At 45.4% G+C, this 57,671-nt stretch carries 44 protein-coding genes (2 of these 44 cut by a window edge); 31 read left to right on the top strand and 13 right to left on the bottom strand.

From position 1 onward, the window contains the following. On the bottom strand, positions 1–608 hold the 5' portion of the coding sequence (gene ychF, locus NCI00_RS10025) for a redox-regulated ATPase YchF (RefSeq protein ID WP_166559265.1). 490 nt of this gene lie to the left of the window's left edge; 608 of the gene's 1,098 nt are visible here — the first part of the coding sequence; it begins with the start codon at positions 606–608; the stop codon falls past the left edge of the window. Between the two features lie 238 nt (positions 609–846). Further along, positions 847–1,167: a DUF3276 family protein gene (locus NCI00_RS10020; protein WP_013925848.1), complete on the bottom strand. Its 321-nt coding sequence runs from the start codon at positions 1,165–1,167 to the stop codon at positions 847–849. A 226-nt stretch (positions 1,168–1,393) separates the two neighbouring features. On the opposite strand from NCI00_RS10020, the gene NCI00_RS10015 reads away from it, so the two are divergent. The 3 genes from NCI00_RS10015 to NCI00_RS10005 are packed head-to-tail and all read left to right on the top strand — an operon-like array spanning position 1,394 to position 4,022. After that, a complete protein-coding gene (locus NCI00_RS10015; protein WP_253527038.1) occupies positions 1,394–1,882 on the top strand; it encodes a septal ring lytic transglycosylase RlpA family protein in 489 nt (162 codons plus the stop codon). A gap of 18 nt (positions 1,883–1,900) precedes the next feature. Next, positions 1,901–2,815 (top strand): DUF58 domain-containing protein, encoded by a 915-nt coding sequence (locus NCI00_RS10010; protein ID WP_114462109.1) that lies wholly within the window; start codon positions 1,901–1,903, stop codon positions 2,813–2,815. 52 nt (positions 2,816–2,867) lie between these two features. Beyond that, positions 2,868–4,022 (top strand): hypothetical protein, encoded by a 1,155-nt coding sequence (locus NCI00_RS10005; protein ID WP_253527036.1) that lies wholly within the window; start codon positions 2,868–2,870, stop codon positions 4,020–4,022. 147 nt (positions 4,023–4,169) lie between these two features. Here the strand turns inward: NCI00_RS10005 and NCI00_RS10000 are convergent, their stop codons facing one another. The 3 genes from NCI00_RS10000 to NCI00_RS09990 form a co-directional block, all read right to left on the bottom strand. Then, complete coding sequence (locus NCI00_RS10000) at positions 4,170–5,366, bottom strand: DUF5009 domain-containing protein (RefSeq protein ID WP_253527034.1); 1,197 nt, start codon at positions 5,364–5,366, stop codon at positions 4,170–4,172. 18 nt (positions 5,367–5,384) lie between these two features. Beyond that, a complete protein-coding gene (locus NCI00_RS09995; protein WP_253527031.1) occupies positions 5,385–6,494 on the bottom strand; it encodes a family 20 glycosylhydrolase in 1,110 nt (369 codons plus the stop codon). Between the two features lie 167 nt (positions 6,495–6,661). Beyond that, the gene (locus NCI00_RS09990; protein WP_253527027.1) at positions 6,662–8,482 is read right to left on the bottom strand and encodes an alpha-amylase family protein; all 1,821 of its coding nucleotides are present in this window, start codon (positions 8,480–8,482) and stop codon (positions 6,662–6,664) included. 240 nt (positions 8,483–8,722) lie between these two features. Here NCI00_RS09990 and NCI00_RS09985 point away from each other — a divergent pair, with 240 nt between their 5' ends. Then, positions 8,723–9,847: a glycosyltransferase gene (locus NCI00_RS09985; RefSeq protein ID WP_253527024.1), complete on the top strand. Its 1,125-nt coding sequence runs from the start codon at positions 8,723–8,725 to the stop codon at positions 9,845–9,847. 28 nt (positions 9,848–9,875) lie between these two features. Here the strand turns inward: NCI00_RS09985 and NCI00_RS09980 are convergent, their stop codons facing one another. The 5 genes from NCI00_RS09980 to NCI00_RS09960 are packed head-to-tail and all read right to left on the bottom strand — an operon-like array spanning position 9,876 to position 13,923. Next, positions 9,876–10,490: a cytochrome c oxidase subunit 3 gene (locus NCI00_RS09980; RefSeq protein ID WP_253527021.1), complete on the bottom strand. Its 615-nt coding sequence runs from the start codon at positions 10,488–10,490 to the stop codon at positions 9,876–9,878. Positions 10,491–10,517: 27 nt separating this feature from the next. Then, on the bottom strand, positions 10,518–11,330 hold the full coding sequence (ispE, locus tag NCI00_RS09975; protein ID WP_253527018.1) for a 4-(cytidine 5'-diphospho)-2-C-methyl-D-erythritol kinase: 813 nt from the start codon (positions 11,328–11,330) through the stop codon (positions 10,518–10,520). A 59-nt stretch (positions 11,331–11,389) separates the two neighbouring features. Next, positions 11,390–13,297: a phosphoglycerate dehydrogenase gene (gene serA, locus NCI00_RS09970; protein ID WP_253527015.1), complete on the bottom strand. Its 1,908-nt coding sequence runs from the start codon at positions 13,295–13,297 to the stop codon at positions 11,390–11,392. A 12-nt stretch (positions 13,298–13,309) separates the two neighbouring features. Beyond that, positions 13,310–13,645: a HepT-like ribonuclease domain-containing protein gene (locus tag NCI00_RS09965; protein WP_253527012.1), complete on the bottom strand. Its 336-nt coding sequence runs from the start codon at positions 13,643–13,645 to the stop codon at positions 13,310–13,312. Then, positions 13,642–13,923 carry a nucleotidyltransferase family protein gene (locus NCI00_RS09960; RefSeq protein ID WP_166559275.1) on the bottom strand — a complete coding sequence of 94 codons (282 nt, stop codon included), beginning with the start codon at positions 13,921–13,923 and terminating at the stop codon, positions 13,642–13,644. Before NCI00_RS09960 ends, NCI00_RS09965 begins: the two co-directional genes overlap by 4 nt. A gap of 221 nt (positions 13,924–14,144) precedes the next feature. On the opposite strand from NCI00_RS09960, the gene NCI00_RS09955 reads away from it, so the two are divergent. The 3 genes from NCI00_RS09955 to NCI00_RS09945 are packed head-to-tail and all read left to right on the top strand — an operon-like array spanning position 14,145 to position 20,018. After that, a complete protein-coding gene (locus NCI00_RS09955) occupies positions 14,145–15,356 on the top strand; it encodes an exonuclease SbcCD subunit D C-terminal domain-containing protein (RefSeq protein ID WP_253527010.1) in 1,212 nt (403 codons plus the stop codon). A gap of 36 nt (positions 15,357–15,392) precedes the next feature. After that, entirely contained in the window at positions 15,393–16,949 is a 1,557-nt protein-coding gene (locus tag NCI00_RS09950) for a hypothetical protein (protein WP_253527008.1), read from the top strand. A gap of 27 nt (positions 16,950–16,976) precedes the next feature. Beyond that, positions 16,977–20,018 carry an SbcC/MukB-like Walker B domain-containing protein gene (locus tag NCI00_RS09945; protein ID WP_253527006.1) on the top strand — a complete coding sequence of 1,014 codons (3,042 nt, stop codon included), beginning with the start codon at positions 16,977–16,979 and terminating at the stop codon, positions 20,016–20,018. Between the two features lie 7 nt (positions 20,019–20,025). Here NCI00_RS09945 and NCI00_RS09940 read toward each other — a convergent pair whose 3' ends face one another. Then, a complete protein-coding gene (locus NCI00_RS09940; protein ID WP_253527005.1) occupies positions 20,026–20,793 on the bottom strand; it encodes a YdcF family protein in 768 nt (255 codons plus the stop codon). A 100-nt stretch (positions 20,794–20,893) separates the two neighbouring features. On the opposite strand from NCI00_RS09940, the gene NCI00_RS09935 reads away from it, so the two are divergent. Both NCI00_RS09935 and NCI00_RS09930 read left to right on the top strand, forming a co-directional pair. Next, entirely contained in the window at positions 20,894–22,324 is a 1,431-nt protein-coding gene (locus NCI00_RS09935; RefSeq protein ID WP_253527004.1) for a TlpA family protein disulfide reductase, read from the top strand. 19 nt (positions 22,325–22,343) lie between these two features. Then, complete coding sequence (locus NCI00_RS09930) at positions 22,344–23,774, top strand: thioredoxin-like domain-containing protein (RefSeq protein ID WP_253527003.1); 1,431 nt, start codon at positions 22,344–22,346, stop codon at positions 23,772–23,774. 111 nt (positions 23,775–23,885) lie between these two features. On the opposite strand, the gene NCI00_RS09925 is transcribed toward NCI00_RS09930, so the two are convergent. Then, positions 23,886–24,173 (bottom strand): ATP-dependent Clp protease adaptor ClpS, encoded by a 288-nt coding sequence (locus tag NCI00_RS09925; RefSeq protein ID WP_253527002.1) that lies wholly within the window; start codon positions 24,171–24,173, stop codon positions 23,886–23,888. 98 nt (positions 24,174–24,271) lie between these two features. On the opposite strand from NCI00_RS09925, the gene NCI00_RS09920 reads away from it, so the two are divergent. The 12 genes from NCI00_RS09920 to NCI00_RS09865 all read left to right on the top strand — a co-directional run bounded on the left by NCI00_RS09920 (position 24,272) and on the right by NCI00_RS09865 (position 42,266). Beyond that, positions 24,272–25,753 carry a sodium:solute symporter gene (locus tag NCI00_RS09920; RefSeq protein ID WP_253527001.1) on the top strand — a complete coding sequence of 494 codons (1,482 nt, stop codon included), beginning with the start codon at positions 24,272–24,274 and terminating at the stop codon, positions 25,751–25,753. Positions 25,754–25,954: 201 nt separating this feature from the next. Next, positions 25,955–27,076 (top strand): DUF4249 domain-containing protein, encoded by a 1,122-nt coding sequence (locus NCI00_RS09915; protein WP_253527000.1) that lies wholly within the window; start codon positions 25,955–25,957, stop codon positions 27,074–27,076. Between the two features lie 36 nt (positions 27,077–27,112). Continuing rightward, positions 27,113–29,533, top strand: a complete 2,421-nt coding sequence (locus tag NCI00_RS09910) for a TonB-dependent receptor (RefSeq protein WP_253526999.1) — start codon at positions 27,113–27,115, stop codon at positions 29,531–29,533. An 8-nt stretch (positions 29,534–29,541) separates the two neighbouring features. After that, positions 29,542–30,186: a YdcF family protein gene (locus tag NCI00_RS09905; protein ID WP_253526998.1), complete on the top strand. Its 645-nt coding sequence runs from the start codon at positions 29,542–29,544 to the stop codon at positions 30,184–30,186. Between the two features lie 108 nt (positions 30,187–30,294). Next, positions 30,295–31,203 carry an NAD(P)/FAD-dependent oxidoreductase gene (locus NCI00_RS09900; protein ID WP_253526996.1) on the top strand — a complete coding sequence of 303 codons (909 nt, stop codon included), beginning with the start codon at positions 30,295–30,297 and terminating at the stop codon, positions 31,201–31,203. Positions 31,204–31,327: 124 nt separating this feature from the next. Further along, complete coding sequence (locus NCI00_RS09895; protein WP_253526994.1) at positions 31,328–31,612, top strand: GNAT family N-acetyltransferase; 285 nt, start codon at positions 31,328–31,330, stop codon at positions 31,610–31,612. A 15-nt stretch (positions 31,613–31,627) separates the two neighbouring features. Next, complete coding sequence (locus NCI00_RS09890) at positions 31,628–32,524, top strand: pirin family protein (protein ID WP_253526993.1); 897 nt, start codon at positions 31,628–31,630, stop codon at positions 32,522–32,524. 164 nt (positions 32,525–32,688) lie between these two features. Beyond that, positions 32,689–34,164: a capsule assembly Wzi family protein gene (locus tag NCI00_RS09885; protein WP_253526992.1), complete on the top strand. Its 1,476-nt coding sequence runs from the start codon at positions 32,689–32,691 to the stop codon at positions 34,162–34,164. Positions 34,165–34,360: 196 nt separating this feature from the next. Next, positions 34,361–36,781, top strand: coding sequence for an exo-alpha-sialidase (locus NCI00_RS09880; RefSeq protein ID WP_253526991.1), 2,421 nt, complete (start codon positions 34,361–34,363; stop codon positions 36,779–36,781). 273 nt (positions 36,782–37,054) lie between these two features. Further along, the gene (locus NCI00_RS09875) at positions 37,055–38,608 is read left to right on the top strand and encodes a DUF4394 domain-containing protein (RefSeq protein WP_253526990.1); all 1,554 of its coding nucleotides are present in this window, start codon (positions 37,055–37,057) and stop codon (positions 38,606–38,608) included. 229 nt (positions 38,609–38,837) lie between these two features. Beyond that, the gene (locus NCI00_RS09870) at positions 38,838–40,499 is read left to right on the top strand and encodes a hypothetical protein (protein WP_253526989.1); all 1,662 of its coding nucleotides are present in this window, start codon (positions 38,838–38,840) and stop codon (positions 40,497–40,499) included. A 99-nt stretch (positions 40,500–40,598) separates the two neighbouring features. Further along, positions 40,599–42,266 carry a hypothetical protein gene (locus NCI00_RS09865; protein WP_253526988.1) on the top strand — a complete coding sequence of 556 codons (1,668 nt, stop codon included), beginning with the start codon at positions 40,599–40,601 and terminating at the stop codon, positions 42,264–42,266. Between the two features lie 34 nt (positions 42,267–42,300). Here the strand turns inward: NCI00_RS09865 and NCI00_RS09860 are convergent, their stop codons facing one another. Continuing rightward, positions 42,301–44,778, bottom strand: coding sequence for a YfhO family protein (locus NCI00_RS09860; RefSeq protein WP_253526987.1), 2,478 nt, complete (start codon positions 44,776–44,778; stop codon positions 42,301–42,303). Positions 44,779–45,391: 613 nt separating this feature from the next. On the opposite strand from NCI00_RS09860, the gene pfkA reads away from it, so the two are divergent. The 10 genes from pfkA to NCI00_RS09810 form a co-directional block, all read left to right on the top strand. Beyond that, positions 45,392–46,366, top strand: a complete 975-nt coding sequence (gene pfkA, locus NCI00_RS09855; protein WP_114070472.1) for a 6-phosphofructokinase — start codon at positions 45,392–45,394, stop codon at positions 46,364–46,366. A 465-nt stretch (positions 46,367–46,831) separates the two neighbouring features. Then, positions 46,832–47,230 (top strand): hypothetical protein, encoded by a 399-nt coding sequence (locus NCI00_RS09850; protein ID WP_253526986.1) that lies wholly within the window; start codon positions 46,832–46,834, stop codon positions 47,228–47,230. Positions 47,231–47,653: 423 nt separating this feature from the next. After that, positions 47,654–50,083, top strand: coding sequence for a TonB-dependent receptor (locus NCI00_RS09845; RefSeq protein ID WP_253526985.1), 2,430 nt, complete (start codon positions 47,654–47,656; stop codon positions 50,081–50,083). A 271-nt stretch (positions 50,084–50,354) separates the two neighbouring features. Then, positions 50,355–50,951, top strand: a complete 597-nt coding sequence (locus NCI00_RS09840) for a Crp/Fnr family transcriptional regulator (RefSeq protein WP_253526984.1) — start codon at positions 50,355–50,357, stop codon at positions 50,949–50,951. Between the two features lie 213 nt (positions 50,952–51,164). Further along, positions 51,165–51,632 carry a c-type cytochrome gene (locus tag NCI00_RS09835; protein ID WP_253526983.1) on the top strand — a complete coding sequence of 156 codons (468 nt, stop codon included), beginning with the start codon at positions 51,165–51,167 and terminating at the stop codon, positions 51,630–51,632. 150 nt (positions 51,633–51,782) lie between these two features. Continuing rightward, positions 51,783–53,786 carry a Sec-dependent nitrous-oxide reductase gene (gene nosZ / locus NCI00_RS09830; RefSeq protein ID WP_253526982.1) on the top strand — a complete coding sequence of 668 codons (2,004 nt, stop codon included), beginning with the start codon at positions 51,783–51,785 and terminating at the stop codon, positions 53,784–53,786. Positions 53,787–53,842: 56 nt separating this feature from the next. After that, a complete protein-coding gene (locus NCI00_RS09825) occupies positions 53,843–54,877 on the top strand; it encodes a nitrous oxide reductase accessory protein NosL (protein ID WP_253526981.1) in 1,035 nt (344 codons plus the stop codon). 9 nt (positions 54,878–54,886) lie between these two features. Beyond that, positions 54,887–56,164 (top strand): nitrous oxide reductase family maturation protein NosD, encoded by a 1,278-nt coding sequence (locus NCI00_RS09820; protein ID WP_253526980.1) that lies wholly within the window; start codon positions 54,887–54,889, stop codon positions 56,162–56,164. Between the two features lie 81 nt (positions 56,165–56,245). Beyond that, positions 56,246–56,992 (top strand): ABC transporter ATP-binding protein, encoded by a 747-nt coding sequence (locus NCI00_RS09815; RefSeq protein WP_253526979.1) that lies wholly within the window; start codon positions 56,246–56,248, stop codon positions 56,990–56,992. 24 nt (positions 56,993–57,016) lie between these two features. Further along, positions 57,017–57,671, top strand: the 5' portion of a protein-coding gene (locus NCI00_RS09810; RefSeq protein WP_253526977.1) for an ABC transporter permease subunit. It continues 113 nt past the right edge of the window; the window shows 655 of its 768 coding nt (coding positions 1–655); its start codon is at positions 57,017–57,019; its stop codon lies off the right edge, out of view.

The raw sequence follows: 57,671 nt of genomic DNA, 5'->3' as shown, positions 1-57,671 counted from the left end.
ATAACCGGCTTGATGGTCAACAATTGCAAGTCAGCAATCGCCGCTTTTTCGTCTTCCGTCAGTCCTACTGCCCTTACGCTTTTACCGTGTAGCAAGGCATTTTTCACGCGCGTTATGATTTCAAGCTCGACCTTGGCTTTGGCATCTCCAACGCGGGCCGCTTTCTCAACCCGTGCAAATTTTTTCTCGATGGAATCCAAATCTTTCAATTGAAGCTCTAAATCAATGATTTCTTTATCACTGACGGGATTGACGCGCCCTTCTACGTGTACGATGTTATCATCGGCAAAGCAACGAACCACGTGGATAATGGCATCCACTTCCCGGATATTGGCCAAAAACTGATTCCCTAAACCTTGACCTTTGCTCGCCCCCCTTACGAGGCCAGCAATGTCAACGATTTCAACGATGGTTGGCACCATACGCTGTGGATTCACCAGGCCTTCCAAGACTTTCATTCGCTCGTCGGGCACTTCTACCACGCCTACGTTGGGTTCAATGGTACAGAAGGGATAATTGGCTGCTTCAGCCTTTGCACTTGACAATGCACTAAAAAGGGTGGATTTGCCCACATTTGGCAATCCGACAATACCACATTGGAGAGACATTCCGGGAGTTTTGAGTTTTGAGTTTTGAGTTGCGGGTTAGACAGAGAGCTCATCAATAGGCAAATGCCTTATCTTTTACTTCATTTCCAACGACCTCTCCTCCCTCATTATGAACAAATAATAATATAACTCACTTGAGTGAGGCTGCAAAATTAGTATATTTAGACGTACCTACAAAACCAAAAGGCCTCCGGTAGGTACCGGAGGCAAGTTATTGGATACTTTTAGAAAACAGGTATTACTCCCACTTCAAATCGCTACCGCTATAATCTTCTTCCTCACGTACGGCGTACTGCGAGAAATCAATATTTGGCATTAATTCTGTTTTGATGTGATTTACGGTGTCCTGAAGTGCGTCAACAAATTTGTCGAAATCTTCTTTGTAGAGAAACATCTTGTGTTTTTCATACGCAAATCCGTCTCCCTGTGGAAAACGGCGACTCTCGGTGATTGTAAGATAATAATCATTGGAACGAGTCGAACGCACATCAAAAAAGTAGGTTCTTTTGCCGGCTTTTACGCGCTTAGAGTAGATTTTTTCTCGGTCTTTATCTTCCACTATACTTAGTAGGTTTAGAGTTTAAGCAAACGCTAAAGTACATGTTTTGTTGTTGCCTTTCAAAATTTTTGTAAAATAAAGTTACCGACTTTTACGTTGTTAAGAACATGCCTTTTAAAATTGGTTTTGTAAAAAACATAGATTATATTAAATTTGTGCCTTATTATCAACCTATAAACCTTTTTTAGGTTGCATTTTTTTGAGTAGGCTTCGAGGTGAAAGCTCTGTGGAAATCATTCTTTTAGTGGAATTAAACCCGAAAAAACCTATGTATTATACCCCATTTTATTTAATTTTACTGTTGTCGTTTTTCACATTAAATTCTGCTTCAGCACAATTGTTAGGTAAAGAAGAACAGGGAAAAGCGTCTTTTTACAACAAAATGTTTGACGGTCGGCAGACCTCTTCTGGCGAAAAATTTAACCAGAAAGAATTAACCGCCGCACATCGTTCACTCCCAATCAACACCATGATTGAAGTAACGAATCTATCAAACAATAAATCGGTGATTGTAAGAGTTAATGACCGAGGCCCTTTTCATCATAAACGTCTGATTGACCTGACTCGCGCCGCTGCCGAACACCTAGGTTTTATTAAATCTGGTATCGCTTCGGTCAAGCTTCGAGTGGTTGGTATGGAAGGAATGATTTTGCTCGGACAAAATGAAATCATCACCGATACGGGAGATATCATCGAAAAGGCCAATAAACTTTAACCTTTCCCAAAACTGCCAATGAGCACACGTACGCTGGATGTTGCAAGAGTAAGACAATACGGTAATTTAGAGTTTCTGGCTCGGCAGTTGGTTGAAGGTTTTATCACGGGTCTTCATAAGTCTCCCTTCCACGGTTTTTCGGTCGAGTTTGCCGAACACCGTCTCTATAACACGGGCGAGAGTACACGGCATATCGATTGGAAAGTGTACGGCAAAACCGACCGATTGTTTGTAAAACGCTACGAAGAAGAGACCAATCTACGTTGTCACTTGCTGATTGATACGTCGTCGTCGATGTATTATCCTGAGCCTAATCACGATAAGATTACGTTCAGTGCAATGGCGGCGGCGAGCATTGCCAATCTTCTCCAACGCCAGAAAGACGCCGTCAGTCTGTGTACTTTTTCGGATACAATTGAAATACAGACGCCGATTAAATCAACTCCTTCCCACGTCCATAAGATTTTTTTGGACTTAGAAGGGATTCTTCAAAAACCCAAAGAGCAGCGCAAAACGGCCGTGGCCGATGTGCTCCACTTGATTGCCGAAAAAATTCACAAACGGTCGCTGGTTGTCATTTTCAGCGATATGTTTGAAGATATTAATCAAACAGAGCGCATTTTTTCGGCTATGCAGCACCTGCGTCACAACCTGCACGAAGTACTGTTGTTTCACGTTACCGACCGCCGCACCGAAGAAGAATTTGCGTTTGATGACCGTCCGTACGAGTTCATCGATTTGGAATCGGGAGAAAAAGTAAAAGTTCAGCCCGGACAAGTCAAAAAGCAGTACCAAGAAGCGGTCAAAAAATATTATCAGGAATTGAAATTAAAATGCGGTCAGTATAAAATTGACTTTATAGAAGCCGACGTAGCCAAAGGCTACGACCAAATCCTGTCTGCTTATTTGGTAAAGAGAAATAAGATGCGTTGAGAAGGGAAATTACCAAAAACCTGTTTATTTTGCCCCTTTACATCCAACGAATATGAAGCAATCTTTTACCGCCATTTTTGTCTACCTTCTTTTATTTACATTTTGTTTTATCGGTTGTAAATCCGCCAAAAAAGCTTTCAAACGCGGTGATTATGATGAGTCCGTGCTAAGAGCCGCCGAGAAACTTCGTGACAGTCCCACCAATTCCTCCGCTGGAGAGATTCTCAAGCAGGCCTATCCATTGGCCCTTCAACAAAACTTGGACGACGTAGCCCGCTACCAAAACGCCCCTGAAGCCTTTCATTTTGAGCCAGTGGTTGACGCCTACGTACGTCTCAATCGGCTGTATGATGCCTTGCGCAAATGCCCTGCCTGTGAGCGTTTGGTTACCGTTCGGAGTTTCATTGCAGAAGAACGAGATGCCCGCGAAAAAGCGGCTTCCGAGCGTTATGAGGCAGGGATGCTCTCGATGCAAAACAAAGAAAATCGGCAGATGGCGCGTCAGGCGTATGAACATTTTGAATCTGCCAACGCCCTGCTCGGCGGCTTTAAAAACGTTCAATCCATGCTGGATGAATCGTACGAATACGCTTCTTTTAAAGTGGTTGTAGAGCAGGTATTGGTTACCTCGCGGGCGTATCAATTGAGCAACGAATACTTTCAGAATAAGGTCAACGAGTTTTTACAAACCAATAAGCGTCTCAATAAATTTGTACGGTTTTATTCTCCGCAAGAGGCTTCAAGTACGCGCCTAAAACCCGACCACGTCATTAAGTTAGAATTTGATGATTTTGTAGTGGGTCAGACCCTCATTCAATCCAATACCGACGTAGTGACTAGCAAAGACTCCGTAAAAGTGGGCGAAACTACCGTAAATGGCAAGAAAATACCAGTCTATAACAAAGTGACGGCCAAACTAACCCGCACCCGTAAATCGGTGCTGTCGTCAGGGTTGTTGGACATGCAAGTGATGGATTTCCGCAACAAGTCAGTGGTAACGCAGGAGAAATTCAGAGGAGATTTTACGTGGGTATGCGAATGGGCCAATTTTAACGGCGATGAGCGCGCTTTGACCGCTGAACAAAAACGTCTATGCAGTGTTCGAGAAATCAACCCTCCGCCCCCGCAACAGCTTTTTATTGAGTTCAGTAAGCCTATTTACGACCGCCTTACGAGCAAAATTCGGGATTATTATAAGAATTATTGAGGGGGTATAGCAAAAGTTTTGATTGCGTTGGGTTGAGAGCAACCAAGCACACCAAAACTGTAAGCAACCGAGGAGACCAGCATTTTCATCAAAAAGCCCCCTCTGCAAATGATTCCAGAGGGGGCTTTTTGATAAGAACCAACCGTTTTATAGCTTCAATTTGATTCTCATTCTTCCCAAAACTGCCGCAATACCAATCACAATAAAGGCATAAATCAAGGACTTAAAAAGCCCCACTACCCCATAACTGAGCGCTTCGGGCAGGCGGAACGGCAGTAAATTGGCGACGCTGTAATAAACGTAAGGAATCAAATAACACGTCAACGTGGCAGTTCCCGCGACCTTAATGGGAGCAAAACACTTGGCTTTTCCCCGCAAATCAACCCAAAAATAAATCCCAGCAAACAACATAAAGGCAATGCCACTGCACAAGAACACCCACGTAGGTGTAGCCTGAATTTTAGAAATGATAAAGAAATTTCTCAACAAAAGCCCTATCAACACCATAGCCACGCCAATCGTCGTAAAAATGGAAGGAACCTGTATTTTTCTATTTTTTTTGTACAACCATTCCATCAATAGCGTAGCCAACAAACCGGTCATGGCGAAGGCATGAAAGGCTCCGTTGCCCAATATCCAGTCTTGTGGTCCTGAAGGCCAAAGAGCTTTCAACCACCCCGCATGGCCCGCAATCGTAAAAAAAGTAAAAATACCCCAAGCAATAAGTAATCCAAGGCTGCTTTTGTAGGCAAATAGATAGAGAATGGCACAGGTCAGGTAGGTCCAACCGATAAGGCCCAAAATCCCCCACCATTGCGGCCTCATGCCCACGAGTGCGTCGGCCTCACCGCTTTTGAAAATGTAGGCCAGATAACACAGCAGCGCGATTCCTAAGATTTGTAGTCCTGAAAAAAGATACTTTTGCGCACCTTCACTTTTTGGATACACATTCCAAATCAGAAAAAAGCCCGCAACCATCAAAATCTGAAACCATTCGCTCTGCATACCAGTCGCGGCTGAATTAATTTCGGGGACATTGACCGTAAAAACCCCCATGATAATCAGGGCAATGGAGCGCAAGATGATATGTTTGAGTATCAGCCCTTGGCTGTCTCCCTTTGCGATGCGGTTTTGAATGGCAAAAGGAATCGCCATTCCCAAAATAAACAGAAAACACGGAAAAATCACATCTGAAAACCCCAGCAAATCCTCATCAGCTTTGGCGTGTTGGAGCCAGTACGGGATTCCTGATAATGACCAAAAATCGTTGACAAAAATCATGAGAAGCATGGTCAAGGCACGAAATGCGTCGATTGACGGTACTCGCTTTAGGGCAACTTGCACGGGAGATATGGGTTTTGTTTACTGGCTTACTTTCTTGATTTCTTCATACATGGTTTTGAAGCAATTGGAAGGCGTGTTTTCACCCGCCTTTTCGTTGACTTTTATCCCGTAAAATTCATCCAAAAACGACCCCGCAGGCGACCATACGGTTTGCATCATCCCAAAAAAGCGCGGTTTCATTTCTTTGGTGGCCGTTGTTCTGAATTTTAGCATGTCATGGGTCTGGGCCACGGCAATTTTTGGTTTTCTCCAAGGGCAAGTGATGACGTTGAAACCTTTCATGGCAAAATACACCGCAGTTTGGTCGGGGCGTTCGTAATGCCAATCGCAAATGACCACGTCTTTGGCAATCAAATCAACCGCCTGATGCGTATTGTTCATGCTTGCCTCCCATTCTCCAAGCCCCGTGGTTTTGCCGTCGATGAGGCGGTCGCCCCAAATCCAAAGTTTTCGGTCTTTCAAAGCTAAATGATTCCGAATGGCGTTGACTTCTCCCGCAAACAACTCTGCCTTATTGCGGCCGCTGCAACGCGGACATTTATCATCGCCGATGTAAAAAACTTCGTCCATTCCCGCGTGAAAAGCATTGCTTTCAAAAACATCGCAGATTTCATCGACCAAATCAAAAACTACTTTATGCACACCCGGATGCAGGGGGCAGTAGCTTTTGCAGTACAAACCGTCGGCGTTGGGCCACACGTACTTTTCGGGCATTTTTACGTGGGGAGTTTCGTCAAATTCGGGATAAACCCTCAGCAGGTTATAAGTCGTTGTAGCCCATGATTGGTGGCCTAGCAAGTTGATTTGTGGAATAATCTGGATGTTGTTTTTCCGACAAGCCACCACCAACTTTTTTACCTCTCGGCGCGACAAAGCAATGCTGTCCCGCAACTCGGGGTGGCTGTCAAATTGATAATTAAAATCCACGCGGAGAATAAGCGTATTGACTTGACGGGGAGCCAATTCTTCGTTGATAAATTTAACGAAAGCATCCACTTGCTTCGACTGCGGAGCCCCAATGCAAAAACCCCGAATGGGCAATAAACTATCCAATTTTGTGGACTGCGCCCTCAGAATCGGGCTAAAAAAGGAAAGAAAAAAGAAGAAAGATAAAAGGCGTTTTTTCATTGATGAGAAGGGTTTGGCAAGCAAAGAATCTTGAAAATAAAAGTGAATATAGCCCGCAAGCTACTGCTAACACTTTTCAGAACAAATTGGCTTTTTATAAACACATCAGGCTTTTCTCCAACCAAAAATATCTCGGAGAAAAGCCTGAAAAATACGCTCTTTAAGTACTATTTCGATGATTTTATCTCAAAAATCCGAACGCTATTTTCACTCATGCTGACTGGTACACCCTGCGCGGCTTCGACGGTGAGCGTTTGGGGATGATTAAAAATTTCTGTCAGCGTGTATTTCCCCGTTGCCGAAAGACCCATCGTTTCCCACGCATGGGCGGGGATTTTGACGGTGGTTTGTGCACCGTTATGCAAATCAAAATTACAAACAATCAACAATTTTTGTTTGTCAGAATGACGCAGGTAAACATAGTGTTTGGCATCGTTGTAACCCGCACTTTGGCCGTTGTTGTTGGCATACTGCAAGTCGTAAAACGCTCCATTTTGGATGGCATCACTTTTGTTAATCAATTTTAATAAATCAGCGTAAAATTTACGCAGCTTTTGTTGGTCTTCGTTGAGTTTGCCGCCGTCAAATTTTCCACCGTTGACCCACGCTTGGTATTCGGGCACGCCCCAATAATCAAACATCGTTGTGCGGCCATCTTCTCCCGAAAAACCTTCAGCAACGGTGGGTGTCACGCCCACTTCCTGCCCAAAATACAACATCAAAGGCCCCGTATGCAGCGTGGCCGAAACCACCATGGCGGGAATGGCATAAAACGGATTTTTAGCAAAATACTGGGAGGCAATGCGCTGCTCGTCGTGGTTTTCCAGAAAACGCAGCATTCGATTGGCAAAATCGCCCGATTCTTGTTGCCATACCCGCGTAATATCGGCGGTATGCCCGTGCCCTTCCATCAAGCGGCGCAGCGAATCGTAGAGCCCCACTTTGTCGTAGAGGTAATCAAATTTGCCGTTAAAAAGATAATTGCGGTACTCGGCAGGATTGTAGATTTCGGCAATAAAAATCACCGCAGGGTTTGCCTTTTTAACTTCAGGAATCACCCACCCCCAAAACTCAAAAGGTACCATTTCGGCCATGTCGCAACGGAAGCCATCGACACCCTTGGCCGCCCAATAGAGCAAAATATCCCGCATTTTGAGCCAAGTATTCGGAATCGGGTCAAAATGACGGCTGCGATTGTTAAGGTAATCGACGCCGTAATTGAGTTTAACGGTTTCAAACCAGTCATTGATGCTGGGCTTGGCCGAAAACACGTCGTTTCCCGTAGCTTTGGCGGGAAATTCTTCGTATGGAAAAGTTGAAATCCCCGGCGGCACAGGCACGTTGTCGGGAACGAGGAATTTTCGATTGGGCAGGTAGTAAAAATTATTTTGCGGATTAAACGCCTCTTCTACCTTATCGCCTTCACCAAAGTCTTTTACGCCTTCGGGTTTCATGTCTGACTTATACTGCCGTGCCACGTGATTGGGTACAAAATCAATGATAACTTTCAGATTGGCTTTATGAGAGCGGGCCACCAGCGCCTCAAACTCCGCCATTCTATTGCGTACATCTACCGCCAAATCAGGATTGACATCGTAATAATCTTTGATGGCATACGGCGAACCCGCGATTCCCTTCACTACATACGGGTTATCTTTGGGAATTCCGTAGGCCGAATAATCGGTCATGGTAGCATGTTCAATCACCCCCGTGTACCAAACGTGTGAAATACCGAATTTTTTCAGTTCTTTCAGGGCTTTGTCGGTAATGTCATTGAATTTTCCCGTGCCGTTTTCATCACGCGTGCCGTAAAACTTATTGGTTGAATTCAGGTTGCCAAACAGGCGAGTGTAGATTTGATAAAGTACAATTTTGTCAGTCTGAGGTGGGTTCATGCGAGGTTGAGATTTAGGTGACGGCTGAGCTACTACACTTGTAACAAGCACATTAGCAGCAAGCCACAAAGCGGCTTTTATGGTAGTTTTCATTTATCATAGGTTAAAAAAATATGGAACTATTAACTATTTGTCGCAGACCAATAGCACACGGATAAAACGGACGGTTGGCCGCTGCCATGTTCCAACACGGATAAAATCCGTAAAAACCCGTGTTTCCAAAGGAATCAGTGTCATCCGTGTGCTATTATTCAGAACTTGCGACAAATTTTTTATAAGTCCGAAAAATAGGTACTTTTTTCAAAAATACGGGGATTCACCCATATTTGCAACATGCACAAACCAACCCCGCGTCCGCGAATTTTATTACTCAGTACGGTTCATACGGCCACAGATCCGCGCATTTCGGGGAAAATTGCTCCAAGCTTATCCACTCATTTTGACCTTTTTGTTGCCTTAGCTGTTGACCAAAACGACCAACGAAAATCTCCGACCAACCAACGTTTTATTGGTCTGCCCTACTTCCGTCAGCTCCTTTGGCGTGTGTTTTTTGTTCACCCCATCGTTCTGTGGAAGTTCCTATTTATCAGGCCGCAAATTGTGCACCTTTTCGTGGCTGAATTGTTGCCGTTGGCTTTTTTGTTTCGGTGGTTGGGGGCTGAAGTGGTGTATGAAGTTCAGGAGAATTTGTACAAAAAATTCCCTTTCAAATCGTACAATCGAGGCTGGTTTTTCGAGCGTCTTTTTCGGTATTTCGACCACCAAGCGCGGCACGTATTCAAGTTTGTTTTTACCGAAGATGCCTATTTGAATGAGTACCAAAATCTTGGGAAGCCCCACGCCATTGTTCACAATTTTGCGTCTTCCGACTGGCTTTCGTGGCCTTTTCCCGCGCCAGATGTCCAACAACCCACCTTTTTTTACGCGGGAGTCATCAGTTTTGAGCGGGCGTTTGATACTCTGTTGCGTGCCTTAGTCATTGTGAAAAGGAAACATCCGAGCGTACGGTTGCACCTTTTTGGCCACCTGCGCATTGCACAAAAATCCTTGGAGGAACGAAGCGACTACCGAGCGGTAAAGGAGCAGTTGATTTTTCACGGATACGCCCCGCAGGAAGAAGCGTTTTTGTACGCCCAAAAAGCCCTTGCGGGCATTGCCTTGCTCAAACCCGTCGGCGATTATGCCGATTCTTATCCCACCAAAATGTTTGATTACATGGCCTTGGGCTTGCCCGTTATCACATCCGACTTGCCTTTATTAAAGGCGGTTATTGAGCCAAATCAATGCGGTTTTTGCGTTTCTCCCTACGACGCAGAAGCATTGGCCGCCGTAATGCTATCGTGCATTGAAAACCCTAAAACGCTACAAGCAATGGGAATAAATGGTCGTAAAGCCGTTAAAACAACGTACAACTGGGAAAATGAAGCAAAAAAGTTACTGGAATTATACAGGCAATAAATGCAAGTCAAACTGTCGCCATCGTTCATTACAGCCCGTGATGATACAGCAAAAAGCCGAACAAATATAGCCAAAGCACATCTACAAAATGCCAATAAATGGTAATGAGCTTGATTTTGAGTTGATTGGGAGGGTTAACACTAAAAACAAAAGCGTCGACATAGTTGCTATTTTTGAGCGACTGATATACGGCCCAACTCAGTACACCAATGCCAATCAAGATATGAAAAATGTGCAATCCAGAAAACAAATAAATGAACCCCGCCGAGGGGTTATTGAGGGTAGAAATACCCGCCTTGATGAGTTGATACCATCCCAAAAACTGAAGAATCACAAACAAAATTCCTAAAAAAAGCGTGGCAGCAATGTATCTTCTAAACTCAGGATAACGATCGGTGCGCAGGCTGTGATTGGCCAAATGCAGCGTGAGGCTACTAATCAAAATGGCAACCGTACTGACCCAAAAAAGGCCTGGGAGCGGCACATCTGTCCAGTATACACCCGCCGATTTGCGCATGATGTAGACCGCTAACAGAATCGTAAAAATCAGAACACTCCCTCCAATGCCCAACCAAAGCATAAAGTTGAACGGCTCGCGCCGCTTAGTAAAGCGATTTTCCTTAACGATTGAAGCCTTCCCCATGATGATGCCTGCGTCCAAACGGCTGATTTACGATGTTAACTCTCCTTGCCAAACGGTGTAGTGTGGCAAAATGTTCTGAAAATTGACCTCTTTCTCGAAAATTCCGTAAATTGTTGAACCTGACCCCGTCATAGAGGCGTATTCCGCGCCCTGCTCGTACATAAAATTCTTCAATTCAGGCAAAATCGGATATTTTAGAAATAGACCTCTTTCAAAATCATTCTGTACACAATGACGCCATTCCGACAGCGGGCGTTGCAAAGCTTCCAGCAAATTTACCGAAGGGGCCTGAGGTCTGACCCCCGCATAGGCTTCGGCCGTTGAAATATGAAGATTTGGATAGACCAAAACAATGTATTTCCCCTTGAGAGATAGAGAAATATCGGCAAATTGGTCGCCTTTTTCGTAGCAATAAACGGGTTTATTTTGAATAAAAAAGGCGCAATCGCTGCCCAATTTACGCGCGTAGTTTTCCAATGTCTCCGTTGGGAGTTGGAGGTTATAGACTTGATTTAACAACGTAAGTGTAAACGCGGCATCGGCAGAACCGCCGCCCATCCCCGCCCCAATCGGAACAATTTTGAGAAGATGCATGGCCAAAGGCGGCAGTGCAAAATCATTTTTGAGCAATTCGTATGCCTTCACGCACAGGTTCTTGGCAGGGTCGCCAGGAATATCAATCCCCGACGATGAAAAGTTGAATTCATGGGCGGGAATTACCTCCAGCACATCGCTCCAACCCACGGGATAAAAACAAGATTCGAGATTATGAAAACCGTCGGGGCGTTTTTCGGTGATGTGCAGGCCAATGTTGATTTTGGCGTTTGGAAAGACAATCATACAATTGAAAGAAAAACTTCCCAAAAGTTTGAACTTTCGGGAAGTTAGAATATGTCTATTTAGTACAACATCCGAAACTTAATGGTTTCTTCCATGTCCTTGATTTCTTGCACAAAACCGTCAACGTAGCTGCGCTCCACATCCATGATAACGTAGCCAATTTGGTCGTTTGTTTTGAGGTATTGTCCCGTGATGTTGACATTGTAGCGGGCAAAAATATTGTTTAGTTTAGCCAATATCCCTGGCACATTGCGGTGTACGTGCAGCAGGCGATGAGAGCCTTTCAGCAACGGCAATTGCACTTCAGGAACGTTGACGCTCCCCGTGGTGCTGCCATTGTTTACGTACTCCAACAACCGCTCTGGCACGTAATGACCGATGCCCTCCTGTGCCTCTTCGGTGCTGCCGCCGATGTGCGGCGTTAGAATGACGTTGGGCAAGCCACGCAACTCGCTTTCAAAGGCTTCATTGTTGGTTTTAGGCTCATACGGAAACACGTCTAAACCCGCTCCGCTTACTTTCCCGCTTTTGAGGGCTTCTACCAAGGCTTCCACATCCACTACGTGACCGCGTGCTAAATTCAGAAACACTACGCCATCTTTCATGAGTCCGAATTCACGTTTGCCAATCACATTTTTATTGTCTTTCCGACCGTCGATGTGCAGACTCAGCACGTCGGCTACTTGCAACAGTTCATCCAATGACTTGAGTTTCTTGGCGTTGCCGATGGGCATTTTATCCACTACGTCGTAGAAATACACTTCCATCCCCAAGGCCTCTCCAATCACCGACAGCTGCGTACCGATGTGCCCGTAGCCCACGAGGCCCAGTTTTTTGCCGCGTACTTCAAAGCTATTATTGGCTGATTTATCCCATTTTCCAGCGTGCATTCCCACACTTTTGGGGAATACGTTCCGAATCAACATAATCATTTCACCCACGGCCAGCTCTACCACCGAGCGGGTATTGCTATAAGGCGCATTGAATACCGCAATCCCTTTTTCGGTCGCGGTTTTTAAGTCTATCTGGTTGGTCCCGATACAGAACGCCCCAATCGCAATCAGACGCGGAGCATTTTCGAGCACCCGACGGGTCACCATCGTTTTGGAGCGAATCCCTAAGATGGTTACGTCTTTAATTTTCTCAATCAGTTCGTCTTCGTCCAGCGCCCCTTTCACAAACTCAACGTTAAACCCTTCACCTTCAAAGGCTTCACGAGCTACCGGGTGAACATTTTCGAGCAATAAAATCTTAATACGGCTTTTGGGATAGGATTGCGAACGCGGAAGGTTGTTCAAAAACAGGAACTCATCCAACGACGGCACAATGTGGTCGGCTACTTTGGTCACTTTTTCCCGTTCAACATTTTCTGTAAACGCATAAAAACGGCTGGCCAAACCCGACTCACGGAGTTCATAATCGGTATAACCGTCGCCGATGACACACACCTCGCCTTCAAGGTTGAGAGATTGGAGCAGTTTTACTTTTCCTTTGTCGGAAGAAAGCACATTGTCATTATCGACCCCGATGATGTTGTCCTCGGCATCAAAACGAAATGTATTGGCGTATACGTTTTCTTCTTTGATTCCCAACTCGGTCACAATCGGCACAATAAATTCCTTGAATCCGCTCGACAGAATCAAAATGCTGTCGGCGTAGTCGTGCAGAAAAGCCTGATTCCGCAGGAAGGAATCGGATATTTTGGTACGTAAAAAATCGATTAAAGCATCAATGTGCGAACGATTAGCCTGTAAAAGTTCGATACGACGGCGAAGTCCTTCGGCAAATGGCATATCGCCATTCATGGCCGTTTCGGTCAGGTCGCGAATCTGTTGTACCACTTTTTCGCGGTTGGGATTGCCGGCAAGAGCAATGTTGGCCAATTCGTCCAAGCCTTCGACCTGCGTAAAGGTGCTGTCAAAGTCAATGACGTAATAGGTTTGTTCAATTGTGTTGGTGGTGAGCATTCTGCAAATTAATTATAAACTGAGGTAAATATGTTGGAGTTTTCCCAACAAGGGTGGGAGATTTTGTTTTATGGTATTGTAGATGGTGTGAGATGAGATTCCGAAATATTCATGCGATAATTTGTTTCTCATTGCTTTCATAAGTCGCCATTCAATTTCGGGGTATGCTTGTCGAAGCTCTTCTGAAACATTGCCAGAAGCTTCTCCTATTATTTCAAAACGACGATAAACCGCATCTTGAATCAACAAATTTTGGCTAAATTCATAATCCGAATTATCACCGATATAGCTAAAAATGAGTTCTATACTTTCGATAATATCTTTCAAATAGACGCGATCGTCTCTCATAGCAATTTGATTATATCCTTGAAAATGTGGGGTTTCAATGATGCTTTAACAGCCCCAAACTCTACAATGTCAATCTTTCGATGGGTTAGTTTTTCTAAATCTTCTTCCATCTGTAATACTTCAAAGAAAGTTAGTCCTTCTTTTTCAATTAATAAATCAATGTCACTATGGATGTTTTCTTCTCCACGTGCAAACGAGCCAAACAAAGCTGCGCGGCTCACTTTTCGTTGTTGCAAATACCCACGGACCGAATCAAAAAAGACAAAAGGCACTTCCATTAGTTTCTCTCTCTAAGTTTACTGCAAATTTACCGTTCCTTTTTGTCATTTTTGCAGAGTTATGTGAAGTTTCGATATTTATCCATTCCCTTAAATCTTTAAAACCTCCAAAATAGGCAAAAAAGCGCCCTTTTAACCCCATGCTTTAGATGCATTCTTGCTGTTTTGGAAAACTTTAAGGACGTAAATGTCCCAGATTGGACAATAAAAAATAATTGTAAATGAAAATCCTACATACAGCCGATTGGCATTTGGGAAAACAGCTCCATAAATACGGTCTCGAAGAAGACCACCGCTTGTTTTTGGATTGGCTGGCCCTCACCATTCAGGAGCGTTTGATTGACGTTTTGCTCATCTCAGGCGATGTTTTTGATACCACCAATCCCTCCAATCAGGCGTTGGCGCAATACTACGGTTTTCTTAAAAAATTAATCGGCACGGGCTGTCAGGTGGTCGTAACGGGTGGCAATCATGATTCTCCAGGTGTGCTCAATGCCCCGCGCGAACTGCTTAAATTTTTGGATATTAAGGTAGTGGGAAACGCCCTCGAATCCATTGAGGATGAATTACTTCACCTAACCACTCCCAGCGGTGAAATCGTGGTGGCGGCAGTGCCCTACCTACGAGAAGCTGACTTGCGTAAGTCCGTTTCGGGTGAAGGCTACGAAAACCGACTCGCGGCCCTTCGGCAAGGTATTCGGGGACATTATGAACAACTTGCCGATTTGAAATCCTCCCAATTTGCCGATTTGCCCTCCATTGCCATGGGGCATTTATTCGTCAACGGTGCCTCCACATCCGAAAGCGAACGCGACATTCACGTGGTGGGCGGCGAGGCCGCTTTTTCAGCCGAATTTTTTCCGTCGGGGTTTGACTACATTGCACTTGGCCACATCCATAAACCCCAACGCATCAACAATTCGGATTTTATTAGGTATTCGGGCTCTCCCATTCCGCTCAGTTTCAGCGAGCGCGACGACCGTAAATACGTCTTGGAATTGACCGTCGACAACGCAAAAATCACGTCGGTAGAGGCGCTTCCCGTGCCTGCTTATCGAGAATTACGTTGCTTTACGGGCAGCCTCGACGAAGTGGAAGCGGGCCTAAAAGCCTACGTTTTTACAAATCCGCTACCTTCTTACGTAGAAGTACACGTCACAGAGCCTTTTGCTGACCCTCACAAAGAGATGTATTTCAACGAGTTGCTGCGCGAATTTAGCAATGTTCCTTTCCAAATTATTAAACCCAGATTATCTTTTACCAACCGAACCAAAGGGGCCGACGAGCTTTTCATAACGGGAACTTCTATCCAAGATTTAACCCCGCGCGACGTGTTTAATCAACGGCTGTTGTCCGAAAATCTTGACGAAGAAACCCGTTTACTTTTACAGGAGGCGTTTGAAGAATTGTGGCGTGATGTATCGGAAACGTAATAATTTTCCATTATTTTCATTTAAAAATACGCCCAAATGTCCAACGATGAAGCAACGCTCAATCCACCAAAAACTTCGTCTGGTTTAGAGTGGGGTATCTTTCTTCTCTATTCATTTCTCATTATTTTAGGGATATACCACCACGAAATGTGGCGCGACGAGCTACACCTTTGGAATATTTTATCGTACTCGGGCAGTTTAACCGCGTTGGTTCACAACGCTGCTTATGAAGGGCATCCGTTGTTGTGGCACCTTATCCTGTGGCCTATCAATAAAATTTCTATTGCCCCGCATTGGATGCAGCTCATCCACACCGCATTTGTTTTAGGAACGGCCTATTTAGTGGTTTTCAAGAGTCCGTTTAAGACGTTTGAAAAAATCCTCATCTTGGTAAGCTATCCGTTGTTGTTTGAATTTGGGTTGATTAGTCGCAACTACATCTTGGCCGTTTTTCTAATTTTTCTTATTGCCATTTATTGGAAAAACCTTCGTCAAAACATCCTGATTATCTGCCTTTTATTGGCTTTACTGTTCAACACAAACGCTTATGCATTCGTGTTTGCCTGTGTGGTCAGCGCGGGAGCGATGCTTTTTTATGTCTCAGAAAAAGGCCTTCATTACCGAGATTCTAACCTTTGGATTGGCTCATTGCTTATCATCATCGGCGCGTTAATCAGTATCATCACGATTATTCCCCCAAAAGACGCGTCGGCTGAAGCAGGATTTGTCCTGAATTTTGACCCACAACGCATCGGTTTTGTGTTAAAGAATGTGTACAAAGGCACGTTTTCTTTTCCCGAAATAGGTTATTTTCACTTTTGGAACACGTTTTTTAGGGAGAATAAATACCGCATGGCAAGCCTTGGCATGGCCGCGTGGCTAGGCCTGTGGTGGCACTTGCGAAAAGACCGACCCGTGCTCCTACTTTCAGGATTGATATATGCTGCATTGGGTGGTTTTATTTACCTGAGCGCCTACGTGGGCAGTGTTAGACACTATCAAATATATACCATCAGTATATTGTTTTGCTTTTGGATATTTTTGGACCGCAAAAAGAGTTACGTTCCCGCAAACACCTCTGCCCCATACACAAGATTTGCATTTTTAGCCATTCTGTGTGGACAGGCAATAGCGGGTCTATTCGCCTATTCTAAAGACCTTGCCTACCCTTTTTCCAACGCCAAAGCCGCCGCCACTTTTCTTGAAACCAACTACGCGGGCACTCCTTATCTCTTGATAGGAAACTATCATTATCTAAATACCCCCGTGGCTGGCTATTTAGAACAAAAGATATTTTCGTTGGATATTTTGCAAAACACCGCTTATTCCGTTTGGCGGGCCGATTTGTGGAACCCGTCGGTGTATGGCATGACCGATTCAACTTTACTAAAGCGGGCCGCACAAATGGCAAACGCACAGAAGAATAAAAAAATAGTCTGGCTGTGTGAATACAATTCGCCAGTGGCTTACACGGAAGGTCACCTCAAATCTGTAAGTTTGCAAGGGAAAAATTACCAATTTGTGTGCGTGAAAGTTTTCAACGAATCAATCGTTCACGACGAAAACTATTATATCTACGAGTTGAAAAGGTAAAATCCCGCCAAAAAATAGTCGCTTTAAATGAAGATTCTTCGTACCCGTTTTAAAAATATCAATTCGTTTTACAACGAACCTTGCTGCGTTGATTTTTCCATCAATCCGTTGGCGGTGTCGGGGTTGTTTATTATCTCTGGGCCGACGGGCGCAGGCAAATCTACTCTACTGGATGTGATTACGTTGGCGTTATACAATGAAATTCCGCGCTTTGGGAGTATTTCAAAAACCGACATCAAAACCCTCGGCTCCATCGTCAATCTCAAAGCCGCTGGCGAACCCAAGTCCGAAGCCTACGCCGAGGTAGAATACGAAGTCAAAGGCCGTCAGTACCGCTCTCGTTGGAGCATTGCCCGCAACCGCAACAACGAGTGGAACAACTACCAAATGGAAATTGCGGAATTGCCTTCTGGCAACCTGCTGGACATCAAAGGATTGGCGAATTTCCCCAAAAAGAACGCCGAAATCATCGGCCTTAATTATGAGCAGTTTGTAAAATCCATCGTGCTGGCACAGGGGAGTTTTGCGGAGTTTCTGCGCGCCAAAGCCCACGACCGTTCTAAGTTGTTGGAAGATATTACGGGGCAGCACATTTACCGCCAACTCGGCCGGGCCTCTTTTGAAAGAGACCGCCAACACGAAGAAAAGTTGAAGCTGAAAGAGAAGGAGTTACAACTCGTATCTATGCTAACCGATGAACAGGTAACGCAGCTAAAAGACGAACTCAACATTGCCCAAGCGCACCGTATTCAGGCCGATAAAGACCTGATTTTCTGGGAAAAAGAAAAAAATACGCTCGACCGCTGTACCGAACTTCTCCAAAAACTGGAAAAAGTTGAAAGCAACAAACAGCTTTTGAAGCAGGAACAAGCCCTCTTTGCCCCGCAGGCACTCCGCCTTCAGCACCACGAACTCGTGAGCGAATGGGCCGCTGACTTGGCAACGCTTAGGGCGCGACAAAATCAGTTAATCGATTTACAAAAAAAACAAAAAGCCCTTAAAGAAGAAGCCGATACCCAACAAACGATTGTAAAAGAGACGGCGGAAAAAATTGAAAAACTGATTCAAAAAACCGTTCCTTACGCACTTCTGGAGCAGGAATTAACCGCCTTTGAAACAGAAATTTTGGGACTGGAAAAGGACATCGAAAAACTAAACGCCGAAATTCGACCCATTTTTAACACTATCCGTCAGGAAGTAGCTCAAGCGAGCAACGACTGGCTGAAACAATTAGGATTGGAAAAATTGGACGAAACCAACGCGCTTCTTCTCCAAAAACAACAAGAAATCCAAGCCGAAGTAACACGTTTCGGACCTGATTTTGACGCACAAAATGAGCTTTCTCGATTGTCGACGCGCGAAAAAGCATTGATTGAGCTGAGCGCAAAATTGGAAAAAAGAAATGACCTCGTGTCCAAGGGTCAAGATACCAGAAAAACAGTTGCCGAAAACGCCAAAATTGTTACCGAAAAAAAGCCTCTATGGGAGTTGGCACAGGCAACGGCTCAAAGTTTAGAACTAAAAATCAAGGCGTTACAGTTAAAAAAAGAGAAAGAACAGCAAAAATTTAATCTGGAAGACTTGCGAAACGCCCTGCAAAACGGCGACGAATGTCCGCTTTGTGGCTCTACGCACCATCCATACGTACACGCCTACATCAACGCTTTGTCGCAGGTGCAGGTGGATCTGGATTTATTGGAAAAACAAAAAAAAGAGGCTGATACGCAAGCCAAAAATTACGGCACTGAACTCAACAAAGCCGAGGCGCTCGTGACGCAGGCCGAAGCTGATTTGAAGAAACTACGCGAAGATTTCTTAAAGGCCAAAGAAGATTGTGAAAATGCATTAGGGACGCTCCAACTCCCACTTGAAACAACACTAGAGCAATTAGTCGTTGAGCAAACCCAATTAATACAACAGCAATCTACGACCAACAATTGGTTAAAAATCAAAGACTTAAACAATATCATTCAAAAAATAACGAGAAATTATGCCGCCCTTTTTGAGTTACGAACCCAAAAAGTCGAGAAAGAGCAGGAAAAGCTACGGCGCTACGCAGGCAAAGATATCAGGGCCGATGGTCAATCGTTGAAAAGTACGCTGAGCAATGCCCAAACTGCGCTCAGCATTGCCCAAAAAGCATGGACTGAAACGGAGAAAACGCTCATTGAGGAAACCAAAAAAACTGACGCCGCAGCCGCCTCTTTGACGCAGCAATTGCAGCAAAAAGGCATCGAAAGCATCCAAATCGCCCATGAATTGTTGCTTTCAAGCTCCGAGATTGAAAACCTCAAAAACACCCGTAAACGACTGGACGATCGGGAAAAAGAACTGGAAATCAATCAGAAAACTTGGCATGAACAACTACACTTGCTCTCGCAACAACGAGCCACCGAACTCAACGCTGAGGAAACAGAATTTAAACTTAATTCATGCCGCCAACTGCGCGACAAATATTTAAGTGAATCGTCGGAAATAAGCACAAAATTAGATAATCACACCAAGCAAAAAGAAATCTATTCGGGGTTGCAATCTGAGCTTGAACAACTCCGTACGCAGCGACGGAAATGGGATTTGCTCAATCGCTACATTGGCGACAGTACAGGCAATAAATTCAGCAATTTTGCCCAAAACCTGACGCTGTCCAACCTCATTGGCCTGGCCAATCAGCGCCTCCGCCACCTATCCGACCGCTATGTTTTGGATAAACCTAAAGAAGATACCGATAGTCTATTTGTGATTGATATGTACCAAGGCAATGCCCAACGAGCAGTAAACACGCTTTCGGGCGGCGAAACTTTTACGTTGAGTCTGGCATTGGCATTGGCACTGTCGGATTTGGCTTCCAAAAACGTCAGCATTGAAAGCCTATTTATTGACGAAGGTTTCGGCACCCTCGACCCTGAGTCGCTCGATATGGCCTTGAGTATGTTGGAGCGACTTCAGTCAGAAAGCGACAAAACCATCGGTATCATTTCGCACGTGGAGGCCCTCAAAGAGCGCATCGGCACGCAGATTCGGTTGTTCAAAAACGTCAATGGCCTCAGTACGTTGGAGATTGTAGGGTAAATAATTATTAGATATACCCTACTATTTTGTACACTACATACCCAATCATTTCGTGCCAAACGAGGTAAAAATGGGCCAGCGCTTCTTCGGAAGGGAAGAGTTTATCAAACCAAATTGCGCCGCCGTCTTCCTGAAGATAGTGCGCTGGGCACGCAAAAACCGTAATGCCTTCTTTCTTAAAACAACCCTCGGCCCGGGGCAGATGAAAAGACGAGGTAATCAACATGCATTTGTCGGTATTGAACTGTGTCTTTAAGATTTTGGCGGTATTGACCGCATTTTGACGCGTGTTCAACGACAAAGAATCCTGCACAATATCGGCCGCAGCTACCCCCGATTCAATGAGGTATTGTCGGATACCGTTGTTTTCTGAATTGTTGATTCTCCCTCCTCTCAACGAGCCTTCTCCCCCGCTGATGATGATTTTCTTGATTTTACCTCGTTTATATAATTCAAACGCTTGTAATGCTCGGTCGCCGCTTTTGCCAAACCAAACGTGTTTGGTAGGTTGATGATACCGTTTTATAATCCCGCCCGTTAAGAGGGCCGCTACTTCGTATTTTTTTTCTTCATTAGAAGCCCTCGGCTCCCACCATTTCAGCAATTCATTGACCAAAATCGGACTACTAACCAGATAAAGCCCTATCAACGCCCCAATCAAAACTTTTCGGCTTCGGGCACGTTTTTTGGTTAGGATGGCGTAAAGAAAAGTAATACACGCCATGGTCAGCGGCATCAGCAACACGTCAATGGTTTTAGATAGAATATAAAACATATAGCCTGTTTTGAGGATAGAGACGCTAAAAGTGTAAAAAATTCGTTTAACTGACTAAAATAAAAGTTCTAATTTTGAGGCCTATAAAACGCATAAAGCGATGAAATTAAAACGTATCCTTCTTCCTTTATTTTTCTGTACTACGCATTTAGTTTTTGCCCAATCGGCCTACCGAATCGAAGGCCAAATCAAAGGTCTCAACGGAGGCAGTTGCATTCTAGCTAACTATTACGCCGCCCAAATATACGCCAAAGACACCGCCCAAGCCGACAAAGACGGGCATTTTGTCATTGAGGGCAATAAACCGCTTGCGGGTGGGGTGTATGAAATCGTATTGCCCGACCGTAAAACGCTCTACCGGATGCTGATTGCCGACGACCAAGACTTCAGTTTTACCGCCGATACGGTCGACATCGTGGGAAGTATGCGCGTAAAAGGAAGCCGCGACAACGAGCTTTTTTATGAGTTCCAGCGCTTCATGAAAGACAAAGAAACGGAATATCAAAAACTCAAAGCCCAAAAAGTACCCGACAGCGACAAGCGCTACAAAGATATTCAGGACCAACGGAAAGCCTTTTACGACAATTTCATGAAGGTCAACGAGGGTACTTTTACCGTCAAACTCTTCAAAGCGTCGGCCGAACCAGAGTTACCACCTGCCCCCAAACTTCCTAACGGCAAAACGGATTCTGCTTGGGTCTTCAATTACTATAAAAGCCACTACTGGGACAACTTCGATTTTTCGGATGCTCGGATGCTCCAGACGCCATTTCTTCACCAAAAGCTGGACCGCTACATCAAAGAATTGACCCTTCAAACCGAAGACTCACTCATCAAAGAAGCTGATTTGGTGGTCAATAAAGCCATCAAAGGAAATCAAAAAGACATCATTTCCTATTGTATTTGGTACATCACCAACCAATACGAAATGCCGAAGACCGTCGGAACGGAGGGGGTTTTTGTGCACATGGGCGAAAAATACTACCTCACTGGCATCATGCCCGTTTCTGATACGGCCACCCTCAAAAATATGTCTGAGCGTATCAAAGTGTTGAAGCCATTGTTGGTCAACAAAATCATTCCCGACTTGGGCGTGATGAGCTACCGCGCCCCCGACAAGCTAGAGTATATTCACGGCAGCAAAGCCGACTTTCAGGTGCTGTTTTTTTACTCTCCTACCTGCGGCCACTGCCGCGAATCGGCCCCTAAGTTGAAAGCCTTTCACGACAAAATGCACGCGCAGGGCGTCGACGTAATGACCGTTGCTATCGAGGGCAAGGAGGACGAATGGCGCAAATTTATCAAAGAGTTTAAGCTCGAAGGCATGACCAACGGGTTTGGCCTGGTGGCTTCTCGTCAGGTGGTATATCGCAACGACTATGATGTTTTTTCAACGCCAACGGTGTATGTATTAGACAAAAACAAAAAAATTATTGCCCGTCGGCTGGGTGTCGAAGATTTGGAACCATTTTTGAACGTTTATAAAAAGCGCCTTGCGTTGGAATCAAAACCCGCAGGCAGCCGGCAATAAACAAGTTTTTATGTATCCAATGCGCACTTTGTTTTTTTTGCCTTTTCTGGTTTTGATGGGTCTGACCACGCTCGCCCAAAACGGCGGCTACAGCATCAAAGGAACCATTAAAGGGCTTCGACCTGAGCCGTTTACCTTGGCCCACTATTTGGGTTTTTCGCAATACGTGGTAAAAGATACGGCCGTTGCCGATGCAAATGGCCACTTGACTTTCACGGGCGACAAACCCCTTCCCGGAGGAGTTTATATGCTGCTTTCATCCACCAAGCGCCGCGTCGCGGAGTTTATTATTGGCAATGAGCAACATTTTTCGTTTAGCTCCGACACCCTCAATGTGGTCGGCAATATGAAGATTGAGAACTCGCCCGACAATGAGCTGTATTATAAATACCAACAGCAAATTGCGGGCTACAACACCGAAATAAACGTTTTGGCGGCGCAAATGAAAATGCGCCAAGATGTGTTGACCCAAACAAAAATCAACAACCTGCGGCGACAGATATTTGACTATTACCGCAGTTTTGCGCAGGAAAATGCCACAACCCTGACGGGCAAAATCATGAAAGCCAACGCCGAAGTGGACCTTCCACCCGCCCCTAAGCGCCCCGACGGACGGGTGGATTCAGTTTGGTTGTTCCAATATTATAAGGCTCATTTTTGGGATAATTTTGATTTTTCGGAAGAGCGCCTCGTTCGTACCCCTACCCTGCAACGAAAGCTAGACCGGTATATGGGCGAGCTCACCTTTCAGCATCCGGATTCACTGATTCAAGCGTCGGATGTGGTGATTGAAAAAGCCCTGAAAGGAGGCAGTAAAGAAATGCAGGCCTACTGTATTTGGTACTTAACCAACAAAGCCGAAAACCCGTCGGTGATGGGTATTGAGCAGGTATTTGTGCATTTGGCCGAAAAATATTATTTGGGCGGAATCATGCCCATGACCGATTCGAGTACGTTGCAGAATATCCGCCAAAAAGTCAACGTCATGAAGCCGCTTTTGGTGGGCAAAACCATGCCAGCACTCTCCTTAACAGATACGACAGGCCAACTGCGCTCATTAGCCGATGTGAAAGCCAAATATACGGTCGTGGTTTTCTACGACCCCGACTGCAGTCATTGCCGAAAATCTACCCCTGCATTGAAGACGTTTTACGAAAAAAACAAAAAAACGCTGGATGTTCAAATCTTTGCGGCATCGGTGGCGCGAGCGCCCGAACAATGGAAGAAATACATTCGGGAGTTTGGCGTACAGGAATGGATTCACGGCTATGATTATAGCTTCCGTATTGATTTTCGGAAAAATTTTGACGTCATCAATACGCCCATGATTTACGTTTTAGACCAAGACAAAAAAATCATTGCCCGTCGCCTTCCCGCCGAAGAATTGGACGGATTTATGGATTTTTATGAGCAGCGGCTCGCCCGAGAGAAATCTATGAAAGTAAAATAAAACGGTGATTTCAGTATAGACATAGACAAGCCTGCCTTCCTATAACGTTTATAAGAAGGCAGGCTTTTTTTACTCTTTGGGTCTATTTTAATCAGTACGACGAATACCTGATTAGAGTACTTCCGCAGAAATTCCTCTCCGACATATTTCCTGACGCAAGGGAACGAGTTCTTCCCACGAACCATTTTTTACTTTACATTTTCCTTTGTAGTGAATGATAATGGTACATTGCTCAGCTTGTTCGGGCGTGTGGCTGCAAACCTCCATCAATGTATCAATCACCCAGTCAAACGTATTAATTTCATCATTGAAAACGACTAAACTGTACAAGTCGGTTTCTACTATCTTATCTTCAATTTCCTCTAACACGTCAATTTCTGGCATCTCAAACGGTTGCATTGGGCAAAGTTTTTTTTGGTTTTAATATAGTTATAACAAATTTACAAAAAACCTTAATAGGTTTGCAAATAAAAAAAAGTTTTAACCCATTTTGACCAATGAGCCCCTACATTGCCCTTAGTATTTTAATCGTTTATTTCATTGTTTTGATTGCCGTTTCGATTTATACCTCACGGGGAGCCGATACCAACACGTTCTTTACGGCCAATAAACAGTCGCCTTGGTATTTGGTTGCTTTTGCCATGATTGGGACCTCATTGTCGGGGGTTACTTTTATTTCTGTTCCGGGCGCCGTGGGCAAAATCCAGTTTTCCTATTTCCAGGTAGTATTGGGGTATATTTTGGGGTATCTCTTTATCGGTACGGTGCTCATGCCGCTGTATTATCGTCTCAATCTGGTCTCAATCTATAGTTATCTCGAACAACGTTTTGGCTTTTGGGCCTACAAAACGGGTTCGGCTTTTTTCTTGCTGTCGCGTACGCTCGGCTCGGCGGTTCGGCTTTACGTAGCGGCGCAAGTGCTGCAATTAGCCATGTACAACGGCCTGGGGATTCCGTTTGAGGTGTCGGTGGCAATTACCATTGCGCTGATATGGGTGTATACCTTCAAAGGCGGTATCAAAACCATTATTATTACCGATACCCTCCAAACTACTTTTTTGGTAACGGCCGTGGCACTGACCATTTATTTGGTAGCCAATCAACTTGACTTTTCGTTTGGAGGTATGGTTTCGGCCATTGCCGACAGCGAATATTCCCGTATTTTCTTCTTTGATGACCCAAAAGACAATAAATATTTCTGGAAACAATTTTTATCGGGTGCCTTCATTGCCATCACCATGACCGGAATGGACCAGGATTTGATGCAAAAAAACCTCACCTGCAAAAACATCGGTGAAGCCCAGAAAAACATGTTTTGGTTTACCATCACGCTTACGTTCGTCAACTTGATGTTTATGAGCCTTGGGGTGCTGCTCTATTTTTACGCCCAAAGCAAAAACATTGCAATTCCTGCCAAAACCGATGATTTGTATGCCATGCTGGCGCTTAATCACTTTGGTGTGCACGAAGGGACCGCCGGTGTCATTGTGGCCATTACGTTCCTGATTGGAATTACGGCCGCTACTTACGCTAGTTCAGATTCGGCCCTGACGGCCCTGACTACGGCATTTTGTATCGACTTCATGAACGTAGCCAACAAACCCGAAACCGAGCGCGCCCGCATCAAGCACTGGGTTCATATCGGCTTTTCGGTGTTGTTTTACATTGTCATTGTACTTTTCAACCAGATGAATAGCAAGGAGGTCATCACGGCGATTTTCGACATTGCGGGCTATACTTACGGGCCTTTATTGGGACTCTTTGCTTTTGGCCTTTATACTAAACGCCCCGTCAATGACCGGCTTACGCCGCTGGTTTGCGTGGCGGGGCCCGTCATTACGTATATTCTCAATCAAAATTCAGAAGTCTGGTTCGACGGCTACAAAATCGGCTTTGAGCGCCTCATGCTCAACGGAGCCATTGTATTTCTCGGGTTGTTGCTCATTTCCAAGCCAAAAAAATCGGTATTGGCTGGTTAGTTCCACAATTTTGGGCGTTGGTCGATTTTAATCCAGTATTGTAGGTAAAATGAAATAAATTAGTGGTTTATTACTGAAACCACTAATTTTCAGGATGTTTTTGAGAAAATCTCTACTTTCATTCGCTGTATTTTTAGGGGTATACACTCTTTTTTCAACAAATGCCCTTAATCAACCGTTTTTTTCTACTGCCTGCAATTCATGAATATCCGCCCAAAAACAACCTTTTTCAACTGTTTGCTGCTGACACTGAGTGCTTTCTACGGTTGCGTAGAACCTTACGATATTACCTATTCACTCAATGCCAACGTCTTGAGCGTAGAAGGTTTTGTGTCTGACCAAGCTGGAACAACCGTCAGTATTAACATCGCCCGCAATTCAAACAACAGTTATTACTCAGAGCCACTAAAAAAATGTGTTGCCGAAATCAGAGCCAGCGATGGCAGCACTATACAGCTTCAGGAAGTAGCCGATGGCATCTACGCAGCCCCCGCCAATTTTAAAGGAAAAATCGGACAAACCTACCAACTCGCTTTCAAAACGCCCGATGGCAAAACCTACGAGTCGTCCAAAGAACTGTTGAGCACCTCCCCTGAAATCAAAAAAATATATCAGCAATTTGACCAAAACGGGCTTTTGGACAACTTGGGTAAAAACGTGGTCAGCTCAACGGTAGATGTGTACCTCGACGTTGACGACCCCAAAGAAACCCAGAACTACTATCTCTGGCGCTGGAAACTCTACGAAGAGCAAAGCATCTGCATCACTTGTACGGGTGGACGGCTGGTGAATGGGCAATGCGTAAAAATCAATTCACGCAATCCGCCCGACTATGATTATCAATGCGATAAACAATGCTGGGAACTTATCTACAACAGCACCATAAATATTCTGGACGACAAATTTGTGAACGGCAGGAGCATTACGGGCAGGCTCATCGGTAAAATCCCTTTTTATTCTCCTTCTCAGGGTTGCCTACTCGAAATCGAGCAGTTGGCGCTCTCTCCACAGGCATATCAGTATTTTCAATTGTTGAGTAGCCAAGCCCAAAATACGGGTACGCTGACCGATACACCGCCCGCCGCCATCATCGGCAATATCCGCAACGTGGCTGATTCTCAGGACAAAGTAGTCGGTTTTTTTGGCGCTGCAGGCACCCGTAAAGTACAGTATTGGATCAACCGGGCGCTGTACCCCAACCCACTGGTCAAAACCCTGCTCGGACGCGCCCCCAACTATGAAATCACCTCTTTTCCTCCCTCCGCCTATCCTTGTGTTTTGAGCAGAACACGCACCCCGATTCGCCCCGAAGGCTGGCAGTAAATGATTTTCTGGACTATTATTAATTTCATGTATCTGATGACTTTGAAACATTTACTCCTTTTTATATTCGTACTCAGCACCAGCCTAAGCAGTTGGGGACAACAGCGGCCCAAATTTCAGGCGGCCCGCCCCAATGAACTGAGTGGCATGGTACGTGATTCTCTAACGGGTGAACCCATCGCCAACGCCGTCGTCCGCGTAAATTTTGATAAAATCGGCCTTTTCACCGATACCACGGGTACATTTTCGGTCAATCTGATTGATGCCGATTATGTGGTAACGGTCAGCCGATTGGGCTACCGGCCGTTTCGTATTAAGGTAAAAATGAATAAAAACATTCGGTTGGACATCAAGTTGATGAACATCGCCGAAGAGCTAGAGGAGGTCATCATTTCGACCCAAGCCGTTGACCAAAACGTATCGCGGCCACTGCTGGGCGTAACCCAGATGAACATCAAAACCATCAAACGGTTGCCCGCTATCATGGGCGAAGTGGATGTGTTGCGAAGCCTACAAATGCTACCCGGCGTAACGTCGGTGGGAGAAGCGTCAAACGGGGTCAATATCCGGGGCGGGGCCGTTGATCAAAATTTAATTCTGCTCGACGATGCCCCTATTTTCAACCCCACGCACCTTTTCGGGCTGTTTTCGGTTTTCCCACCCGATGCTGTGTCTGGCATGGAGTTGTATAAAGGAACCACCCCCGCGCGGTTTGGCGGCCGGGCCGCGGCGGTGTTGGACGTGTCGATGTCTAACCCAAGTTTGGAAAAATTCAGTTTGCAAGGGGGCGTAAGTTTTGTGGCAAACAGACTCACGGCCGAAATCCCGCTCGTCAAAGGCAAAGTAGGGCTTTTGGTGACAGGACGCGGGGCTTTCAATGATTTTGCGTTTCAGTGGGGACCACAAAAACTCAAAAATATTCGGGCGAGTTTCGGCGATGCCGCCGCCAAACTATTTTGGCGTATCAATACCAAAAACACCTTTTCTCTCTCCAATTATTACAGCACCGATTTCTTTCAGACCGACCTTCTGGGCGGCATCAACGATATTAATTCTACCTCGACCCAGTACAATTACAAAACGCTCAATTTCACGGCAAAATGGTTTCACGCGATTAGCGATAAACTCAACGTACAAACGACGGGCGTTTATAGCAAGTACCGACCACGCATTTTGTTGCCAGAGCTAGACAGCGACAATAAAGTGAGCATTGGCTCCGAAATCCTGCAACGTCAGCTAAAAACCAATTTTAATTACGCCCCCAACGCCCGCCATAAAATTGAATTGGGGGCCAACATGACACATTATCAACTGCAACCGGGTACGCTTAACCCGGGAAGCAACCAACGCGTGAACCCCCAAAGCATTCCGACCGAAAACGGGATTGAATTGGCCTTACACGCCGAAGACGAAGTAACCGTCAATTCCAAGCTAACGGTTTCGGCGGGGTTGCGGTACTCTTACTTTATGGCGCTCGGACCGAGCACCGTTCGTCTCTACACACCCGGCGACCCCCGCACCGAGTTGACCATTATTGATTCCGTTTCTTACGAAGCTGGGCAAGTGACCAAAACCTACGGAGGCTTTGAACCACGGTTGGGCCTACGTTACAACATCGACGAGCAATCTTCCATCAAGTTTGGCTACAACCTGATGCGTCAGTATTTACAGGTTGTTTCCAATACCACCACTCCCCTGCCCACCTCGCGCTGGAAAATGAGCGACGCGCACATCCGTCCGCAGGTGAGTCAATTATGGTCAGCGGGTTATTTCAAAAACTTGAAAAATAATATTTACGAGTTTTCCATTGAAGGCTACTACCGCACCACCCAAAACATCATGGATTTTAAACCGGGTGCAGATTTTTTACTCCAAAAATACATCGAAACGCAGGTACTCCAAGGCCAAAGCCGCGCCTACGGAGCCGAGCTGATGGTCACGAAGAAAAAGGGAGAAATCACGGGATGGGTCAATTATACGTATTCACGGGTACTGAATCAGGTCAATGAAGGGCTGCAATTTACCGAGCAAATCAACGACGGCAAATGGTATCCCGCCAATTTTGACCGCCCCCACAACGTCAACATGTCGTTCAATTATTCCGAAAACAAGTACCACAATATTTCGCTGACATTTACTTACGGCACTGGCCGACCCTACACAATACCAAATGGTTTTGTGAGTTTTCAGGGCAAAGCCTACCCGTATTATGCCGAACGTAACCAAGGCCGCATCAAAGATTATCACCGCCTCGACTTCTCGTGGCAAATCAATAATCCCAATCTCAAAAACAACCGTTGGACGGGAAGCTGGATTTTTACGGTCTATAATCTATACGGACGCAAAAACCAGTACTCGGTCTTCATGCGCACCCAAGGCACCGCCTATACCACGTACCAACTCCAAATTTTCTCGTCGCCGATTGTATCTTTGGCGTACAGTTTCAAATTTATGTAATTCAACCCATGCTCTCCACCAACACCTTGGCCTTGGCCCAAAAACTTTGGGATTACCACCACGTCAATCACACGCTTCAAAAATCCGATTGCATCTTGGTATTGGGTAGCCATGATTTGCGGGTTGCGGAGCGCGGGGCGGAGTTATATCTGCAAGGTTGGGCTCCCATCTTGATTTTTTCGGGAGGATTGGGTAGACTCACCCAAGACCTTTGGAAAGACGCCGAAGCCGATAAATTTGCGGCCATCGCCTTGGAAATGGGCGTCCCGAAAGAAGCCATTTACATCGAAAATAAATCTACAAACACTGGCGAAAATATCCTGTTTACGCAGCAACTCCTCGCCACCCACGGTCTAAATCCGCAGACGTTTATCGTGGTCCAAAAGCCTTACATGGAACGCCGTAGCTATGCCACTTTTAAGAAGCATTGGCCTGACAAACAACTCATTGTAACCTCTCCACAAATCTCGCTTGAGCAATACCCCAATGCCGAAATCTCGCTTGAAGAAGTAATTCACATCATGGTCGGCGACCTTCAACGCGTGAAAGTCTATCCCGAAAAAGGCTTCCAGATTTATCAGGAAATCCCCAGTGATGTTTGGAACGCCTACGAGCAATTGGTGGCATTGGGTTATACTTCGCATTTAATCTAAATTCGGTAGCTCTCGGCGTGGCTCTTCCGTTTTACTGTGAACTTTTTTTATTTGCAACATTGTTGCAAATAAAAACAACCCATTTTTCATCATTAAAACGTTAACCACATGATTGAAACTAACCATTTCGATGTTATCGTCATTGGCGGCAGTTACGCGGGTCTTTCGGCCAGTATGGCTTTGGGGCGTTCGTTACGCTCAGTATTGATTATTGACAGCGGAAAACCTTGTAATCAAACCGCTCCTCATTCGCATAATTTTATCACACAGGATGGGGAACCGCCCGCCGCCATTGCGCAAAAGGCCAAAGACCAAGTACTAGTTTATCCCACCGTTCAGTTTGTGGCCGATACTGTACAAAGCGCCCAAAAAGAGGAGAATTTATTCAGGATTAGGACCGAGACAAATGTAGAATTTACGGCTACGAAGCTATTGTTTGCCACGGGTATTCGTGATTTGATTCCCGATTTGCCCGGTTTTGCCGATTGTTGGGGAATTTCTGTCATCCATTGCCCCTATTGCCACGGATACGAAGTACACGGCACTGCGCTAGGCATCCTTGGCAACGGCGAAGTAGGATTTGAATTTGCTAAATTAATCAGCCAATGGACACCCCACTTGACATTGTTTACCAACGGCCCGTCAACGCTGAACGCAGAACAAACCCAAAAACTCCAACAGCATCATATCACAATCATTGAGGAGGAACTTGACCACTTGGAGCACACCGCTGGAAAACTGGAGCAGGTCATTTTTAAAAATGGCACGAAACAGGCCATTTCGGCGATTTTTGCGCGGGTTACCTTCCAACAACACTGTGCTATTCCCCAAGAATTGGGCTGCGAGCTTACCGAAAACGGTTACCTCAAAATTGACCATTTTAATCAAACTACCGTGGCGGGTGTGTATGCCGCAGGCGATAATACCTCTCCGATGAGAGCCGTGTCGGAGGCAACGGCGGCGGGTACAAAAGCAGGTGCATCTATCAATAAAGCGCTGATTCAGGAAAGTTTTTAGCCCAATTAACACGCCCCAAACTATTTTTAACAACCTGTTTGGGAGATTTTCGGGCAAAAAGAATGTCGTACATTCGGTTTGAGTAACCTATATTCGCATTACTAAAATGTCAAACAAACAGTTTATGGGACAAATCAAGCACAGCCAAACCGAAAAAGGAGGCTCATTTTTTTACGAATTAGAAGGTAAATCACTGGCGGCCATGACGTACATACGGGCCGGTGAGCACAAAATCATCATTGACCACACCGAAGTTGACCCTTCGCTAAAGGGCCAAAGCATCGGCAAAAAATTACAGGCCGAGTTGGTAGATTATGTACGAAAAAATGGCATTAAAGTGATGCCATTGTGCCCCTTCGCCAACGCGACGTTTAAGAAAACCCCTGAATGGCAGGATGTTCTTGCGTAAACTCTCCCAACGACCATGTCAAACATCAATGTTATCATCGAAGAACGTCCCGCCAATATCGGGAACTTTTTAGTGGGCCGATTACTTCCTTTTCGTGGAAAACGCATGGTTGGCCCCTTTATTTTCATTGACCACATGGGGCCAGCGCTCCTCAAAGAGCACCAAAATATTGACGTAGGCCCACACCCACACATTGGTCTTTCGACCCTCACGTATCTGTTTGAAGGCAGCATTATGCACCGCGACACGTTGGGTACGGCCGTCGAAATATTTCCGAACCAGGTCAATTGGATGACCGCTGGCAAGGGCATCGTGCATTCAGAACGAACGCCTGAGTACCTTAGACACTCCGACAAAAAACTTCACGGGCTGCAGATTTGGGTGGCGCTGCCCAAAGAACTCGAAGATATGCCACCCGCTTTTTACCACGCCGAAGCCGACGAGATTCCCACGTGGGAAACCGACGGAATTTCGTACAAACTCATTGCAGGTGAGGCATTTGGCCATAAGTCGCCCGTACCCGTTTACAGCAAATTATTTCTTTTGGAAATTAAAAGTCCTACCACCCAGACCATCAGCATCGGCGATGACTTATTTGGCGAAGCGGGCCTTTATATTTTGGAAGGTAGCATTGAAAGTGACGGCAATACCTACGAGCCCAAACGCATTTTGGTCGCCCAAAACAGCCAACTCTGCCAATTTACCATTCATGCCAACACCACGATTTATCTCTTCGGCGGCGAGCCTTTTCCCGAAGAACGTTTCATTTATTGGAATTTTGTGGCCACAAGTCAGGCTATCATCCAACAAGCCAAACAGGATTGGAAAGAAGACCGCTTTCCCCGCATCGAAGGCGAAACCGATTTGGTGCCCTTACCGCCCGAAATTCCCAATGTCAAAATGAAAAGTTAAGGGTTTAAGTGGCAACAAAACGCTCCTTTTACATTTTGCGATTTCGCGCGGGGCCGCCCGCGCGGTTTATCATTTTTCGGTTACCAATAAATTATTCGATACCCACGTCCAAAACCCGCATTTCCACGTATGTATTTGTAGTTCCAACCCCCTTTTTCAACCGTATGAAGCTCCGCTACTTATTGGCAGCGACCGTTGGTATTTTTTCCCAATCGGCTTGGACACAGTCTGGTAAGTCAGTGAGTTCTTACCATTATTACGTTGAAATCGGCGGCGCCACCGCTACGTCTTCCCAAACCCCCTTCTGGTTACGAACCAATCAATACGGTATCGTTCCGTTGGAAAGCTCTTTTGGAACCGCCCGGGTGGGTAGCCACCGCGAATACCGCGTCGATTCTACCCAAAAATCAACGTTTGACTGGGGATTCGGCGCGATGGGAGTGGCCAATTTCACGAGCAATAAATATAAAATCTGGACCCCTGACCTATTCATAAAAGCAAAATGGGGCAAGTTTGAAATCTTTGCGGGCAACCGACGGGAAATTTTTGGACTCGGCGACAGTACCCTGACATCGGGTTTTGTGGCGTGGTCGGGCAATGCAATGACCTTTCCCAAAATTCAACTGCAAACCATTGACTATATTCCCCTCAAATTCCTGAAAAGCATTTTAGCTTTTAAAGCAAGCTACGCCCATGCGTGGTTTACGGTGCCATACATTCAGGGGGCTTATCTCCATCAAAAAACCTTTTACGCACGTTTTGGCAAACCCCATTGGGCGGTTCGGTTTTATGCAGGGCTCAACCACCAGGTCCAATGGGGCGGAAAAGCCGATTATCTAAAGGGGACGTTGTTGGCGCAAAACGGGCAGTTACCGTCTACGTTTCGGGATTATATTTCGCTCATCACGGGCCGCTATCCCGACGACCTCATCAACGACCGTTACACCATTTTCGACGGCAGCAATCGCATTGGCAACCATTTGGGAAGCTATGATTTTGCTTTGGAATGGCGCAAAACTACCCATACTTTTTTGCTTTATCATCAACATATTTACGAAGATGCATCGGGCTTAGCGTTTCAAAATTTCCCCGATGGGCTAACAGGCTTTAGCATTTCTCGACGCGGCAAAAAAAACCACAAGTCATTATCAATCAGTAAACTAACCATTGAGCACCTATCTACAATCAACCAAAGTGGAGCCGTTTTTGACCCCACGGCTCAGTACCAAGGCACCGACAATTATTTTAACCACGGACAGTATAAAGAAGGTTGGTCGTATCAGAATCAGACGCTTGGCAGCCCATTTATTGCTCCCCTAACTACTTTAAAACCAGAGGTTCAGGAGCAGTTTAAAGGTTTCTTTTTTCCGAATAATCAGGTAAAAGTCTGGTATTTGGGGAGCGATTGGCACTTTGGCCACCGACTCAATTTCACCACCCGCAGTTCGTTTAGCCGCAATTTCGGCTCTTTTTCCTATGCTTATTCTCCAGTTATACAACAGTTTTCACATTCACTTTCTGCCCAAATCATCCTTCCAAAAATTACGGGGCTTACTTTTAGTGCTTCCGCCGCCCTCGACCACGGCACCCTATTTCCTGAGGCTTTCGGAGGATTCATAGGTGTAAAAAAACAGTGGTAATCTTCAACTCAAGCGGTATATAGCCCCAAAAATCTTCTTTCATTTTCACGAATGCGTTTTCCCATCGTACTTTATGAATTGCGCACCTTATTTTTAATTTTTTTTACTTCATTGCTTTAAATTATTAATATTTTTTATTTTTACTTTTGTGGTATATCATTTTATCCCGATTTTAACAAATCCCAACCCTCACACTATGAATCTAAAATCATTCTTTTTACTTGTATTCACTTTTGTAGGCACGGTGCTTAGAGCGCAGACGCCAGCTGTTTTGTTGGTCAAGGAAGAATTTATTTTTGACAATCCGCCCGTTCCCTCCTGCCATGCCTCCAGCATTGTGCAAGTGGGTGACCAACATTTGATGGCAACTTGGTTTGGCGGTACTGCCGAAGGAAAACCCGACGTAACCATCTGGTTGTCAGAATATCAAAAAGGAAAATGGAGTCAACCTAAGCAAATGGCCGACGGTATCATCGATGCCAACAAGCGGTATCCCTGCTGGAATCCCGTTTTGTTCAAAACCCGCGAAGGAAAGCTGATGCTTTACTACAAAATAGGGCCTAACCCGCGCGAATGGTGGGGAATGGTGCGCTATTCTACCAACAACGGCAAAACATGGTCGGCCCCCGAAAAGCTGCCCGATGGCATGTTGGGCCCGATAAAAAACAAACCCATTCAACTCGCCAACGGGGATATTTTGCACCCGACCAGCACCGAAAGTGTGACGGGAAATGTTTGGCATGTACATTTGGAAAAAACGGACAAAAACGGTAACAACTGGCAAAAAATTAGCATCGACAACGGCAACTTTGGCGCTATTCAGCCCAGTATTTTGACCTATCCTGACGGTAGAATGCAGATGCTTTGTCGCAGTCGTCAAAATGTGGTAGTAGAAACATGGTCGACCGACGGCGGCAAAACGTGGAGCCCTGTCAGTGCGACTAGCCTGCCTAATCCAAACTCAGGAACCGATGCCGTAACCCTCAAAAACGGTACACAAATTTTGATATATAACCCCCTCATTCGCGGAAGTGACTGGGCAAAAGGGCGCAATAAACTGCGCGTAGCGGCCTCCAAAGACGGCGTAAACTGGCAGGATATTTATTCGTTGGAAGACGAAGGCAAGGGCGAATTTAGCTACCCTGCCGTGATTCAAACCACCGACGGATTGGTGCATATTACGTACACCCACGAGCGCAAAAACGTAAAACACGTGGTGTTGAAAGTACCCGATGTTTTACCTCCAAAACCCGTTGGACCCACTCCTTCAAAAGCCCAAATGGGCTGGCACGAAATGGAGCAAAATGCATTTATTCACTTCACTACCAACACGTTCACCGATTTGGAATGGGGCTACGGCGACGAGAAACCCTCTATTTTTAACCCTACCCAAACGGATGTGGAGCAATGGATAAAAACCCTCAAAGACGCTGGCTTTAAGGGCGCTATCCTGACGGTCAAACACCACGATGGTTTCTGTCTGTTTCCTAGTCAATACACCGAACATTCCATCAAAAACAGTCCGTATAAAAACGGCAAAGGCGACATCGTTCGGGAAGTGGCCGATGCCTGCAAAAAACATGGCCTCAAATTCGGTATCTATTTGTCACCTTGGGACCGTAACCACCCCGAATACGGCAAACCAGGTTACGTGGAATATTACCGCAATCAGCTCAAAGAGCTATTTACCAATTACGGCCCTGCCTTTGAAATGTGGTTTGATGGGGCCAACGGCGGCGACGGCTACTACGGCGGTGCCCGCGAAAAACGCCAAATCAAAGGCTCTACCTACTATGACTGGCCAAAAACGCTTGATCTGGTGCGCCAAATGGAACCCAATGTCATTTTCTTCAGCGATGCTGGGCCAGGTGTACGTTGGGTGGGAAATGAGCGCGGCATAGCAGGCGAAACCAACTGGAACAGCATTACGCCCGATACACTCTTTGCGGGCAAAGGCGGCATTGAAAAACTGTTGAACACCGGCTCAGAAGATGGCACCCAGTGGATACCTGCCGAGGTCGATGTGTCGATTCGTCCGGGCTGGTTTTATCACGCCAAGGAAGATTCAAAAGTGCGCACCCCCGAAAATCTCTTTGATATTTACCTGACATCGGTAGGACGCGGGTCAACGCTGCTCCTAAATGTGCCACCCGACCGCCGGGGATTGATTCACGAAAACGACGTCAAAGCCCTGCAAGGCTGGCGCGCCATGATTGACCGTGAATTCAAAACCAATCTGGCGGCCAATGCCAAGACCAAAGCCAGCTCTTTCCGGGGCAATGCCGTTTATTACGCTTCTGCCAACCTCACCGATGGTAACAAAGACACCTACTGGACTACCAACGACGACGTCACTACCGGAAGCGTGGAGATTGATTTGGGCAAAACCCAAACGGTAAAATACGTTACGTTAAAAGAATATATTGCCTTGGGTCAGCGCGTTAAATCGTTTGAAATAGAAGCATGGCAAAACGGGACGTGGCAAAAAGTTGCCCAAGCCACCACCATTGGCTATAAGCGTATTTTAAAGTTAACGCCCGTACAAACCAGTAAAATCCGGGTGAATATTACCGCTTCAAAAGCCTCTCCAGTGCTTTCTGCGGTTGAAGTTTATTAACAAAATCTGCTTTTTATGGCTGTTACGATGAAAAAAAACAAATCGTAACAGCCATAGAAACAAACAACTTTTCTTCTTCTATCCATCGCCTTTATCGGGCTATTTATAAATCAAAAGGTTATTTTAACCTACTATTCTCTTCAACTATTCATCATACATTACCCCGTTGGTGCCGTTTGGCGTGTGCAATGCTTAAAATCCGGGGGTAAATTTTCTACGTAGGTACGGTTGTCCAATAGGTATCTTACTAACACTATTTAACAACTTTGTATCATGTTCCACGTCAAAAAACATCTACGTTTGTTTGCCGTTGCAGCCATTACGTCGCTGCTTGCGCTCAACTCTTGTACTGATCACCGCTTACCGCCGTCGCCTCAGACACTGCCAGATGTTTCGTTTTATGCCCTTAACGACAACAACCAATTGATGTTTATCAATGTACGGGCTACGAGTACTCCCACCTCAACGGTGACCATTTCGGGACTGCCAACGGGAGAAAAAATACGCGCCATTGATTTCCGCCCCGCTACGGGCCAGTTGTATGGCGTTGGTAGCGACAGCCGTTTGTACGTCATTAATCCTACCTCTGGCGCAGCCCGCATGGTAGGAATGAACCCTTTGAATCCAATGATCAATGGCACCATGATTGCTTTTGATTTTAATCCAACCGTAGACCGTATTCGCTTAGTAACCAACACGGGCCAAAATTTACGCCTCCACCCCGAAACAGGCGCTGTTGCCGTAGTAGATGGAGCTATCAATGGCGCGCCTGGCGCGATGATTACTGGGGGAGCCTACACCAACAACAGAGCAGGCGTAACTAGTACGACGCTATTCAATATCGACCCCGTCAATGACCGCCTCTACCGCCAAAATCCGCCTAACAATGGAACCTTGGAAGAAGTAGGGGCCCTTGGTTTGGACATCACAGGAACCTCAGGATTTGACATTTCTCCCAACGGCGACGCCATAGCGGCCGTAACTGTCTTTGGGCAATCTGAACTGAATCAGGTGAATCTGTCAACGGGCCGCCTCCAAAGGCTGGGCGACCTTCCAGCCAACATCATCGGTATCGCCATTCCAACGGAGCCTGTTGCCTACGCCATTGACGACGCCAACAACCTACTCATTTTCAACCCAATCGCTACTTCCCCCGTCACTCCCACCACCAAAACCATCATGGGATTGCAAATGGGTGAGAGCATCCTTGGCATTGATTTCCGTCCTTCCAACGGTCAGTTGTACGCATTGGGCAGCACGAGCCGAATCTATACACTTACGGTCAATGCCGCCAATACCGCCACCTATACCGCTACGGCTTTAGGGGCAGGGCCTTTCACGCCTGCTTTATCAGGAACAAGTTTTGGGTTTGATTTTAACCCCGTACCCGACTTGATTCGGGTAGTGAGCAATACACGGCAAAATTTGCGCATAAGCCCCGTAACAGGCGCTATCAATAATGTAGACACGGAATTGAGCATCATGTCGGCCAACGTCAGCGCCGCCGCTTACACCAACAACTTTGCGGGCACCATGACCACCACCTTGTATGACATTGATACGCCTGCGGGAGGCAACGCCATGCTTTATACCCAAAATCCACCCAATAACGGAACCCTAAACTTGGTAGGCTCATTGGGCATACAAGTGGAAAGTGCCAATGGTTTTGACATAGGCGGCGCCAGCAACACGGCCTATGCGTTGCTTCGTGCGGGAGGAACAACGGGCGTTTATACCATTAACTTGACCACGGGAGCTGCAACCCTAGGCTCTACCCTACAAGGCAACCCAACCGTGCGCGCCATGGCGGTAGGATTAGGTTTTTAACCCCACAATGGAGGGGTTGTTTTCCGTCTAGTTTCTTGCAAAACAGCCTTTTTGGGAAAATAATACCAACGATTTAAAATTTGATTTGATAAGGGCAGGCTTTAGGTCTGCCCTTTTTTTGTGGGGTTTTCTCAACCCAAAATGTAACATCACAACCTGCAATAAATTCTTACTTTTGTGGCTAATTATTGAATACGCACTGTTTTTGTCTGCTACAGTCTCTTTATCTATGACTCCAACGAATTGGATTTATTTTGATACCTCTCCTACCACGTGGTGGCTGCTAAACCATTTGGCACTGGGGGCCGTAAGTTTTTGGGTGATTCGCCGCCAGCAAGCCCTTCCCGATTGGGTTTTCTTACTTGCTATCGGGGCCATCACGGGGCTGATGCGACTTCCTGTCTTTTTATATAATTTACCACTCAATCCCGACGAAAGCCAGCTCTTGGCCCAAGGCCTAACGTTGGCATACGACCCTATTCTTTACCGCTCCGTCGACCCTACCACGAGTGGACCATGTAACAGCTTTTTACTCACTTTTCTATATCTACTGGGCTTCAAACTTGATTTTCATTTGACCCACGTGCTTAGTTGGGCGCTTACGTTTGCTTCTTTGGTGTTGATTTATCAATCCCTCAAACGACTGCAATTACGCCTCTACGCCCAATTGGCCTTGTTGCCAGCGGTGGCTTTTGTGAGTTTTGGGCAGGATGAAGACTATCTGCATTATTACAGCGAAAGCCTCTCCATCGTTTTTTTGAGTCTGAATGTGTATTTAATGAGTTGTTGGCACCAACAAAAAAAGATACGTTTATTTGAACTTACCGTTTTTGGTATATCTACCGCGCTGATTGTGCTGTGTAAAATTCAGGCTCTTCCGTTGGCTTTTGTGCTAGGCGTGGGCTGTCTTTTCTTTATTTACACCCTTCACAAACAGCAATTTTTCGTTTACGCATCCGTACTGACATTGGGCGTACTCGGTGTATGGGGTGCGTGGCTGGCGCACATGTGGAGCTACGGAGTGCTGGAAGATTTTTATTTTTACTACATCAAGGCCAATGCCCTGCTAAAAAAGAATTTCGTGGCCAATTCGCCCAAGTCTCCGCTCAGGCTATTGCTTATGTTTCCCCTCATCATTTACACAAACGGCAAAGGAATCGAATATTTCTTTTTGCCTATACTCCTCTTGGGGGCAGGTTTTCTAAGTTTTGTGTTTTTCAAAAGAAAGCATTGGAAAACCCTGATAATCAAACACTATTTTTGGACCATCGTTGTAGCTTATGTGGTCATGGTCATCATCACAGTTATCCGCACGGGCAGTTTTTATCCCCACCATTTTACCTATTTTATTTTGCCTTGCTGCCTCCTAGCAGGCCTTTTCTTGAGTTCGTTACCTACTCAATGGAATTGGATTATTTTACTGACCCAAGGCATCTATTTCTCGCATTTGTTTATCGGTACCATCACTAAAAAAGGCATAAATAAATATCCCACCTTTATTTCCGAAATGGAAGAATTAAGTCCCGTTGGCCGTACTATCTTAAAATATGCTAAGCCCGGTGAATACCTTGTGGTTTGGGGTTGGGATTGTCAATACTATGTTGAAACGCAAATGCCACAGGGAGTAAACGAAAATCACAGCGTAAGAAGCGCGATGGAACATTCGCTTCAAGATGTGTATTTACAGCGGTATGTTCGCGATATGACGCGCACCAAGCCCGCTATTTTTGTGGATGCCATTACCACCGAGACCCTCTGGATGGAAGACCCTGATAAGTACGGTCACCAAAATTATCCAGCATTGGCCAAAGAAATTTCAACCCATTATACCCTAAAAGCCACCGTAAACGGGGTAAGAATCTATGCGCGAAATTCTAAAACTACCTTATAAATTGGGTAATAATCCGATTTTTGGCTGCGGCATTGAGCATACCATGCAGTACTCTTAACTCTTTCTAATACCCAAAACCCTCGTAATCCCTTTCGTTTTATGACGCCAATTTGGATTCAGTTTGATTCTTCACCTACCTATTTTTGGATAACGGGACATGTACTTTTAGCCATTTTTAGTGTTTGGTTATTGCTACGACGCCAACCGCTTTCAAATGGGCTTTTTTATACAATTACGATTTTATTGACGGGGTTTATGCGTTTACCGGTTTTTCTATTCAATTACGAACTCGACCCCGACGAGAGTCAAGTGTTGGCGCAGGGACTGACACTTGCCGTTGACCCCATCATTTATCAATCCGTCGACCCCACCACGGGCGGCCCCTTAACGAGCTATTTTTTGGCTGCCTTGGCGTACGCTGGCGTTACCCTCAATTTTCATTTAGCGCATCTATTGGGTTGGGTAATTACCCTGATTTCGTTGTTTTTCACTTATCACGCTGCCACTTTTTTGGGCCTCAAAAAAACCGCTCAGTGGGCTATGCTGCCATTTATCGCATTTACAGGTTTTATCCAATTAGCCGATTTTGTCAGTTTTTACAGTGAAACGACCTCCCTTTTTTTATTAAGCGTAAGTCTTTGGTTTTTAGCCTATTGGTCAACCCATAAAAAATTTACTACCCTCCAACTCATCCTTTTTGGTTTTTTGCTCGGGCTACTTCCACTCTGTAAAATTCAGGTGTTACCCATGGCTTTTGTGGTGGGAGTGTTTGCTTTTATTCAACTATTTCTGTTTCAGAAATCAAAAATGCTCCGCTACGGGGTAGTGCTTGTGGGTAGTGTTGTAGCGGTGTGGGGCGGTTGGTGTCTGTTTCTTTTGAGCCATAACGTTTTGGACGACTTTGTAACTTTTTATATTCAAGCCAATTTTCAATATAAAGATGCCTTAGCCACCGCCAACAGTAGAAGTCCACTCCTCAATTTTTTCCGACTTCCGTGGGTCATCATTCGGGGAGGCAGTGGTTTTGAATGGCTATTTCTTCCTTTTTGTTTGCTGGCTTTCGTTTTTGTGGTCATTGTTTTTTTTCGAAAAAAAAGCCTTCGTTCTCTTTCGTTAGATTCTTTTTTTTGGTTGATGATTGGCGCTTATTTAGTCATGGCCGACATTGCCATAACCCGCACGGGAAGTTTTTACGACCATTATAACCACTTCTTATTTCTGCCTTTTCTGCTACTGATGAGTCTATTTATGAAGTATCTCCCAACGGAGGCCCGATGGATTGTTCTTTCTACTCAGGTTGTTTTTTTGGTTATTTTAGTGCAAAAAACACTTCTTCATCAACCTACAAATACTTACACGCATTATCCACGCAATGAAGACGTCAGCAACGCAAAAGTGTCTTCTGCTATTTTAAAATATGGGAATAAGGGGGATTATTTAGCCGTATGGGGCTGGTCGTGTACGTTTTATGTCGATACCCAAATGCCGCAGGGAGTCAATGAAAACCATACCACCCGAAGTGCCATAAAGCAACCCCTGCAGCCTATTTATCTGGAAAGATACCTAAACGATTTGAAGCGAACCGAGCCGCCAGTCTTTGTGGATGCGGTAGGAGAAAAAGCCATTTGGATCAATGACCGCTCAAAATACGGCCACGAACGTTTCCCGATTTTAGCAAAATACATTGCCGACAACTACACGCTCAAAGAAGAATTGGAAGACGTGCGCATCTATGCCCGAAACAAAAAAGGGAATCTGACCCAATAACCAGATTCCCTTCAAATTAAACATTGTCTACCTCCTATAAATCATCTGTAGGTTTACGGCGATATTCCATAAAAATAGCCCCTACCAACAGCAATATCCAGGCAGCAGCCGCAAAGCGGTCAATCTGTTGCCCCATTTTGACAGCAGGAGGGTCAAATTTAAACTCAATCTTGTGCTTACCAGCGGGCACTGTCATAGCTCTTAAAATGTAATTGGCCCTAAAATGCGGGGTTTCTTGCCCATCTACGTAAGCCTTCCAATCAATTCCTCCCCGGTAATAAATTTCGGAAAAGACCGCCACCTGTGCCACTTTTGAATCTGACTCATAGGTCAAATGATTGGGCTTATAATCGGTCAATCGAATGGTGGCGGAGGTATCAGCCTGTGGATTTACGGTTTTTAATTGATCCGCAAAACGCTTATCAACAAATGCCGTTTGACGAGGATTAAAGGCATCCAGTGCCTTCAATTCTTCATCGGCGTTGTTTACCTGCTTCACTTCTTTCACAAACCACGCATTGCCCAAGGCGTCGGGATTGCGCTGTACGGTAGGCTGCCCATCCTGAGCTGGTACTATAAAATAGCGGGTATTAAGCATATTGTACACCGCCATGTTGTTCTTAGACATCTGGGCATCTACTACCTCGCGGTACCGGCGCAGTGTAGCACCGTGATAGCCGCCCAGAGATTTATGAAAATACGACGGTTTTGCATCCTGAAACGGGCTCGTTGTCAAGTCTATGACACGGTAGTTAGGGTCGGTATCCTGCATGATTTGAAGGTTGGCAGGGCTAGGCTGAAACAGGTCGTCGTATGAATAATATTTTTGTTGGAAGCTATCGTTATTCAGATAACGACGGTCAACGGCCCACATATCTATCAAAACCAAGCCTGCCAATAGCACCGCCACGGCGGTCACATTTTTGAGCATTTGGTTGGCATACGCCCACACCAAACCCGCCCCGAGGAGAATAAAAATGAGGCTCCGGAAGGCATCTGCTCTCAACATATCACTACGGTCGGCCAACAATGCCGTGTAGATTTCATTGGCAGCGGCCCGGTTATTGCCAAACTGCTGCGTAAGATTTTCTACAAAACGGGGGTCGTTTTCGCTTCTAAAATCAAACAAGCCAGGTATCAGCGCAAACAAGAGTGCAACGCCTCCCGTCAGTCCTAAACTAATATAAAAAGGACGCTTTAGCTCCGACCAATTGGGCTTATTTGCCAACAAGCTTTTTACCCCCAAGGCCGCAATAACCGCTACACACAGCTGCACCAACGACATAGCCATGCTCACCGCCCGAAATTTGTTAAACATCGGAACGTAGTCAAACAGGGTATAATTGAAAATGGCAAGGTTTTTACCCCACGAAATAAACAGGAAGAACACAAAAGCAACCGCAAAAGGGTACTTGTAGCGGTTGTCGGCAATGAAAAGCCCCAGCACAAACAAGAAGCAAATGATGGCCCCAGCGTAGATACCTCCGCCAACAAATGTCTGGTCGCCCCAGTACGTAGAGATTTGACGCACAAATTGCGAAGCGGTTTCGGGAGGGATATTGTACCGACCGAGGGTTTTATATACTTCCGATTTTTCGTCTAGCTCGCCCCCCGACGCTCCCCCCGAAAAATTCGGGATGAGCAACGTCAACGATTCCAATTTGCCGTAACTCCAGTTGAAGGCATAGTCACGGTCGAGGCCGTCACTGGTACTTTTTTGGCCCGGTTTAGGGCTTAATTCCGATTTGCCACGGATGGTTTCTTTGGTATATTCCAATGTCGTCCACAACGTAGACGTGTTGTTTGCCACAATGATAAGGCCGAATACCGCGATAAAAACCGTAGCGAGGATAAACTTACCGATGTAATTTTTACGGAAAGCCCTTACCAGTTCAAACAGCCCTAAAATAACCATTAAGAGCCCCGAATAGAAGGTAATTTGCGCGTGGTTTGCCCATAAATCCAGCCCCAATCCAAAACTAAATACCGAAGCACCCAGCCAACTACGCCCCCGATAGGCCCACACCATACCCGCAATCATGATAGGTGCAAAAGAGAGTGCATTTACTTTAGAAATATGCCCCGCTTCAATGATTTGGATGTTGTACGAAAAAAAGGCGAAGGCAACAGCCCCCAAAACACTCGCCCACAGACCGCATTCGAGGGCAATAAGCAGCAAATACGCCCCCAACAGATAAAAGAAGATATAACTGCCTTGTCCGAATTGACTGGTAAACATCCCGATGGGTGCCACTGCACCCTTTGAAAGTCGCCCCCAAATAAAATACGTTGGCATTCCACCAAATGTGCTGTTGGTCCACCCCGACCATTCACCCGTTTTTTTGAAATAGTCTGCTACTTCATGCGACGTAGCGGCGGCTTGTAGTGGGTCAGTCTGAATCAGTACTTTTCCTTTAAAAACTGGGCTCATGTATCCCCACGACAAAATGGCAAAGCCCAAAATAACCAACAGGTGCGGCACTAATGATTTAAAATTTATTCCTTTTTTCATGTGATTATGATTCCTTATTCGATTTGAAGGGCGAAAATAGTGATTTGTTAAAGAGGTTTAGTAAACGGTTTGGCTTGCTCAAAAGCCAAGGTAATGCTGACCCCTAGGGACTAATGATTTGGGCGAACTTTCTGAAAATAAAAAAACTTGCAATTTGTTTTTAACGCAAATTCGTAAAGTTTGGTATTGAAATGAGTCCAGATGATGGCGTGATATTTACAATACTCTGCCCCACCCTACTACGGTATAAATCAGCAATAATTGCCTAATCAGAGGTAGTTTAGCAATGTTTCTCTACATAATTTAAAGTTTATAGCATTCAGGCAAAAGTAGTAATTTTACGAATTGGGTTTGTTTAATACCAAAAAAGTTTTCGTTGGATTTGATGAATACACAAGGCTTAAAAATAGGCAAAACAAGGCGATAAAATCCTGCTTCACAGCACTGTGCAGGGGTTCATTCCAAAGGAAAGCAAGTTAAATTTTCAAGAAAATTTCAAAATATTCGGTTTTTCATCGAAATAGAAAATAAATTTGTGTGTTTTTAGTAGAATGCGGTTTGGTATATACTGCGCCCTGCCAAAATAAGCAACCACCTTAATGCCTAACTTATGATTAAAAAAATTGCGGTTTTTACCTCCGGCGGTGACGCCCCCGGTATGAACGCCTGTATCCGCGCTGTGGTCCGTACTGCTATGTACTACGGAATAGAAGTATACGGTATCCGTCGCGGTTACAATGGGATGATTGCCGGCGATATTTATCAGATGACTTCTCATTCTGTTAGTAATATTATACAGCGTGGCGGAACCATTCTTAAATCGGCCCGCAGCAAAGAGTTTATGACCAAAGAAGGTCGTCAAAAAGCGTTTGAACAACTACAGAAATTCGGAATTGAAGGACTCGTTGCCATCGGCGGAAACGGAACGTTTACGGGTGCCACCATTTTTTACGACGAATACGGCATTCCTACCGTAGGCGCGCCAGGAACCATCGACAATGACCTCTATGGCACCGACTACACCATTGGCTACGATACCGCCGTAAACACAGCGTTGGAAGCCATTGATAAGATTAGAGATACGGCCGATTCACACGACCGCGTGTTCTTTATTGAAGTAATGGGCCGTGACTCTGGCTACATTGCCATCCAGTCAGGAATTGCGGGCGGCGCCGAAATCGTAATGGTGCCCGAAGTACTGACGCCAATCTCGGAGGTCGTCGAAACCCTCAAGCAGGGCTGGAACCGGTCAAAATCTTCGTCTATCATTGTGGTTGCCGAAGGAGATGAAGAAGGCAACGCCGCCGAAGTAGCCGAAAAAATCAAATCAAGGGTTGAAATCGACATTGATATTCGAGTAACCACGCTCGGGCACATCCAAAGGGGCGGTATTCCGACGGCTTATGACCGGATTTTGGCAAGCCGTCTAGGGTTAGGAGCCGTGGAAGGCCTCATGAACGATCACAAAAACGTGATGGTCGGAATTATCCACAACGAAATCGTTTATACTCCTTTCAGGGATACCATTCGATTACCAAAACCCATTAACGAAGATATGCTTCGAATGGTAAAAATTCTGAGCACCTAGTTCTCGTATATTATTGAAGCATGATCTACTACAAAATACCCGTGCTTCAAATACACACAACCCTACAGAATAAGTTTTAGGGCGTGCCCAAAAACTTATTCTTTTCAATTTTTCGGTGGTTATGTCCTTTACCCACAATAACCTCGTGTCTTCTAAGCAGCCATAACAACATTGTTGTTTAAAATAATCTTTGTGGCTTTTCCTCAAGTTTTTCATTCAGAATACTGATAATCAACGAAAATCTGTATGCTCAAATAGATGTTTGTACATTAATAATGACTTAAATCATTATTTTAAATATACCATATCGTTACATTTGTGAAATGTAATAGTCTGTCGTTCAGTTATTGCAGGTAGCCAATCTTGTTTTGTGGAGGTTTCGGCTGGCTATTCTCTACTTTTGGCATAAATAGAGGAATAGAAAACCTACTCATTTTGTTTCCAGCTCATTCTATTACCTGATCTATGAAACCTTCAAACGCGGCTTCTGAACTTTCAAAATCTTATGTTAGTACCAATGGGAAGCTGGTTTTGGTCGACCCTCCTCTGAAGCATGTTGTTAAAACAGCAAAAGCCATCCTGAACGAACTGCCAATTTCCGTAATAAGCATGGTGACGGCGATGTTTTTATCCCAGCTATATTTACTTTTCCATATTTCCCAAGTTCTTCAATCGACTGTCCATCAGTCAAATGTAAAAGCGCCCTTATTTCTGTTCGTTATGTTAGGCGTATTTATTTGCATTGCTTTCAAACTCGGGTGGTCGTTGGTGACCGAAAAAGAGGAAGCCTTACACAAAGCCGCCCTGCTCAGAAAAGCCCAGAGTTTGCACAAAAATTCCGCTAAATTATCTTCAAAAAAATAAGAGGCCATTTTTTCTGCCACCGAGATGCCGTAGATGCTACTTCTAGCACTTGTAAGGCTCAATCGAACCCCGAATTTTGCTTGCTACACAGGAGTCAGCTTACGTAGTTGATCAAAAGTTATAGGGCTAAATATCACAGTACGACGTCTCGGCCCTGCATGAAGAGACTTTATTGAACTGGTAGTCAGATGTTTAAGAAAAAATCAATATATTTATTTTTTCTACTCAGCTACTTGATAGATAGAATTTAAGTCTTCCCCTTCTATGATTTGCACAACGCGTTGAAAAGGCCCTTTTTAAAGTGATAACTTAGTTCTTCATTTTATTTAAAATTAATCTAAATAAATATTTGCACAACAATATCTGTCCTATACCTTTGCAACTTCATTTATAATAAGTCTAAACAAAGATAAGAATACAAAAATGAAGTCTTCAATTAGTACAATTTTACTTCTCTTGGTTGTGTGGGTAACCGCTTTTGGACAGAAAACTATGATTATAGGGAAGGTTAGGGATAAAGCGCAACAAGCCATCATCGGAGCGAATGTCACATTAAAAGGAACAGTGAGAGGGGTTCAATCCAATTCAAACGGTGAGTATATCATTAAAGGATTAAAAGCTGGGAATTACGTAGTAGTGGTTTCGGGAGTTGGGTTAAAAAATCAAGAAATAGCGACATTTCTTCAAGAAAACGAATTAAAAACCCTAGATTTTACCGTAGAAGAGGAAATATACACGCTCAAAGACGTTAAAGTCGCTGGTAGTAAAGGTGTAAGAGGCAACGAACATTTAGCTGAGGTGGATGGCTATACAATTAATGCTACAAAGAAGAATGAGGTGATAAAACTTGACAACCTCAATGCCAATTTAGCAATGAACAATAGCCGCCAGATTTTTAGCCGTACACCAGGCATCTCGGTATGGGAAAATGACGGCTCGGGTGTGCAGCTTGGGGTAGCATCACGTGGTTTGAGCCCTAATCGCTCTTGGGAATTCAATACACGAATGAATGGTTACGACATTACTCCCGACCCAATGGGCTATCCCGAAGCTTATTATACCCCACCCATGGAGGTAGTTGACCGCATAGAAATCGTGCGGGGAGCTTCTTCACTTCAATACGGCTCGCAGTTTGGGGGTTTGATGAACTTCGTGCTTCGTAAGCCAGATATTTCTACGCGTTTTACGGTTGAGTCGCAGAATACTACGGGAAGCAATGGGCTTTTCAGTACATTTAATTACATCGGTGGTACCGAGGGCCGTTTAAGTTATACGGCTTATTATCAGAAGCGTATGGGAAATGGCTGGCGTCAAAATAGCCGTTTTGATACCGATCATGCTCACCTTGAGTTGAGCTATGCCATATCAAACAAACTGAAGGTTGGCGTTGAAGCCACATATATGATGACCGAAATCCAGCAGGCGGGCGGTTTGACGGATGCGCAGTTTGCCCAAGATTCTCGTCAGAGTTTGCGTTCGAGAAATTGGTTCAGCACGCCCTGGTTTATTCCGAGTATAAACGCTGAGTATATTTTTAGTCCAAAAACTAAACTTAGTTTCAAAGCCTTTTCAACCATCGCAGAGCGTAATAGTGTGGGCAATGTTAGAGCCATTACTGAGGACGATAACTTAACTTCTCTTCGCCAAGTAGACCGAGATTTTTATACGACTTTCGGCTCGGAACTCAGGCTTTTGAGTGATTATAAATTTCTCGGCAAAGAAAATACATTGGCAACGGGCTTGCGTTACTTCCGTGGCCACATTGACCGTAAACAACAAGGAAGAGGCACCAGCAAAACAACGATGGATTTTGACCTTTCGGAAGGGGTCTATCCGAGAGATTTAGATTTTACGAATACCAATCAAGCGGCTTTTGTGGAGAATATTTTCAGATTTAACAACAAATTTTTAATGACTTTGGGTGCGAGAGTAGAAAATATTACTTCTACAATGGAAGGCCAATTTGGCCTTACCAATGGCAACCCAACTTTGCTGAGCCCCATCACTCGTAATCGTAGTTTTATGATTTTTGGCGGTGGGCTCGAGTACCATATTACCCCACAAACAGAGTTTTACTCAAACATTTCGCAGGCGTATCGCCCAGTTCTGATTTCTGACCTGACACCACCCGCTACTACAGATATTATTGATGAAAACTTAAAAGATGCCCGTGGGTATAATTTTGACTTCGGGTATCGCGGAAAAGTAGGCAATTATTTAAACTTTGATGTTGATTATTTCTACGTAAACTATGGTAATCGCATAGGGACCATCACACAAACAAACGCAGAAAATCAACGTTATCAATTCCGTACAAATTTGGGCCGATCAGTGAGTCAAGGTTTTGAGGGATATGTAGAGTTTGACCCCGTAACTGCATTCTTTAAAAAATCTAAAATAGGTTATGTAAGCGTGTTTGCTTCGGTAGCTTACATTGATGCAACCTACCGTAATTTTAAAACTACTTCGGTGGTCAATGGGCAGGTAGTAGAAGGAAATCTTTCAGGAAAAAGGGTAGAAAACGCCCCCCGAAAAATCAACCGTTTTGGCGTAACATACAACAAAAAAGGTTTTTCGGTAACTTGGCAATTGAGCGATATTGGCAAAGCTTACGCCGATGCTTCAAATACAGAAGCAGCCAATTCTGCCGCTACTACGGGAGTGATTCCCGCTTATACGGTACAAGATATTTCGGCAAGTTTCAAATTTTTGAAACACTATAACCTAAAAGCTGGGGTGAATAACCTAACTGACGAGCGCTACTTTACCCGACGCGCGGGTGGTTACCCAGGCCCAGGCTTAATGCCTGCCGACGGTCGTACGTTCTATGTTTCGGCAGGAGTTAAGTTTTAATTGAATGGTGCTTCTTTGGGTTTTGTGGTTTCAAGACCCAAAGAAGTACCCGAATTCATGGAGGTGATAGCCTATCAAAAACTGCAAAACGTAAATCTTAAGGGTTGTGTTTTCCAAAATAAACCGACTTTCTGATTGTTTGAGTGCCAACTTCTCCATCACAGAATTTATAAAACCGAAGTAGCGTCTAAAGGACAAACAACTGACATAAGTCATAGCTATACTTAGTATATATACTCATTTTTCGTAAAATATACTACTCAATACCGTTATGACAGTGATACCGTCTTCTCTACTACAGCAATATGGTGCTTCACTTAATCGCTTTGCAAAAGGCGAATACGTATTTCACGAAAGCTGGCCCGCTCATTTCTATTTTCAAGTAGAAGAAGGCAGTGTTAAATTGTTTAATGCTGGAGAAAACAATGATTATATCCAAGGGTTGTTTTCGCACGGTGAAAGTTTTGGCGAACCTCCCCTAATCGCGGGCTTCTGCTACCCAGCCAATGCCAAAGCCATCACCAATTGTAAAATTTGGGTACTAAAAAAAGCTGATTATTTAAGGTTATTACGCGACAATCCCGGGGTTCATTTTGAATTCACTAAAATGCTAGCCATCAGGCTTTTTCACAAGACCAAACTACTCAACGCCATGAATACCCAAAATCCTGAAAAAAGGATTTTGACCATCATTGATTATTTCAAGGATAAAGCCCCCCGGGCTACCCCGTGCTATGAAGTCCCTTTTACCCGACAGGCCATTGCCGATATGACAGGTTTGAGAGTAGAGACTGTTATAAAAAAAGTATTACGTCTAGCAGCTCTAGGTGAACTAGAGCTTTTGGACCATAAGATAGTACGCCACTAAAAAAAACGATATTCGTCACTTTTGAAGCCCCAATTGGGGCTTTTTTTATGTGTATTAAGTAAAATTACTTAGTATTTATAACTAATTTTTACTGCTCAAAGTCTGCTATTCTTTATGACCGAAACCATAAGAATCGGGGTAGGTCGGGTCGTAGGTTTGTAAAACCAAAAGGCTACTAAGCCATTGTTTTCAAATCTAAAATCAACTATAAAGATGAAACCTAATTCCATTCAGTTCCTGCTGCTCCTGACCACCCTGATCTGGTATGGCTGCTCGGGCAAGGGAGCCGAACAACGCGCCGAAGCCCCCGAAGTTGACTCAACGGCCATTCTGGACCAGCCCGAAACCCACGGCACCGAAGTCAAAGAGGTAAAGCTTACCAACCCGCTCGACCAAACAATGATCAAAGTGGGCAGTGATATCTACGACCTCAAATGCTCATCGTGCCACAAACTCACCGAAGACCGCATTGTAGGCCCTGGCTGGGCGGGAGTTACCAAAAAACGTAAACCCGAGTGGATTATCAACATGATTACCAACGTAGACATGATGCTCGCCGAAGATGCCGAAGCCCAAAAACTCCTAGAGCAATGCCTCGTGCGGATGCCCAACCAAAACATTACCCCCGAAGAAGCCCGCAGCATCATTGAATTTATGCGCAAAAACGACGGGGAAAAGTGAGTTTACAGTTTGCAGTAATTCAGGATAAGGTCAGACGGTAGTCAGACGGGGTCGCCTAGACGGGGTCGCCTAGACGGGGTCGCCTAGACGGGGTCGCACTGACGGGGTCGCCTAGACCGAAAGTATAAACATCAAAAAACAAATAACTCAATGAAAATCATTAATATCAGCAGTATCGCTTTGGCGGTGCTGGCAGGGGGCTTTTTTGCCTGCAAACCCGACAATGCTGGCAAATCTGGCGGCTCCGAGCTCGCTGGTGACGCCGCCCAAAAAGTATACGTGGCTCCCGGCAAGCACGATGAATTCTACAATATCGTATCGGGAGGGTTCAACGGACAGCTTTCGGTCGTAGGTTTACCTTCGGGCCGGGTATTGCGCATTATTCCTGTTTTCTCCCAATTTGCCGAAAATGGCTGGGGGTACAGCGAAGAAACCAAACCCATGCTCAATACATCACACGGATTTGTACCTTGGGATGACTCTCACCATGTGGCCCTTTCGACCACCAACGGAGAACACGACGGCAAGTGGGCATTTATCAACGGCAACAATACGCCGCGCATTGCCCGCGTCAGCCTTTCTACTTTCCGCACCGACGAAATCATCGAAATCCCCAACTCGGGCGGCAATCACTCCTCGCCGTTTATCACCGCCAACTCCGAATACGCCGTGGCTGGAACGCGCTTTTCGGTGCCTCCAGATGCCAACGCCGACGTATCTATCAATAGTTTCAAACAAAACTTCAAAGGCTACATCAGCTTTGTCAGCATCGACAAAACCACGGGGCGTATGGCTATTAAGTTTCAGTTGAAAACCCCGGGCGTAAGTTTTGACTTGGCCCGCGCCGGAAAAGGCAAATCAGATGGTTGGTTTTTCTTCTCGTGCTACAACACGGAGCAAGCCAATTCTTTGCTTGAGGTAAATGCTTCGCAAAAAGACAAAGACTTTATTTTGGCCGTCAACTGGAAAAAAGCCGAACAGTATTTAGCCCAAGGCAAAGGCAAGAAAGAAGCGGCGAAGTTTGCGCACAACGTTTACGACGAAAAAACGCACTCCGCTACTTCGACAATCATCAACGAAGTAATGACACTCGACCCCAAAGAGTGCCCAGACATGCTGTACTTTATGCCTTGTCCTAAGTCTCCGCACGGCTGCGACGTTGACCCAACGGGTAGCTACATTGTAGGCTCGGGCAAATTGGCCGCCGTCATTCCCGTATTTTCTTTTGATAAAATCCAACAAGCGATTGCCGCAAAAACATTTGACGGTAGTTTTGACGGAATTCCCGTGTTGAAATACGAAGCTGTGTTGCACGGAGAAGTAAAAAAACCAGGTTTAGGGCCACTGCACACCGAATTTGACGGACAAGGAAATGCCATTACCTCCTTCTTTGTTTCGTCGGAATTGGTAAAATGGAACCTTCAATCGCTCGAAGTACTCGACCGCGTGCCCACCTACTATTCGGTAGGCCACTTGTCGATTCCGGGCGGACCCACCTCTAAGCCACACGGAAAATACGTGATTGCGTACAACAAAATCACCAAAGACCGCTACCTGCCTACGGGCCCTGAATTGACCCAATCGGCGCAGTTGTACGATATTTCGGGTGAAAAAATGAAGCTATTGCTTGATTTCCCCACCATTGGTGAGCCGCACTACGCCGAAGCTATCCCCGCCGCTTTGGTCGAAAAGAACTCACGGAAGATTTTCAAATTGGAAGAAAACAACCACCCTTACGTAGCTAAGGGAGAAAAAGAAGCCAAAGTAGTACGCAAAGGCAACGAGGTACACGTGTACATGACCTCCATTCGGTCGCACTTTACACCCGATAATATCGAAGGCGTAAAAATGGGCGACGACGTTTATTTTCACGTCACCAACTTAGAGCAAGACTGGGACGTACCCCACGGATTTGCGGTACGCGGGGCCAACAACGCCGAAATCCTCATCATGCCCGGCGAAACTTGTACCCTCAAATGGAAACCTTCCAGAGTAGGTGTTACGCCAATCTACTGCACCGACTTCTGCTCGGCACTCCACCAAGAAATGCAGGGATACGTGCGCGTATCACCCGCGGGCAGCAAAATCCCACTCTCGTGGGGAACGGGCAAAAACCCAACGGCTGAAACAGAACAGAAAGTAGCAAAACGCTAAAAAATAGTTGCGTCAGGGTGGCATTCTCGACCCTGACGCAATTAAAACACACTTCGATGAAACCAATCCACAACATCTCAAGGGCCAGCATAGCGGTAGCTTCGTTGGCATTGATTGCGACCTATTTCGTTCCGCTTTGGCGCATTGATCTATGGGCACCGCAGTATCCTGAAGGCTTAGTTATGAAAATTTGGCTTTCCAAATTATCGGGTGATGTAGAAATCATCAACGGACTGAACCACTACATCGGTATGGCCCATATCAAGGAAGAAATGTTTCCTGAATTTAAGATATTGCCTTATGCAGTAGGCTTTTACATAGTGTTCGGGCTGCTCACTGCTTTGCTAAAAAATCGAAAAATGTTGGTCAGTTACTTCGTATTGATTGTATTGGCGGGCGTGGTGGCGCTGTATGATTTCTGGAAATGGGGCTACGAATACGGCCATAACCTCAGCGACGACGCTCCCATCAAAGTACCCAGCATGGCGTATCAGCCACCACTTATCGGCTACAAAGAATTACTCAATTTTGGGGCATATTCGATGCCCGACGTAGGCGGATGGGTGTTTGTGGCGCTGGGTGTAGTAGTCGTTATGGCCCTTATCTACGAATTCTATTTTTCAGAAAAAATATTCGTCAAAAAAACAGCCATAAAACCAGCCATTCTTTGGGCAATCATCAGTTTGGGTACAATTTCACAAAGTTGCACCCAAACAACCGAGCCGATTCGCTACGGAAAAGATGCCTGCGAATTTTGCAAAATGACCATCGTAGACAAGCGATACGCCGCCGAAATAGTCACCGACAAGGGCAAAGCCTTTAAATTTGACGACTTGAGCTGCATGGTTAAGTACATGAAAACCAACAAATTGGACGAATCAACGCTCGCTTTTTTGGTGGTCAATGATTACAACGCTCCCGGCGAATTGATTGACGTAAAAACGGCGGTTTTTCTAAGCAGCAAAGATTTTCGTAGCCCGATGCGCGGCGATGTGGCGGCATTCAGCCCCAAATCCTTCGCTACTGCCAACAAGGCCGAGTTTGCTCAAGCCAAAATGCTGACGTGGAAAGAAGTAGTTGCCATTTTTTGATTTTCAAACATGAAACGTACGCCCAACCATCATCTCCGGCCCCAGCCTCCCCAGTATTTTGTTTTCCTGATGAGCATTGGGCTGTTTCTGTCAACTACGCTCCATGCCCGAACGTGGGTTGTCAACCCAAAGCAAAGCATCCGACACACCATCTTGAGAGCAGCAGCAGATGACACAATCTTAATTCAAAAGGGCAATTATCGCGTCAATACTGTTTTGATTAATAAACCTTTAACCATCATTGGCCAACATTTTCCAGTGTTGGACGGGCAGTTTAAGAATGAGATTTTTACCATTACCGCCAATAACGTTACCATCCAAGGACTCCATTTTGAAAACGTAGGCATGACGAGCATGATTGACTGGGCGGCCATTAAAGTACTGGAATCCAGCTATGTACGCATCATCGGCAACCGCGTCAGAAACAGTTACTTCGGCATTTATCTCTCGGCCTCCGACCATTGTTTGGTGCAGGCAAACGACGTGCGCGGCAACCCCAAAGAAGAGCAAAATACTGGAAACGGCATCCACGCTTGGAAATGCGACAGCATTCGGGTTGAAAACAACCGAGTAGCAGGCCACCGCGACGGAATCTATTTTGAGTTTGTGACCAATTCAATCATCCAACGCAATTTTAGCCATCAAAACATTCGATACGGCCTACACTTTATGTTTTCGCATAAAAACGGATATTTCTACAATACCTTTCGCCAAAACGGAGCAGGGGTGGCCGTCATGTACACAAAGTTTGTGACCATGAAGCACAACATTTTTGAGCAAAATTGGGGGGGCGCAGCCTACGGGCTATTGTTGAAAGACATCTCCGACAGCCACATTGAACAAAATACATTCAACATCAACACCATCGGCGTTTACATGGAAGGATGTAGTCGCTCGGTGTTTTCCCATAATCAATTTATCAAAAACGGCTACGCCATTCGGGTTCAGGCCAATTGCGACGACAATACGTTGGTTTACAACAACTTCAAAGGAAACACCTTCGATGTAGCCACCAACGGCAATGTGGTTTTAACCAAAGTAGCCCATAACTATTGGGACAAATACGAAGGCTACGACCTCAACCGCGACGGCATTGGCGACGTGCCCTTCCGCCCCGTGAGTCTTTATGCAAGCGTGATTGAGCGTATACCACAAGCCATGATGCTGCTCCGGAGTTTTACGGTGACGCTGTTGGACCGCATCGAAAAAATCATCCCGAGCATCACCCCCGAAGGCATGAAAGATGAATCGCCCATGATGAAACCGATTATCAATCGGAACAGGTAGAACGGAAGGTCGGAGAACGGATTTGTTACATAAACACTTGACATGCACTATTTTAAAAACATACCTCAAGCATTACCTCCCATGATTCGCGCTGAAAACATAAATAAATCGTTTGGCAAGCTGCAAGTATTGCGCAATGTCAGCGTAAACCTTCCCCAAGGGCGGGTGGTGGCGGTGATTGGCCCCAACGGCTCGGGAAAAACAACTTTTATCAAAACATTGCTCGGGATGGTAGTCCCTGATAGCGGCACAATATACGTGGAGGGTCGGTCCATCGCCAATCGTCACGATTACCGCGCCCAAATCGGGTACATGCCCCAAATTGGTCGTTATCCCACCCATCTGAAAATCAAGCAATTGTTTGACATGATGACGGATTTACGAAAAGAAAACGCCCCCAAATCATTGGACGAAGACTTGGTAGTGGCTTTTCATTTGCGCGATATGTTTGAAAAACCACTGGGCACCTTATCGGGCGGAACCAAGCAAAAAGTCAGTGCCGCGTTGGCCTTTTTGTTCAATCCACCTATCCTGATTTTGGACGAACCCACCGCTGGTCTAGACCCACTTTCAAGCGAGTTGTTGAAAGAAAAAATCCAGCGCGAACACGACAACGGCAAACTGATTCTGATTACCTCACACGTCATGTCGGACTTAGACGAACTTGCCACCGATGTGCTGTATTTACAAGACGGCAGCGTACAATTTTACAGTTCAGTAGATAACCTTAAACTCGAAACAGGCGAACAAAAACTGGGACGGGCTATCGCACAAATCATGTCAAAAACGGCAGTATCGTCTAAACGAGCGGAAGCAATAAAAATATAAAAGCCCTTTGGTGGGTAAGCAATTATGAACAAAGTTACCAAATACGTTCTGTACGACATCATCCGCAATCGGTTTGTCATGGGCTATACCTTGCTGCTGGCGGCCGTGAGTTTCAGTTTTTTTGGCTTCGACCCCGACCCCAACAAAGGGCTTTTGAGCTTGCTCAACATCATTTTGATGGTGGTGCCGCTGGTAAGCATTATTTTTTCGACCATCCATTTTTACAATTCCTACGAATTTATCGAACTACTCTCGGCGCAACCGTTAAGCCGAAAAAGCATATTTTTGAGCGAATACATCGGGGTAGCGGCCTCGTTGAGTTTAGCTTTTTTGGTAGGGGTTGGTATTCCGACAATGCTTTTTGAAGGAACCGAACGCGGCATTGTCTTGATTATAAGCGGCTTACTTTTAACCCTGTCGTTTGTATCGTTGGCTTTTTTGGCCGCCGTCATCACCCGCGACAAAGCCAAAGGAATGGGCTTGGCCTTGGTCATCTGGTTTTACTTTGCCTTGGTGTACGACGGCTTAGTGCTGGGCATCCTGTTTTCGTTCAGCGATTATCCACTCGAAAAAGTCATGCTTTTCTTGACCGCCCTCAATCCCACCGATTTGGCGCGCATCATGGTCTTGATGAAAATGGACATTTCGGCCTTAATGGGCTTCACGGGCGCAGTTTTTC

The organism is Runella salmonicolor (assembly GCF_024158025.1).
GTDB lineage: Bacteria > Bacteroidota > Bacteroidia > Cytophagales > Spirosomataceae > Runella > Runella salmonicolor.
Note: the sequence above shows the minus strand (reverse complement) of the source record. Positions and strands in the feature narration are given on the sequence as shown.

What these genes read in the sequence shown, in the direction of transcription:
- NCI00_RS10010 (WP_114462109.1), top strand. Translation starts at nt 1,901, where the DNA reads ATGAGCACACGTACGCTGGATGTTGCAAGAGTAAGACAATACGGTAAT.
- NCI00_RS10005 (WP_253527036.1), top strand. Translation starts at nt 2,868, where the DNA reads ATGAAGCAATCTTTTACCGCCATTTTTGTCTACCTTCTTTTATTTACA.
- NCI00_RS09995 (WP_253527031.1), bottom strand. Translation starts at nt 6,494, where the DNA reads ATGAAAAAACGCCTTTTATCTTTCTTCTTTTTTCTTTCCTTTTTTAGC.
- NCI00_RS09990 (WP_253527027.1), bottom strand. Translation starts at nt 8,482, where the DNA reads ATGAAAACTACCATAAAAGCCGCTTTGTGGCTTGCTGCTAATGTGCTT.
- NCI00_RS09985 (WP_253527024.1), top strand. Translation starts at nt 8,723, where the DNA reads ATGCACAAACCAACCCCGCGTCCGCGAATTTTATTACTCAGTACGGTT.
- NCI00_RS09980 (WP_253527021.1), bottom strand. Translation starts at nt 10,490, where the DNA reads ATGGGGAAGGCTTCAATCGTTAAGGAAAATCGCTTTACTAAGCGGCGC.
- ispE (WP_253527018.1), bottom strand. Translation starts at nt 11,330, where the DNA reads ATGATTGTCTTTCCAAACGCCAAAATCAACATTGGCCTGCACATCACC.
- serA (WP_253527015.1), bottom strand. Translation starts at nt 13,297, where the DNA reads ATGCTCACCACCAACACAATTGAACAAACCTATTACGTCATTGACTTT.
- NCI00_RS09965 (WP_253527012.1), bottom strand. Translation starts at nt 13,645, where the DNA reads ATGAGAGACGATCGCGTCTATTTGAAAGATATTATCGAAAGTATAGAA.
- NCI00_RS09960 (WP_166559275.1), bottom strand. Translation starts at nt 13,923, where the DNA reads ATGGAAGTGCCTTTTGTCTTTTTTGATTCGGTCCGTGGGTATTTGCAA.
- NCI00_RS09955 (WP_253527010.1), top strand. Translation starts at nt 14,145, where the DNA reads ATGAAAATCCTACATACAGCCGATTGGCATTTGGGAAAACAGCTCCAT.
- NCI00_RS09950 (WP_253527008.1), top strand. Translation starts at nt 15,393, where the DNA reads ATGTCCAACGATGAAGCAACGCTCAATCCACCAAAAACTTCGTCTGGT.
- NCI00_RS09945 (WP_253527006.1), top strand. Translation starts at nt 16,977, where the DNA reads ATGAAGATTCTTCGTACCCGTTTTAAAAATATCAATTCGTTTTACAAC.
- NCI00_RS09940 (WP_253527005.1), bottom strand. Translation starts at nt 20,793, where the DNA reads ATGTTTTATATTCTATCTAAAACCATTGACGTGTTGCTGATGCCGCTG.
- NCI00_RS09935 (WP_253527004.1), top strand. Translation starts at nt 20,894, where the DNA reads ATGAAATTAAAACGTATCCTTCTTCCTTTATTTTTCTGTACTACGCAT.
- NCI00_RS09930 (WP_253527003.1), top strand. Translation starts at nt 22,344, where the DNA reads ATGCGCACTTTGTTTTTTTTGCCTTTTCTGGTTTTGATGGGTCTGACC.
- NCI00_RS09925 (WP_253527002.1), bottom strand. Translation starts at nt 24,173, where the DNA reads ATGCAACCGTTTGAGATGCCAGAAATTGACGTGTTAGAGGAAATTGAA.
- NCI00_RS09920 (WP_253527001.1), top strand. Translation starts at nt 24,272, where the DNA reads ATGAGCCCCTACATTGCCCTTAGTATTTTAATCGTTTATTTCATTGTT.
- NCI00_RS09915 (WP_253527000.1), top strand. Translation starts at nt 25,955, where the DNA reads ATGAATATCCGCCCAAAAACAACCTTTTTCAACTGTTTGCTGCTGACA.
- NCI00_RS09910 (WP_253526999.1), top strand. Translation starts at nt 27,113, where the DNA reads ATGACTTTGAAACATTTACTCCTTTTTATATTCGTACTCAGCACCAGC.
- NCI00_RS09905 (WP_253526998.1), top strand. Translation starts at nt 29,542, where the DNA reads ATGCTCTCCACCAACACCTTGGCCTTGGCCCAAAAACTTTGGGATTAC.
- NCI00_RS09900 (WP_253526996.1), top strand. Translation starts at nt 30,295, where the DNA reads ATGATTGAAACTAACCATTTCGATGTTATCGTCATTGGCGGCAGTTAC.
- NCI00_RS09895 (WP_253526994.1), top strand. Translation starts at nt 31,328, where the DNA reads ATGGGACAAATCAAGCACAGCCAAACCGAAAAAGGAGGCTCATTTTTT.
- NCI00_RS09890 (WP_253526993.1), top strand. Translation starts at nt 31,628, where the DNA reads ATGTCAAACATCAATGTTATCATCGAAGAACGTCCCGCCAATATCGGG.
- NCI00_RS09885 (WP_253526992.1), top strand. Translation starts at nt 32,689, where the DNA reads ATGAAGCTCCGCTACTTATTGGCAGCGACCGTTGGTATTTTTTCCCAA.
- NCI00_RS09880 (WP_253526991.1), top strand. Translation starts at nt 34,361, where the DNA reads ATGAATCTAAAATCATTCTTTTTACTTGTATTCACTTTTGTAGGCACG.
- NCI00_RS09875 (WP_253526990.1), top strand. Translation starts at nt 37,055, where the DNA reads ATGTTCCACGTCAAAAAACATCTACGTTTGTTTGCCGTTGCAGCCATT.
- NCI00_RS09870 (WP_253526989.1), top strand. Translation starts at nt 38,838, where the DNA reads ATGACTCCAACGAATTGGATTTATTTTGATACCTCTCCTACCACGTGG.
- NCI00_RS09865 (WP_253526988.1), top strand. Translation starts at nt 40,599, where the DNA reads ATGACGCCAATTTGGATTCAGTTTGATTCTTCACCTACCTATTTTTGG.
- NCI00_RS09860 (WP_253526987.1), bottom strand. Translation starts at nt 44,778, where the DNA reads ATGAAAAAAGGAATAAATTTTAAATCATTAGTGCCGCACCTGTTGGTT.
- NCI00_RS09850 (WP_253526986.1), top strand. Translation starts at nt 46,832, where the DNA reads ATGAAACCTTCAAACGCGGCTTCTGAACTTTCAAAATCTTATGTTAGT.
- NCI00_RS09845 (WP_253526985.1), top strand. Translation starts at nt 47,654, where the DNA reads ATGAAGTCTTCAATTAGTACAATTTTACTTCTCTTGGTTGTGTGGGTA.
- NCI00_RS09840 (WP_253526984.1), top strand. Translation starts at nt 50,355, where the DNA reads ATGACAGTGATACCGTCTTCTCTACTACAGCAATATGGTGCTTCACTT.
- NCI00_RS09835 (WP_253526983.1), top strand. Translation starts at nt 51,165, where the DNA reads ATGAAACCTAATTCCATTCAGTTCCTGCTGCTCCTGACCACCCTGATC.
- nosZ (WP_253526982.1), top strand. Translation starts at nt 51,783, where the DNA reads ATGAAAATCATTAATATCAGCAGTATCGCTTTGGCGGTGCTGGCAGGG.
- NCI00_RS09825 (WP_253526981.1), top strand. Translation starts at nt 53,843, where the DNA reads ATGAAACCAATCCACAACATCTCAAGGGCCAGCATAGCGGTAGCTTCG.
- NCI00_RS09820 (WP_253526980.1), top strand. Translation starts at nt 54,887, where the DNA reads ATGAAACGTACGCCCAACCATCATCTCCGGCCCCAGCCTCCCCAGTAT.
- NCI00_RS09815 (WP_253526979.1), top strand. Translation starts at nt 56,246, where the DNA reads ATGATTCGCGCTGAAAACATAAATAAATCGTTTGGCAAGCTGCAAGTA.